The organism is Nocardia salmonicida NBRC 13393 (genome assembly GCF_001613085.1).
GTDB classification, from domain to species: Bacteria; Actinomycetota; Actinomycetes; order Mycobacteriales; family Mycobacteriaceae; genus Nocardia; species Nocardia salmonicida.
Genome location: NZ_BDBR01000064.1, coordinates 1 through 44,465, shown reverse-complemented (window position 1 = coordinate 44,465; position 44,465 = coordinate 1). Strand labels below are relative to the sequence as shown.

Annotated in this window: 37 protein-coding genes; 19 read left to right on the top strand and 18 right to left on the bottom strand. The window is 68.7% G+C overall.

Annotation, left to right across the window (positions count from 1 at the left end; all coding sequences use genetic code 11):
• The 4 genes from NS1_RS41085 to NS1_RS36845 form a co-directional block, all read left to right on the top strand.
• On the top strand, positions 1 to 999 hold a 999-nt coding region (locus NS1_RS41085; protein ID WP_062992113.1), incomplete at its 5' end, for an amino acid adenylation domain-containing protein.
• Positions 999 to 2,219 carry a mannose-6-phosphate isomerase, class I gene (manA, locus tag NS1_RS36855; protein WP_062992111.1) on the top strand — a complete coding sequence of 407 codons (1,221 nt, stop codon included), beginning with the start codon at positions 999 to 1,001 and terminating at the stop codon, positions 2,217 to 2,219. The genes NS1_RS41085 and manA, both read left to right, overlap by 1 nt.
• A 116-nt stretch (positions 2,220 to 2,335) precedes the next feature.
• A complete protein-coding gene (locus NS1_RS36850) occupies positions 2,336 to 3,250 on the top strand; it encodes a cation diffusion facilitator family transporter (protein ID WP_062992109.1) in 915 nt (304 codons plus the stop codon).
• 79 nt (positions 3,251 to 3,329) lie between these two features.
• On the top strand, positions 3,330 to 4,280 hold the full coding sequence (locus NS1_RS36845) for a cation diffusion facilitator family transporter (RefSeq protein ID WP_062992107.1): 951 nt from the start codon (positions 3,330 to 3,332) through the stop codon (positions 4,278 to 4,280).
• A gap of 4 nt (positions 4,281 to 4,284) precedes the next feature.
• Here the strand turns inward: NS1_RS36845 and NS1_RS36840 are convergent, their stop codons facing one another.
• Together NS1_RS36840 and NS1_RS36835 are read right to left on the bottom strand one after the other, a co-directional pair.
• Positions 4,285 to 5,754, bottom strand: a complete 1,470-nt coding sequence (locus tag NS1_RS36840; protein ID WP_062992105.1) for a phytoene desaturase family protein — start codon at positions 5,752 to 5,754, stop codon at positions 4,285 to 4,287.
• 186 nt (positions 5,755 to 5,940) lie between these two features.
• Positions 5,941 to 6,528, bottom strand: a complete 588-nt coding sequence (locus NS1_RS36835) for a TetR/AcrR family transcriptional regulator (protein WP_062992103.1) — start codon at positions 6,526 to 6,528, stop codon at positions 5,941 to 5,943.
• A gap of 109 nt (positions 6,529 to 6,637) precedes the next feature.
• Here NS1_RS36835 and NS1_RS36830 point away from each other — a divergent pair, with 109 nt between their 5' ends.
• A complete protein-coding gene (locus tag NS1_RS36830; RefSeq protein WP_062992101.1) occupies positions 6,638 to 7,054 on the top strand; it encodes a DUF4267 domain-containing protein in 417 nt (138 codons plus the stop codon).
• A gap of 73 nt (positions 7,055 to 7,127) precedes the next feature.
• A complete protein-coding gene (locus NS1_RS36825; RefSeq protein WP_062992099.1) occupies positions 7,128 to 7,346 on the top strand; it encodes a DUF4287 domain-containing protein in 219 nt (72 codons plus the stop codon).
• Positions 7,347 to 7,400: 54 nt separating this feature from the next.
• Here the strand turns inward: NS1_RS36825 and NS1_RS36820 are convergent, their stop codons facing one another.
• On the bottom strand, positions 7,401 to 8,765 hold the full coding sequence (locus NS1_RS36820) for a cation:dicarboxylate symporter family transporter (protein ID WP_062992130.1): 1,365 nt from the start codon (positions 8,763 to 8,765) through the stop codon (positions 7,401 to 7,403).
• Between the two features lie 98 nt (positions 8,766 to 8,863).
• Here NS1_RS36820 and NS1_RS36815 point away from each other — a divergent pair, with 98 nt between their 5' ends.
• Complete coding sequence (locus NS1_RS36815; protein WP_255284831.1) at positions 8,864 to 10,417, top strand: ATP-binding protein; 1,554 nt, start codon at positions 8,864 to 8,866, stop codon at positions 10,415 to 10,417.
• Positions 10,414 to 11,112 carry a response regulator gene (locus tag NS1_RS36810; protein WP_056813112.1) on the top strand — a complete coding sequence of 233 codons (699 nt, stop codon included), beginning with the start codon at positions 10,414 to 10,416 and terminating at the stop codon, positions 11,110 to 11,112. The genes NS1_RS36815 and NS1_RS36810 overlap by 4 nt, the downstream gene beginning before the upstream one ends.
• A 21-nt stretch (positions 11,113 to 11,133) precedes the next feature.
• Here the strand turns inward: NS1_RS36810 and NS1_RS36805 are convergent, their stop codons facing one another.
• The 3 genes from NS1_RS36805 to NS1_RS36795 form a co-directional block, all read right to left on the bottom strand.
• Positions 11,134 to 12,462, bottom strand: a complete 1,329-nt coding sequence (locus tag NS1_RS36805) for a cytochrome P450 (protein WP_062992126.1) — start codon at positions 12,460 to 12,462, stop codon at positions 11,134 to 11,136.
• Positions 12,463 to 12,565: 103 nt separating this feature from the next.
• Positions 12,566 to 13,279: a TIGR03089 family protein gene (locus NS1_RS36800; protein WP_056813115.1), complete on the bottom strand. Its 714-nt coding sequence runs from the start codon at positions 13,277 to 13,279 to the stop codon at positions 12,566 to 12,568.
• A gap of 3 nt (positions 13,280 to 13,282) precedes the next feature.
• Positions 13,283 to 14,698: an LCP family protein gene (locus NS1_RS36795; RefSeq protein WP_169812879.1), complete on the bottom strand. Its 1,416-nt coding sequence runs from the start codon at positions 14,696 to 14,698 to the stop codon at positions 13,283 to 13,285.
• A gap of 225 nt (positions 14,699 to 14,923) precedes the next feature.
• Between NS1_RS36795 and rfbD the strand changes: the two genes are divergently transcribed.
• The 3 genes from rfbD to manB are packed head-to-tail and all read left to right on the top strand — an operon-like array spanning position 14,924 to position 17,807.
• The gene (rfbD, locus tag NS1_RS36790) at positions 14,924 to 15,775 is read left to right on the top strand and encodes a dTDP-4-dehydrorhamnose reductase (RefSeq protein ID WP_084504782.1); all 852 of its coding nucleotides are present in this window, start codon (positions 14,924 to 14,926) and stop codon (positions 15,773 to 15,775) included.
• Positions 15,776 to 15,828: 53 nt separating this feature from the next.
• Positions 15,829 to 16,692 carry a glycosyltransferase family 2 protein gene (locus tag NS1_RS36785; RefSeq protein ID WP_174552025.1) on the top strand — a complete coding sequence of 288 codons (864 nt, stop codon included), beginning with the start codon at positions 15,829 to 15,831 and terminating at the stop codon, positions 16,690 to 16,692.
• 35 nt (positions 16,693 to 16,727) lie between these two features.
• On the top strand, positions 16,728 to 17,807 hold the full coding sequence (gene manB / locus NS1_RS36780) for a mannose-1-phosphate guanylyltransferase (RefSeq protein WP_056813121.1): 1,080 nt from the start codon (positions 16,728 to 16,730) through the stop codon (positions 17,805 to 17,807).
• Positions 17,808 to 17,865: 58 nt separating this feature from the next.
• On the opposite strand, the gene NS1_RS36775 is transcribed toward manB, so the two are convergent.
• On the bottom strand, positions 17,866 to 18,516 hold the full coding sequence (locus tag NS1_RS36775; RefSeq protein ID WP_062992097.1) for a nitroreductase family protein: 651 nt from the start codon (positions 18,514 to 18,516) through the stop codon (positions 17,866 to 17,868).
• Positions 18,517 to 18,583: 67 nt separating this feature from the next.
• On the opposite strand from NS1_RS36775, the gene NS1_RS36770 reads away from it, so the two are divergent.
• A complete protein-coding gene (locus tag NS1_RS36770; protein ID WP_062992120.1) occupies positions 18,584 to 18,958 on the top strand; it encodes a winged helix-turn-helix transcriptional regulator in 375 nt (124 codons plus the stop codon).
• Here the strand turns inward: NS1_RS36770 and NS1_RS36765 are convergent.
• Complete coding sequence (locus tag NS1_RS36765) at positions 18,951 to 20,528, bottom strand: carboxylesterase/lipase family protein (RefSeq protein ID WP_062992095.1); 1,578 nt, start codon at positions 20,526 to 20,528, stop codon at positions 18,951 to 18,953. The genes NS1_RS36770 and NS1_RS36765 overlap by 8 nt on opposite strands.
• Before the next feature lie 393 nt (positions 20,529 to 20,921).
• Between NS1_RS36765 and NS1_RS36760 the strand changes: the two genes are divergently transcribed.
• Entirely contained in the window at positions 20,922 to 21,143 is a 222-nt protein-coding gene (locus tag NS1_RS36760) for an FmdB family zinc ribbon protein (RefSeq protein ID WP_062992092.1), read from the top strand.
• A gap of 36 nt (positions 21,144 to 21,179) precedes the next feature.
• Here NS1_RS36760 and NS1_RS36755 read toward each other — a convergent pair whose 3' ends face one another.
• The 4 genes from NS1_RS36755 to NS1_RS36740 are packed head-to-tail and all read right to left on the bottom strand — an operon-like array spanning position 21,180 to position 24,924.
• Entirely contained in the window at positions 21,180 to 21,455 is a 276-nt protein-coding gene (locus NS1_RS36755) for an Rdx family protein (RefSeq protein ID WP_056813149.1), read from the bottom strand.
• An 18-nt stretch (positions 21,456 to 21,473) separates the two neighbouring features.
• Positions 21,474 to 21,869 (bottom strand): YchJ family protein, encoded by a 396-nt coding sequence (locus NS1_RS36750; RefSeq protein ID WP_062992118.1) that lies wholly within the window; start codon positions 21,867 to 21,869, stop codon positions 21,474 to 21,476.
• 60 nt (positions 21,870 to 21,929) lie between these two features.
• Positions 21,930 to 22,355, bottom strand: a complete 426-nt coding sequence (locus NS1_RS36745; protein WP_056813152.1) for a hypothetical protein — start codon at positions 22,353 to 22,355, stop codon at positions 21,930 to 21,932.
• A 49-nt stretch (positions 22,356 to 22,404) separates the two neighbouring features.
• Complete coding sequence (locus NS1_RS36740) at positions 22,405 to 24,924, bottom strand: AAA family ATPase (RefSeq protein WP_062992090.1); 2,520 nt, start codon at positions 24,922 to 24,924, stop codon at positions 22,405 to 22,407.
• A 392-nt stretch (positions 24,925 to 25,316) separates the two neighbouring features.
• On the opposite strand from NS1_RS36740, the gene NS1_RS36735 reads away from it, so the two are divergent.
• The 5 genes from NS1_RS36735 (at position 25,317) to NS1_RS40620 (ending at position 35,467) form a co-directional block, all read left to right on the top strand.
• Complete coding sequence (locus tag NS1_RS36735; RefSeq protein WP_062992088.1) at positions 25,317 to 28,235, top strand: DUF5691 domain-containing protein; 2,919 nt, start codon at positions 25,317 to 25,319, stop codon at positions 28,233 to 28,235.
• Positions 28,232 to 29,332 carry an ATP-binding protein gene (locus tag NS1_RS36730; protein WP_062992086.1) on the top strand — a complete coding sequence of 367 codons (1,101 nt, stop codon included), beginning with the start codon at positions 28,232 to 28,234 and terminating at the stop codon, positions 29,330 to 29,332. The genes NS1_RS36735 and NS1_RS36730 overlap by 4 nt, the downstream gene beginning before the upstream one ends.
• Positions 29,333 to 29,381: 49 nt before the next feature.
• On the top strand, positions 29,382 to 31,907 hold the full coding sequence (locus tag NS1_RS36725; RefSeq protein WP_255284830.1) for a DUF5682 family protein: 2,526 nt from the start codon (positions 29,382 to 29,384) through the stop codon (positions 31,905 to 31,907).
• 100 nt (positions 31,908 to 32,007) lie between these two features.
• Positions 32,008 to 33,171 carry a VWA domain-containing protein gene (locus NS1_RS36720; protein ID WP_062992084.1) on the top strand — a complete coding sequence of 388 codons (1,164 nt, stop codon included), beginning with the start codon at positions 32,008 to 32,010 and terminating at the stop codon, positions 33,169 to 33,171.
• Positions 33,172 to 33,247: 76 nt separating this feature from the next.
• Positions 33,248 to 35,467, top strand: a complete 2,220-nt coding sequence (locus tag NS1_RS40620; protein WP_062992082.1) for an ADP-ribosylglycohydrolase family protein — start codon at positions 33,248 to 33,250, stop codon at positions 35,465 to 35,467.
• A gap of 135 nt (positions 35,468 to 35,602) precedes the next feature.
• Here NS1_RS40620 and NS1_RS36710 read toward each other — a convergent pair whose 3' ends face one another.
• The 6 genes from NS1_RS36710 to NS1_RS36685 all read right to left on the bottom strand — a co-directional run bounded on the left by NS1_RS36710 (position 35,603) and on the right by NS1_RS36685 (position 43,308).
• Positions 35,603 to 38,155: an ABC transporter permease gene (locus NS1_RS36710; RefSeq protein ID WP_255284829.1), complete on the bottom strand. Its 2,553-nt coding sequence runs from the start codon at positions 38,153 to 38,155 to the stop codon at positions 35,603 to 35,605.
• Between the two features lie 23 nt (positions 38,156 to 38,178).
• A complete protein-coding gene (locus tag NS1_RS36705; RefSeq protein ID WP_056813168.1) occupies positions 38,179 to 38,955 on the bottom strand; it encodes an ABC transporter ATP-binding protein in 777 nt (258 codons plus the stop codon).
• A 74-nt stretch (positions 38,956 to 39,029) separates the two neighbouring features.
• Positions 39,030 to 39,944 (bottom strand): hydroxymethylglutaryl-CoA lyase-like TIM-barrel protein, encoded by a 915-nt coding sequence (locus tag NS1_RS36700; RefSeq protein ID WP_062992078.1) that lies wholly within the window; start codon positions 39,942 to 39,944, stop codon positions 39,030 to 39,032.
• Positions 39,945 to 40,107: 163 nt separating this feature from the next.
• A complete protein-coding gene (locus NS1_RS36695) occupies positions 40,108 to 41,319 on the bottom strand; it encodes a CaiB/BaiF CoA transferase family protein (protein ID WP_062992077.1) in 1,212 nt (403 codons plus the stop codon).
• Positions 41,320 to 41,506: 187 nt separating this feature from the next.
• Positions 41,507 to 42,436: a TauD/TfdA dioxygenase family protein gene (locus NS1_RS36690; RefSeq protein ID WP_062992076.1), complete on the bottom strand. Its 930-nt coding sequence runs from the start codon at positions 42,434 to 42,436 to the stop codon at positions 41,507 to 41,509.
• Positions 42,437 to 42,537: 101 nt separating this feature from the next.
• Positions 42,538 to 43,308: a deoxyribonuclease IV gene (locus NS1_RS36685; RefSeq protein WP_062992075.1), complete on the bottom strand. Its 771-nt coding sequence runs from the start codon at positions 43,306 to 43,308 to the stop codon at positions 42,538 to 42,540.
• Positions 43,309 to 43,426: 118 nt separating this feature from the next.
• Between NS1_RS36685 and NS1_RS36680 the strand changes: the two genes are divergently transcribed.
• Positions 43,427 to 44,465, top strand: a 1,039-nt coding sequence (locus NS1_RS36680; protein WP_157125599.1) for a serine/threonine-protein kinase, incomplete at its 3' end; no start/stop codon positions are given.

Genomic DNA, 44,465 nt, shown 5'->3' with positions numbered 1-44,465 from the left:
CTGGTCGCCACGCTCGGGGACCGGGCCGGGCTGCCGATCGTGCACGTCACCTCGCTGCCACCGTGGGTCGGTCCGCTGGACGTGGTCCTGGTGGCCGGCGACGACGCGGGCGATCCGCGACTCATCGATGCCGTCGACCGCGCCCTGCGCCGCAGTGCGGAAGTGGTGATCGCCGCCCCCAACGAGGGTCCGTTGCGCGCGGTCGCCGCCGGTCGCGCGATCGTGCTCGAACCTCGGGTGCCCGTGCTCGACCACAATCGGCTGCTGCGTTTCCTCGCCGTCGGGATCGCGGTGTTGCGCGGTGTCGACGCCCAGCGCAGCGGTCCGGCCACGCCCGATCTCACCGCGCTGGCAGACATGCTCGACGCCGAGGCGCTGCGCGACGGCCCGCACACGGAAGCCTTCCGCAATCCGGCGAAGACCCTCGCCGCCCGCATGCACGGAGTCGGCGTAGTGCTCGCGGGGGACTCGCCCGCCGCCGTCGAACTGGCGGGCCACGGCGCCGAGGTGCTGCTGCAATCGGCGGGCAGGCTCGTCTCCGCCGCTGATCTGTCCGATGCGGTCGCCTCGGTCGGCCGTCTCTCCCAGGCAACCGGCGGCACCGCACCCGGCTTCGATCCGCTGTTCCACGACGAGGAGCTCGACGGACCGGCCCCGGTCGAGCGGATTCGGGTGCTGGCCTTGAGCGTGCATCCCGATCAGGCTGCCGCCCGGCGCAAGCTGGCGGTCTTCGAAGGTGCGGGCGGCGGCCTGGTCGACGCCGAGCTGGTCCATGCCGATGTCGACGTGCTGCAATCTCAGCTGGCCGACCCCGCCGCCGCGCCCGCGATCGAACGCACCGCTGCCGCCTCCGCCGCAGGGGGCGGACACGGCAGCGAACTCGAGCAGCTCGCGGTGCTGGCGCTGCGGCTGGACATGGCCGCGGCCTATCTTCGGCTGACCCTCGCACGCGGTGCCGCCGCGCCCGAACCGGATCGATACGACGGGGGACGCTACTAGTGCAGGAACTCGTTGGTGCGCTGCGTTCTTACGCATGGGGGTCGCGCACCGCGCTCGCTCAGCTATGCGGACGGCCGGTGCCATCGGCCCATCCCGAAGCCGAACTCTGGTTCGGCGCGCACCCGGCCGATCCCGCGCACGTCAAGACGGACTCGGGTAAACGCTCGCTGGTCGAGGTACTCACCGCCGACCCGGCGGGCGAATTGGGCGCGGTGGCCGACACTTTCGGCGCCCGCCTGCCGTTCCTGCTGAAAATCCTCGCTGCCGAGGAACCGCTGTCGCTGCAGGCCCACCCGAGTTCGGCGCAGGCGCGAGCCGGATTCGAACGGGAGAACCGCACCGGCGTCGCGCTCGATTCGCCGCTGCGCAACTACCGCGACGACAGCCACAAGCCCGAACTCGTTGTCGCGCTGGAGCGTTTCGAGGCGCTGGCCGGGTTCCGCGACCCGCTCCGCACCGTCGAGTTGTTACGCGCGCTCGACGTGCCCGGCCTCAATATCTACGCCGAACTGCTTGCCGCCCAGCCCGATTCGGCCGGTCTGCGGACCTTGTTCACCACCTGGATCACGCTGCCGCCCGCCGCGCTGTCGAAGCTGCTGCCCACGGTGCTCGAGGGCTGTGTGCACTACCTGTCGAGCAAGGGCGCGCGGGCGTTCACCGCCGAGGTGCGCACCGCGCTCGAACTGGCCGAGGTCTACCCCGGCGACGCGGGTGTCCTCGCCGCGCTGCTGCTCAACCGGCTGACCCTGGAACCGGGCCAGGCGCTGTTCCTCGCGGCCGGCAATCTGCACGCCTACCTGCGTGGGGTCGGGGTGGAGATCATGGCCAACTCCGACAACGTGCTGCGCGGCGGGCTCACTCCCAAGCACGTCGACGTGCCCGAACTCCTGCGGGTGCTCGACTTCGAACCGATCGACCTGCCGGTGATCGAACCCGCCCCCGGCGACGACGGCGGAATCCGGTACCGCACGCCCGCACCGGAATTCTCCCTGTGCCGCTTCGATCTGGGCGCCGAGGACGAGCCGGTTGCGCTCGCCGACGTCGGCCCGGGCATCGTGCTGTGCACCGCGGGCACGCTCGAGCTCTCCGAGAACGGACGCACCCTCGTCGTCGAACGCGGCAGCGCGGCCTGGATCTCCGCCGCCGACACCGATATCAAGGCGCGCGCGTTGCGCGGGCCCGCGCAGCTGTTCAGCGCCTGCGTCGGCGACGGCAACTGATCTGTGCCGTAGGCGAACCCCCGCCTCGGCTCCCGCTCAGGACAGATGACCGCTTCGCATCGGTGTCCTATTAGGCTGTGCCGAGTCGTGTTCAGTGAACAGAAGGGCGGGCCGGCATGTCGGCTGGTGGTGGAAAGAAGGCGATCGTCGCGGCGTTGGCGGCCAACGCGGGGATCGCGGTGGCGAAGTTCGTCGGCGCGTTCATCACGGGGTCGGCCTCGATGATGGCCGAGGGCGTGCACTCGGTCGCCGACACCGCGAATCAGGGCCTGCTGCTGTTCGGGCAGCGCGCCGCCGCCAAGGACGCCGACGAGCTGCACCCGTTCGGGTACGGCCGTAACCGCTACTTCTACTCGTTCGTCGTGGCGCTGGTGCTGTTCACCCTCGGCTCGGTGTACGCGATCTACGAAGGCATCCACAAGGTCCAGCATCCCGAGGAGCTGAGTCAGCCGATCGTCGCGATCATCATCCTCGTGATCGCGATCGGCCTCGAGACTTTCAGCTTCCTCACCGCGGTGCGTGAATCCAGGCCGCTCAAGGGCGATGCGACCTGGTGGCGGTTCATCCGCAACTCGCGCAGCCCCGAGCTGCCGGTGGTGTTGCTCGAGGACACCGGCGCACTGATCGGTCTGGTTCTCGCCCTCGGCGGCGTCGGCCTGACCATGGTCACCGACGACCCGATCTTCGACGGTATCGGCACCCTGGCCATCGGTGTGCTACTCGGCATCATCGCGATCGTGCTGATCGTGGAGATGAAGAGCCTGCTCATCGGTGAAGGCGCCACCCCCGAACAGGGTCTGGCCATCCGAGAGAACCTGGTCGACGGCGCCAAGATCACCTCGGTGATCCACCTCAAGACCCAGTACCTGGGCCCGGAGGAAATGTTGATCGCGGCCAAGGTCGCGCTCGCCCCGAACCTGGACATCGCCGGTGTCGCCGAGGCGATCGACGCGGCCGAAACGCGTGTGCGCGCAGCAGTACCCACCGCCCGCCTGATCTACTTGGAACCCGATCTCTACCGTGTGAAATAGCGGCTGGCGGCGCGGTTCTCGGCCCGACGACACGGTGTGGAGTCGGGGTGTGGGTCAGCGACCGTTGTAGCGTTCGTCTATGGCCGAGCAAGGTGGAGACAGCAAGGTCGCGATCCTCGCCGCACTCGGGGCGAACGCTGGCATCATGGTCGCGAAGTTCATCGGGGCGTTCATCACCGGGTCGTCGTCGATGCTTGCCGAGGCGGTGCACTCGGTGGCCGACACCGGCAACGAGGCGCTGCTGCTGGTCGGCCGCAATCGGGCCGACCAGCCCGCGGACACGCTGCACCCCTTCGGGTATTCGCGCAATCGGTATTTCTATTCGTTCGTCGTCGCGCTTGTCCTGTTCGTCATGGGGTCACTGTTCGCGATCAACGAGGCGATCCACAAAATCCGGTTCCCGGAGGAGATCGTTTCGGCCTGGGTCGCGATCGGGATTCTCGGGGTATCGCTGGTGCTGGAGAGCGCCAGTTTCCGTACCGCGCGCAAGCAGTCGGCGCCACTGAAGGGCAAGAATTCGTGGTGGCATTTCATTCGCCACACCCGCAATCCTGAACTGCCCGTGGTGCTGCTCGAGGACGCGGGCGCGATCATCGGCCTGCTGTTCGCCCTGACCGGGGTGAGTCTGTCGGTGCTCACCGGAAATGCGGTGTGGGACGGCGTCGGCACGCTACTCATCGGCATCTTGCTCGGTGTGAACGCGGTGATCCTGATCGTGGAGACCAAGAGCCTGCTGATCGGTGAGGGCGCGACGGCCAAGGACGACACCGCGATTCGGTCGGCGCTGCTCGCCGATCCACGGATCGAGCGCGTCATCCGGATGCAGACCCAGTACCTCGGTCCACAGGACCTGTTGATCAACGCCAAGATCGCGCTGCACGCGGGCCTGGACATCACGCAGGTGTCCGAGGTCATCGACGCCGCGGACGACCGCATTCACGCCGCCGTACCGAACACCTGCACGGTCTACCTCGAGCCTGATGTGTTCAAGCCCGACAAGGTCCACGACCGACCGATGAAGCCGAGCTGAGAGGCTACCGGTAGGCGGGCTCCGCGCCGCGCAACAGGTCGAGCGGGTCGGTGACGATGCCGAAACGGTTGCGCAGCAGGTGTTGTGCCGCGTGCAGTCCGGACATCCCGTGCACGCCCGGCCCCGGTGGGGTCGATGACGAGCACAGGTAGGTGCCCGGAATCGGGGTGGAGTAAGGGTTCCAGCGAGCGAGCGGACGGAACAGGGTCTGGCGCGTGGACATCGCGCCCGCCGAGATATCGCCGCCGATGTAGTTGGCGTTGTGCGCGGGCATGAAAGCCGCCGGTCGCACATGTTTGGCGAGGATCAGATCGCGGAAACCGGGCGCGAAGCGTTCGACCTGGTCGATCACCTGGTCGCTGATATCGCGATCGGTCCCGTTGGGGACGTGGGCATAGGTGTAGAAGGTGTGCTGTCCCTCGGGTGCTCGGGTGGCGTCGACCACGCCGGGCTGAATGGCCAGCACGAACGGCCGATCGGCGAACGCGCCGGTGGCGACCTGGTGTTCGGCGTGCATGGCTTCGGCCCTGGTACCGACCAGGTGCAGGGTGCCCGCCAGGTCGGCGCCCGGCGCGGCCCACGGCACCGGTCCCGACAGGGCGAAGTCGACCTTGCAGGCGGCGTTGCCGTACTGGAAACGCCCGAGGCTGTTGCGGTATCGCGACGGCAGACGGTCACCGGCGATGCGAAGGAGTTCGGCGGGCGAGGTGTCGAACAGCACCGCGCGGGCGGTGGCGAGTTCGGCGAAATCATCGACCCGGTGCCCGGTGAGCACCTCCCCACCGAGGCTTTCGATTTCGGCGATCATCGCGTTCGGGATCGCCTGACTGCCGCCGCGCGGGATCACCCAGCCGCCCGCGTGCGCGAGGGTGCCGAGCAGCAGTGCCGCGCCGACCGCGGGGAAGGCGCGCGGTGAGGTGATGGCGTGGGCGGCCACACCGCTGAACATCGCGGGCGCCACGTCATCGCTGAAACGGTTGTCGGACAACGGGGACGCCTGTTCGAGCAGGCGGGTCGCGAACTTGATGCCCGTGCCGACGCGCAGGGGTGGATGCCGCAGATCCGACATGGCCAGCTCGACCACCTCGGGCCAGTGTTCGACCAGCGGCGCGAACAGCTCGCGCCATGCCCGGCCGTCGCGCCCGAGGTCGGCGACGGTGGATTCGAGGTTGCGCCAAGCCAATCCGGCGATTCCGCCGTCGAGTGGGTGGGCGTAGGAGACGGTCGGGGTGAGCAGGTCGACGCCGTGCGCGGCGAGATCGAACGCGCGAAAGAACGGTGACGCCAACGCCATCGGATGCGCACCGGCACAGATGTCGTGATGGAAGCCGGGCAGGGTGAGCTCGGCGGTGCGCGATCCACCGCCTGCCTGCTCCTGCGCTTCGAGGACCCGCACCGACAACCCGGCGCGTGCGGCGATCACCGCCGCGGCAAGACCGTTCGGCCCCGACCCCACTACTACGACTTCCGCCATCCGCCGTCCCTTCGCCCTCGGCCGCTCTGCCGACCTGCGTCGTTACCTCCAACCTACGCGGAGCGGCGAGCCTGTCGCCGTGCGCTCGGTCACCCGGCAGGTTCGACACCGCGACGGCACCGCACCGAGCGACACCGCCGGACCGGTGTGGCGCGAGAGGGTTTCGAACAGCGGCGCCGGTCCCGCTCAGCTCGGGTCGACCGCCGCTTCGCTTGTTCCGTCGACCAGCAGGGTGATGCGCCGTTCGCGCAGTTCGGGGCGCAATCGGCCGTTTCGGTCGAGGGTGGCCAGGCCGTGCAGGGAGGCCCAGGCGACTTCGGTACGGGCGCCGAGGTCGTCGCCCTCGGAGTAGGGGGCGAACATCGCCTCCAGGCCGGCGAAGGCATCGCGCAGGGGTTGTGGGGCGTCGAGGCCGAAGTTCAGGTCGGTCTTCTGCTGGAAGATGGCGTCGTAGCGGGCCGGGTTGGCGGTGGCGAAGTCGAGGTAGGCGCGCGCGACATTGGCGATCACCTCCGTATGGGTGGTCGCCGCCTCACGGGCCAGCTTCAGTTGTTCGGCGAGCTCGACGCAACCTTGCAGGGCCACGGCGCCGACAATGGCCGCCTTGTTCGCGAAGTGGCTGTAGAGCACGGGCTGGCTGTATTCGATGCGGTCGGCCAGTTTGCGGATGGTGACCGCGTCCCAGCCTTCCGCTTCGGCCATCTCGCGCGCGGTGTCGATGATCCGCTGATGCCGTTCGGCGCGTTCGCGTTCCTTGCGCTGCTGGGTGCTCATGCTCGAAATTCTAGCAGCGCTAGACAAGATAGCGAGGCTCTGGTTATAGTTCTCTCAACACCTAGCGCCGCTAGATTTCAGAGCAAGCAACAAGCTTCAGGAGCACCGCATGACCACCTCGCGCATCGCCACCGCCCTCTCCCTGCTCGGCGGGATCTTCATCATCTACGTCGGCATCAACTACCTCGTCGCCCCGGAGATGACGGCCGCGGGCTTCGGCCTCCCCGCTGTGCCCGAGGGCGACGCGGTGGCCTTCCTGAACCTCAAGGGCGTCCGCGACGTGGTGAGCGGCCTGGTGATCCTCGGCCTGCTGGCCACCAAGCAGCGCTTCGCGCTCGGCGTCGCCATGCTGGCCACCTCGCTCACGCCGTTCGGGGACATGGCCACCGTCCTGAGCTGGCACGGTTCCACCGCCACCGCGTTGGGCGTCCACGGCTTCACCGCCGTACTCGTCGCGCTCGCCGGCGTGCTGCTGATCCGCGAAAGCCGCGTGAGCGCGACGCAGCGCCCACTCGTCGCGGCGTGACCACACCAGCGATGAATTCCGCCCCACCGCACCGTCTTCACCGATAACGAACACCCATCGAGGAGGAACCACCATGGCGAACGCGCCGCACGGCCCCGCGTCCTACTTCCCCACCATCGAGACCGAGTACGGGCGCACCGTCGACGAATGGTTCACCCTGCTCGACGCGGCCGAGCCGACCGGGCACACGGCCCTGGTCACCTGGCTGAAGTCCGAGCACGGCCTCGGCCACGGCCACGCCAACGCCCTGGTGCAGTTCCACCTCAACCCCGGCAAGTGGTCCAGAATCTAGCCCTACTGGAACCCGAAGGCCCCGCGATTTCTCATCGCGGGGCCTTCGACCATCTCAGGACACCTCGACAGGCTGTGCTGGAACAGGTTTCGTGAGTTCGACGGGCTGATCCACTTCGTGGTCGTCGACCATCGTCTCCTCGTCGAACGGCAGTTCACGGTCGAGCACGCGGCGGGTCCGGTCGGCGTCGACGGTCTTGGTCCAGGTGCCGATGAGCAGCGTGGCCACGGCGTTGCCCGAGAAATTGGTCAGCGCACGGGCTTCCGACATGAAGCGGTCGATGCCGACGATCAGGCCGACACCGTCGAGCAGGTCCGGGCGATGGCTCTGCAGGCCGCCGGCGAGGGTGGCCAGGCCGGCGCCGGTGACGCCCGCGGCCCCCTTGGACGCGATGATCATGAACAGCAACAGGCCGATCTGTTCACCGAGCGCGAGCGGCTTGCCCATGGCGTCGGCGATGAAGATCGAGGCCATCGTCAGGTAGATGGCGGTGCCGTCGAGGTTGAACGAATACCCGGTCGGCACAACGACACCCACGGTGGTGCGCTCCACACCCGCGTGTTCCAGCTTCGCGATCAGTCGCGGCAGCGCCGATTCCGACGACGAGGTCGCCACGATCAGCAGGTACTCGCGCGACAGGTACCGGCACAGCTTCAGGATCGAGACGCCCGAGACCATCCGCAGGATCACGCCGAGCACACCGAACACGAACACCAGACACGTCAGATAGAACGCGATCATCAGCGTCGCCAACTGCACCACCGCCGACCAACCGGTGCGCCCGACCACGTTCGCGATCGCGCCGAACGCGCCGATCGGAGCCAGCCACAGGATCATCGACAGGATGCGGAACACCAGCTTCTGGCCCAACGCGACCGCGCGCAGGATCGGTGCCCCCGCGTCACCCATCGCCTGCACGGCGAACCCGACCAGCAGCGCGACGAACAGGGCCTGCAGCACGCTGCCCGCGGTGAGCGACGACACGAGCGTGGTCGGCACGATGTTCTGGATGAAGTCCCACGTGCCACCCGCGCTGTGCGCCTGATCGGCGTATTTCGCCCCCGCTCCCGAGGCGCCGACATCGAGTCCCTCACCCGGGTCTATGAGGTTTCCGACGACGAGCCCGATGCCGAGCGCGACCGTCGACATCACCAGGAAATAGCCGATGGCCAGGCCACCGACCTTGCCCACGGTGGCGGCCGCGCGCACCGAACCGATGCCCAGCACGATCGTGCAGAAGATGACAGGTGCGATCATCATCTTGATCAGGTTCACGAACACGGTGCCCAGCGGCGCCAGTGACTGACCGAATTCCGGGGCCACCCGGCCGACAATGACGCCGGCCACGACGGCGATGATCACCGCGATGTAGAGCCAATGGGTATGGTCGCGTTTCCGTTGTCCGGTGGTTGAGCTCATGTCGACGAGCATGAGCAACTATTGTGACGGCCGTCACTTTGGTCCATAAGTTTCATATCGATGCATAACGTTCGAGAAATTCAGGTCGGAGGCAAGAGGTGCGACGAGGACGACTGTCGCTCGCGGGACAGGCCTTCGTATGGCAGTTGGTGGTGCTGGCGCTGCTGATCGCCGTGGGCACGATCCTGGCCGTGCTCGATGCCAGGCGCGATCATGACCTGGCCGCGGAAATGCAGGTCAGAGACGTGTCGGTGACGGTGGCGCGGTCGCCGTCGACCTTGGCCGCGGTGAACTCGCCCTACCCGAGCGGGCTGCTGCAACCGACCACCGAGCGGATCAGAGCGGCTACCGGCATGGACTTCATCGTCGTGATGGCGCCCGACCGCACCCGCTACACCCACACCAACCCCGACCTGATCGGCAAGCCGTTCGTCGGCAGCATCGATGGCGCGCTGGCGGGCCAGACCCTGACCGAGACGTTCACCGGCACCCTCGGCCCCTCGATCCGCGCGGTCACCCCGGTCTACGACAACGGCCGGGTGGTGGCGCTGGTCTCGGCCGGGGTCACCCGGGCCAAGATCAGCACCCAGGTGGCCTCCCAGCTGCCCCTGATCCTCGGGGTGGCCGCGGTGGGGCTCGGGCTGGCCGCGCTGTCGTCGTTCCTGATCAGCCGCAGGTTGCGCCGCCAGACCCACGGTCTGGCTCCCGACGAACTGCGCGCACTCTACGAACACCACGACGCGGTGCTGCACTCCGTGCACGAGGGGCTGGTGGTGTTCGGCGCCCAGGCCGAGGCCGCGGAGGTGGTCAACGATCAGGCACGCACCCTGCTCGACCTGCCCGACGGTCCGGTGTTCCGCACCGACCTGCCCGTCTCGCTGCAACAGATGAGCGGGGGCGTGGTGCGCGACGAGACGCACGTGACCACCGACCGCATCCTGCTGGTCAATCAGGACCTGGTCAGCTGGGAGGGCCGCGATATCGGCACCGTGCTCACCATCCGCGATCAGACCGAACTGCGCTCGGTGCTCGGCGAGCTCGACTCGGTGCGCGGCTTCGCCGAATCGCTGCGCGCCCAGGCGCACGAGGCGGCCAACCGGCTGCACACCGTGGTCACCATGGTCGAGCTGGGCCGCCCGGACGAAGCGGTGGCCTTCGCGACCGCGGAATTGCAGCTCTCGCAGGTGCTGATCGACCGTCTGCTGGCCGCCGTCGGCGACGCGGCACTGGCGGCGCTGTTGCTCGGCAAGGTCGACCAGGCCGCCGAACGCGGGGTGGGCCTGGCCATCAGCGAGGACACCGCGCTGGATTCCACCGATCCGCTGTCGGCGCACGAGACCGTCACCCTGGTCGGCAACCTGATCGACAACGCGATCGACGCGGCGGCGGGAACCGTCGACAAGCGCGTCGAGGTGTCGGTGTGTCATCGTGACGGAGCGCTGTGGGTCCAGGTGTCCGACAGTGGACCGGGTATGTCGGCCCAGATGTTCTCCCGGGCCGCCGAACGCGGCTACACCACGAAATCCGACCACGCGGGCCTCGGCCTCGCTCTGGTGCACCGCCTCGTCGACCGACATCGCGGCGCCATCACCACCACGGCCGCACCACACAGCGCGGTCATCGTTCGCATTCCGCTGAAGGAGACACCATGATCCGCGTGCTGATCGTCGAGGACGAGCCGTTGATCGCCCAGGCACATCGGGCCTATCTCGAACGGCTCGACGGTTTCGTCACCGGCGGGGTCGTCCACACCGGACGCGACGCACTGCGGGTGGCGGCCGAGGCGATCGCCGACGGCAATCCGTTCCACCTGGTGCTGATGGACATCGGACTGCCCGATATCAGCGGGCTCGATGTGGCCGCCGCGCTCAACGGACTGCAGCCGCGACCCGATGTCATCGCGATCACCTCGGCACGCGAGCTGAACATGGTGCGCAGCGCGGTGGCGCACGGCGTGGTGTTGTACCTGCTCAAGCCGTTCACCTTCGCCGCGTTCCGGGAGAAGCTGGAACGCTACCGCGGTTTCGACACCGCGCTGCCCGCGGGCGAGGCGGCGCTGTCGCAGTACGACATCGACCGCGCGCTCGGTGCGCTGCGCACCGCCGACCAGAAGGCCGGTGCGCCGAAAGGCGTTGTGCAGCACACCCTGGAGGAGGTGTCGCGGGCGGTGCGCTCGGTCGAATCGGGCATCACGGCCACCGATGCCGCCGCGGCCGTGGGTGTTTCGCGGATCACGGCGTGGCGGTACCTGGAGAAGCTCGCCGACGACGGATTGGCCGAGCGCCGTGCCGATTACGGCCGGGCCGGTCGCCCGAAGACCCGCTACCGCTGGCGCACGAGCACGTAACCCGCTCGCACGCAACCGGACTCAGGCCGGACGGGACGCACCCGCCAGGTCTTCGGGCGCCGAGGTTCGCGCCACCGGGCCGAGGTCGACCGGCATGTGTTCGAAACCGTGCAGCGTGAACAGGTTTCGGCGCACCGGCTCGCCGCGCAGCCGCAGGTTCGGATAGCGGGTGTAGAGCGCGCGCAGTGCGTGCACCGCTTCCATCCTGGCCAGGCTCGCGCCGAGGCAGGCGTGGATACCGCTGCTGAAGGCCACGTGCTCCTTGAGATTGGGCCGGTCGATGTCGAAGCGGTGCGGGTCGGGGAAGACCGCCGGGTCGCGGTTGGCCCCGGCCAGCGACAGGATGACCGTCGTCTCGGCCCGCACCAGGTAGCCCTCGACCTCGACATCCTCGAGCGCCTGACGCGCGGTGGTCTGTACCGGCGGATCGAACCGCAGCGTCTCCTCCACCACATCGGGCCAGCGATCGGGGTCGTCCTGCGCGAGCGCGAGCTGATCGGGATGGGCCGACAGCGCGGCCACCGCGTTGCCGATCAGGTTGACCGTCGTCTCGAAACCCGCCCCCATCAGCAGACTCGCGCCCGCCTGCAACTCCGTCAGACTCAGATCGCCCGAACGGACCAGGGTGGACAGGATGTCCTCACCCGGCGCGCGGCGCAGCGTGGCGATGTGGTCGGCGAGGTATTCGTCCATGTCCTCGATCGCGCTCATCGCGGCGCGGTAGGTCCGCCATGACGTGCCGATGTCGAGCAGCGGCGTGACCTTGTCGCCCCATTCGAGGAACCTGTCCCGGTCCGGGGGTGGGAAGCCGAGCATCTCGGCGATGATCGCGATCGGCACCTTGGCGGCGAAATCGGTGATCAGGTCGACCGAGCCGTTCGCGGGCATCGCGTCGAGCAGTTCGGCCGTGACCACCTCCACGCGATCGCGCAGCCTGGCGACGGCGCGCGGGGTGAACGCCGAAGCCACCGGCTTGCGCATTCGCGTGTGCTCGGGCGGATTGATGACCAGCATCGACGGTGGCTCGACCGGATTGGGCAACACCGTGACCCGTTCGGCGAGCTTGCGCCACGGGGCGGGCAGGTCGTTGCCGAGGGCGGGCCGCACCCCGAATCTGGGGTCGCGCAGGATCGCTCGGACCTGCTTGTGGTCGAACGCGGCGAGGGACAACGGCGTTTTGATCACTCCGCCCGATCCGCGCACCTCATCGATCAGCGGATAGGGATCGTGCAGACCCCGCCGACCGCTGAGCAAGATCGCGAACGGATCGCCGCGACGGGCCTGCCAGCGCAGAATCGCTCGCGGCGCGCCGTGCTCGGCCGACCATCGAACCCAGTATTTCGCAATCATCGCCACCCCTGCCACTCTGCCGAAGTCTTGCTTCCACAGTACGGACGGGATGTGACACGCGACACGTCCCCGAGGTGGACCCGAACCTATACCTGGGTAGGAGTCAGCGCCGGACGGTCACCTTCTCGGTGACGACCCGATGTTCGACACCGGCCGGATCGGGATTGACGACCTGCACCAGCGAAGCCCCGGCGAACAACACCGAAACGAACCCGTCGACCACTTCCTCCACCGTCTCCCACGGCGTACTCGACAGCACCCGGTCGCCGGTGGAAAACCCTTGCAGCGCGGCGGATTTGCGGGCCATGGTCAGCACTTCGTTCACCGAGAGGCCGTCGAGCGCGGCCCGGAATCCGCCGGGCAGGAACTGATCGCCGTGCACGCGCACCGCGGTGGCGAAATCGGTGACGCCGACCGGCAGCTCACGCACCGGCGTTCCCATCGCGTCCAGCGACAGCACCGCCACCTCGCCGACACCGTCGGCATCATCGAGCCGGTCGGGAGTGACCAGCGCGAGGTCGGCATCGGGGTCGGGGGTGAGCACCACTTCGGTTCCCGCCCACCAGCATCCGAGCAGCACCGCGGCGGTCTGCCAGTGCGCGGGCAACAGCACCGCCACCCTGGCGCCGGGGGTGAGCGCGAATTCGTCGCGGATCAGGTTCGCGGTCTTGGCGGCCCAGTTGGCCAACGTCAGCCCGGAGAGTTCGATCCGCGCGCCGGTGGCGTCGTCGTACCAGGTGACGCGGGGTCCGGCGGGATCGCGTTCGAGGATCGGGTCGAGGAGGGCGTCGGTCAGGGTGGAGTTCGGCTCACGCATGGGTCAATTCACACATTTCGGTCCGTTCTGGCCTGCGTCGATCGGCGGGGCGGGCGGTATCGGTGTCGCGGTCGCCGAGGATGTCGCGTCGAGATCGAACATGCCTGCCGCGGCCGAGCCGGGACCAGAGTAGTCGCTCGCCAATATCACGCTCACCGTATCCGCCGACACTGTCGCATCGGCGACCACCGTCAGGCCACCGAGCGCCTCGGCGACCGCCGCCGCCTTCGGGTCGTCGGCATCGGCGGCCAGCACGCGACTCGAGCTCACGGTGCCGCCGGTGTAGTTGCCGACCGTGCCTTCTTTGAATCCTTTGCCCGTCAACGCCGCCGACACCTTGCCCGCGAGTCCGGTGGCGCCACCCGCGTTGAGCACGCTCACCGTCACCGTCGAGGTGTCGACCTTCGGCGCGTCCTCTTGCTCCTTCTCCTCCCCCACGAGCCCGGCGACGAAACGCTGCACGGTCTTCGGGTCGACCTTGACCACCGACTCCCCCGCCGAGGTCATGCTGTTGAGGTCGGAGACGGGAATGGTCTCGAATTCCACCTTGCCGCCGGACAGATCCTTGAGCTGCTGCAGAAAGGCCAGCACGTCCCAGTCCTCGTCGAGCACGACGGTGCGCCCGACCGCCTCGCTGATCTCGCTGAGCTTGCCCGGATTGGCGAGGGTCTTGGCATTGAGCAGCTGGCCGACCAGCTGCGCCATGAACACCTGCTGACGCACGATCCGGTCGATGTCGCCGCGCTCGAGATCATGGCGCTGACGCACGAAGCTCAAGGCCTCCTGCCCGTCGAGGCGCTGGCGCCCGGCCGGGAAGTCCGCGCCCGACATCGGTTCGTCCACCGCCTGATTCAGGCATACCTCGACCCCGCCGACCGAATCGGTGAGCAGTACGAAGCCGAGCAGACTCACCTCGGCGTAGTGGTCGACGGTGATGCCGGTCAGGGTGGCCACCGATTTGATGAGGGCCTGTCGGCCCGCCTTCGTCGACGCGCGTTCGGCCTCGGCCTCGGACTTGCCGTCGGCGAGCAGTTCGGCGCGTTCGGTCTCCTTGGTCGAGCCGTACGCGGAGTTGATCTTGGCCTTGCCCTGGCCGCCGATATCGACGTAGGAGTCGCGCGGAATGGAGATCGCGGTGGCCGAGCGGCCGTCGTTGGGAACGCGGATCAGCACGATGGTGTCGGTATTGGTGCCCACCTCGTCGCCCGCGTGCAGCATGGCGCGTTCGGCGTTGGTGAGCGGGTTGCCGTGCGCGTCGGTGCGGCTGTCGACACCGACGAGCAGGATGTCGACCGCGCCGTCGCGCTCACCGCCGAGGCCGAGGCCGCCGATCCGGTCGATATTGGCGATCAGGTTGTCGACACTGTGCCAAGCGAATCCGGTGAGTGCCAGCACCAGCACGGCCGAGATCGCCACCATCAGTTTGGCCGGACCGAAGGCGCCCGCGGGCGCGCTGACCGGTCTTGTCGACTCTCGCACTCGTGCATCCTCTCGACGAACTCCGCGCCCGGACAGCTGCACCCCCGGCAAACACCGCCTTGTCATCAGCCCGGGCTCGTCCACGGACACCGGCTTGCACAGGCTAACCAACAGTTACCACACTCGGGCCCAACCACAGGTGTCCCGGCGTGCCAGACTGGCCGCGTGAATGCCGATTTCCGCGCCCCCGCTCCGCTGATCGTAACCGGCGCGCGTGGCCTGCTGGGGCGAGAGATCCTGCGCCTGGCACCCGATGCGCGCGGCTTCGGGCGGGCCGATCTCGACATCACCGACCGCACCGCCGTCGACGCCGTCCTCACGCCCGGCGCCGTGGTGATCAACTGCGCGGCCTACACCGCGGTGGATGCCGCCGAAACCGATGTCGAGGCCGCCTTCGCCGCCAACGCGACCGGGCCGGCGGTACTCGCCGCCGCCTGCGCCGCGGCGGGCGCGCCGCTGATCCACGTGTCCACCGACTACGTCTTCCCCGGGACCGCGACGACACCGTATGAACCCGGCGACCCGACCGGACCGACCTCGGTCTACGGGCAGTCCAAGCTCGCCGGCGAGCGGGCCGTGCTCGAACTGGGCGCCCACGTCGTGCGCACCGCCTGGGTGTACGCCGGTGTAGAGGGGGATTTCGTCGCGACCATGCGCAGGCTGGAGGCCGAACGCGACACCGTCACCGTGGTGAACGACCAGCTCGGCTCCCCCACCAGCGCCGCCGACCTCGCCGCCGCGCTGCTGGAACTGAGCACCCGACCCGACGCACCCGCTGTGCTGCACGCCACCAATTCCGGCACCGCCACCTGGTTCGACCTCGCCGCAGCGGTTTTCACCGACCTCGGCGCGGACCCGAACCGGGTACTGCCGTGCGCGTCCAGCGAGTTCCCCAGACCCGCACCGCGCCCGGCGTATTCGGTGCTCTCTCCCGCGGCCTGGGACGGGGCCGGCCTCACCCCGCTTCGCTCCTGGCGTATCGCACTCACCGACACACTGAGCCGGTTGTCCGACTAGGCTCCGCAGTCGTGAACGCAGCAGACTCAGCCGATTCTCCAGCCCCCGCCGGCATTGCCGTGGTCACGGTGACCTATTCACCGGGTGAGCACCTCGAGCACTTCATCACCACCCTGGCCGACGCGACCACCGAGAAGCCGCAGGTGATCCTGGCCGACAACGGCTCGACCGACGGCGTCCCCGAACTCGTCGCCGAGGCCAACTCGCACGTGACCCTGCTGCACACCGGCGGCAATATCGGCTACGGCGGCGCCATCAACCGCGCCGTCGCCGAGATCGATCCGTCGATCGAGTTCGTGATCCTGGCCAACCCGGACATCCGCTGGGGCGTCGACTCCATCGACAAGATGCTCGAGGCGGCGAAGCGCTGGCCGCGCGCGGGCGCTTTCGGGCCGATGGTCCGTGAGCCCGACGGCAGTATCTACCCGTCCGCGCGCCGCGTCCCCGGCCTGGCCGACGGCGCGGGCCACGCGATCCTCGGCTCGGTCTGGCCGAAGAACCCCTGGTCGATGCGCTACCGCCAGGAGAACGAGCAGATCTCCGAGCGGGTGGTCGGCTGGCTGTCCGGCTCCTGCCTGCTGGTGCGCCGCGCCGCGTTCGACACCATCGACGGTTTCGACTCGCGCTACTTCATGTATATGGAGGACGTGGACTTCGGCGACCGCATGGGCAAGGCGGGCTGGCACAATGTATTCGTCCCGGACGCCGAGGTGACCCACGCCAAGGGGCACGCCGCGGGCAAGCATCCCGAACTGATGCTGCCCGCCCACCACGCCAGCGCGTACCGCTTCCAGGCGGACCGGCATCCGCACTGGTGGCAGGCGCCGTTGCGGGGCGCGCTGCGGGCCGGACTTGCGGTTCGCTCCCGGATTGCGGTTCGATCGGCGCTGCGTGAGAAAGCGCGAACCGGCGCCTGAGTAGGCGCCGGTCCACTGTGAACAGGGGAAACTCGATGGCAGGCAATGCAGGCACCGACGCGGTCATCCTCGTCGGCGGACAGGGCACGCGGCTGCGTCCGCTCACCCTCTCGGCGCCCAAGCCCATGCTGCCGACGGCCGGGCTGCCGTTCCTGACCCACCTGCTGGCCAGGATCGCCGAGGCCGGGATCACCCACGTGGTGCTCGGCACCTCCTTCAAGGCCGAGGTCTTCGAAGAGCACTTCGGTGACGGCTCCGAACTGGGCCTGGACCTGGAGTACGTGACCGAGACCGAACCGCTGGGCACCGGCGGCGGTATCCGCAATGTGCTGCCCAAGCTGCGCGCGGACAACGTGATGGTGTTCAACGGCGACGTCCTCGGCGGCACCGATCTGGGCGCGATCCTCGACACCCACGAGTCGACCAACGCCGACGTCACCCTGCACCTGGTCCGCGTCAGCGACCCGCGCGCCTTCGGCTGCGTGCCGACCGATGACAGCGGACGGGTCACCGCGTTCCTGGAGAAGACCCAGGATCCGCCGACCGACCAGATCAACGCCGGTTGCTATGTGTTCCGCCGCGAATACATCGAGAAGATCCCCTCCGGTCGTCCGGTCTCGGTGGAGCGCGAGGTCTTCCCCGCGCTGCTGGCCGAGGGTGCCCGCGTGCAGGGCCACGTCGACGCCTCCTACTGGCGCGACATGGGCACCCCGGAGGACTTCGTGCGCGGCTCCGCGGACCTGGTCCGCGGGATCGCGCCCTCCCCCGCGCTCCCCGGCCAGCGTGGTGAGTCCCTCGTCCATCCCGGCGCGGGTGTGGCGCCGGGCGCGCTGCTCATCGGCGGGACCGTGGTCGGTCGCGGCGCGGAAATCGGCGCGGGTGCGCGACTGGACGGCGCGGTGATCTTCGACGGCGCGGTGGTCGAGGCAGGCGCGACGGTCGAACGCTCCATCATCGGCTTCGGTGCCCGCATCGGTCCCCGCGCGCTGGTTCGCGACGGGGTGATCGGTGACGGCGCCAACGTCGGCGCCCGCTGCGAACTCCTGCGCGGCGCTCGCGTGTGGCCCGGCGTGGTCATCCCCGACGGCGGCATCCGCTTCTCCACCGACGTCTGATCCGTACGACGCCGGGTCCCCGCCGATCCCCTCGGCCGGTGGCCCGGCGTCGTGCTGTTCACCCGAGCCCGTACGCCTCACGGAAGACAGTGCGCTCCCTGGCTCGACGACCCGGATGAATGCGTCGCTCGGCCGGATGACCGACCGCCATCAGCAGCGCGACCGCGAGATCGTCCCGATCGCCGATCCCGATCGTCTTCTTCACCTTCGCTTCGTCCCAGCCGTTCATCGGTGCGGTGGCGAGGCCCAACTCGGTGGCCGCCAGCATCACATAGGTCGCCGCGATCATCGCGTCCTTGACCGCGTATTCACGCAGCAGCCCCCGCCGGGCGAGATCGTCCTGGAACTCGTGAGATGCCGTAGCGAACATCGCGACGAACTCCTCGGACCACGCGCCATTGCCGCGGGCCTGGTCGTACACGTCGCTGTGGTCCTCGCGCCAGGACTCCGGTTCGGCGACGAAAACCAGCATCAGCGGCGCCTCCCGCGCTTGGGGTTGGCCACCGGTCGCCCAGGCCAGACCGGCCCGACCCGCCTCGCTCGTGATCGCGACAATGGCCCGGTCCTGCAGGTTCCAGCTGGTCGGCGCCTCGATGGCGAGATCGAGCAGCGCCTCGAGATCGGTCGCCGAGACCGGATCCGGACGGTAGTGGCGGACAGTGCGTCGGGTGCGGATCGCTTCGGCGACCGACAAGATCTTGGATGTCATGCACCAACTATCGGAGAGTCACTCTCTATTGGGAAGTAGGCACTAAATAGTGCGTTACTATCCCTCCATGACGACCTTCGTGGAGTCCTCCGGCCTGCCCGCCGACGCCTACTCGGCGAAGTGCCCGACCCGCCAGGTGCTCGATCACATCGCGGGCAAATGGACGATCCTGGTGGTGGACGCGCTCCTCGACGGCACGCAGCGCTACACCGACCTCAGCCGACGGATCGAGGGCGTTTCCCAGAAAATGCTCACCCAGACGCTGCGCGGTCTCGAAGCCGACGGATTCGTCACGCGCACCGCCTATCCCACCATTCCGCCCAGGGTCGAATACGCACTCACCGGGCTGGGTCGCAGCCTCGCCGAACCGATCACCGCGCTGCGGCAGTGGACCGAAACCCACATCAACGAGATCGAACGCGCCCGCGCCGCCGCTAGCTGAAGCCGACGGCTTGGTCGCCCCATGCGGTGTGCAGGTCGGCGTCCGGGTTGTCCACGATGCGGTCGATGGTGTCGATGAGCAGCGTGGTGCGGGCGGTGGGGCGGTAGTGGGGCCAGTGTTTGGAGCCGTCGAGCGCGGCGGGCACGCTGTGTTCGGCGAAGGCCAGCCAGCGGCGCTGCATGCGGCCCGAGACCGCGAGCGAGGCCTTGCGCCCGCCCAGCCAGAAGGTGGGGTCGTGGTTCAAGGTGCCGAAATTGCCGAAGACATAAGGTAATTCGGTGGCGTGACCCGCTCCGACCCTGGCCGCCTTCAACATCGGGGTGGCGTAGTCGAAGCGATACATCCAGGTCGGTGAATGTTGGGCATGCCCCTCGGCGACCCAGGCCGCGGGCATCCGGAACGCCGCGTCGGTCGACATCGCCAGTGCCCCACGGGTTTTGGTGAGATCGGGATAGGCCGAGGTGATCTCGGCGATCCGCTCGGGCGCCATCTCGGGATGGGAGGCGGCGACATCGCGCAGCATCGCGTTCACCGCGTCGGGCGTCACCGGCATGATCGGCGAGCGCAGCACCCGGAACAGTGACGCCTCGTCGCGATTGGTGCCGATCAGCAACGGCACACGATGCGAACGCCCCTGCTGGAATCGGTCGATCGGGTAGCCCGGCAACAGATTTCCGTCGACCACCGGCGCCGCGGCGAGCCTGCCCGGTTCCTTGATCGGCACCTCGTCCAGCAGCACCGCCCCGACCTCGACCAGCCGTTCGATCGGCAACTCCAGCAGCCGATTCGTCTCGCCCGGCCCGAGTTCGAGCAGCTCCAGATAGCGCTGTCCGACGACCGCGGCTCGCTCCTGCCCGAAAACCGTAGTGGCGGGCGGACTCTGGGCAATCGCCTTGTGGAACAGTCCGGCCGCGGCGGGTGAGGTGAGCAGTGCGGTCACGCATCCCGCGCCCGAGGACTCCCCGAAGAGGGTCACATTGCCCGGGTCGCCGCCGAACGCGGCGATATTGTCGCGCACCCACGCCAGCGCGGCGAGCTGATCGTGCAGGCCGAGGTTCGCGGTGAACTGCTCACCGAACGAGGACAGGTCGAGGAACCCCAGCACCCCGTGTCGATAGTTCACCGAGACGACCACCACGTCGCCCGCCTCGGCGAGCTTGCGCCCGTCGTAGATGGTCTGGGCGGCGGTGCCGAGACAGTAGGCGCCGCCGTGCAACCAGACCAGCACCGGGCGCGGTTCCTCGTCGCTCGGCTCGGGCCGCGGCGACCAGACATTGACCCACAGGCAGTCCTCGCCCATCTGCAGGTCGGAATCCACCGGCACCATCGCACCCATGGCCTGCGGTGCGATATCGCCGAAGACCACGCACTCGCGCACCCCGTCCCATGGCTTCGGGGGCTCGGGCACGGCGAATCGGGCTGGCCCGGCGGGCGCGGCAGCGTAGGGAATGCTGCGCCATACCGCGACCGGCCCATCCCAGGTTCCACTGACCAGTCCGTAGTCGGTCTGTGCCAGTGGGTCGGCATCGCTGGCCCGCGTGTCCGGATCGAAATCGGGCTGAATGCTCATCGCACACCTCCTAGCCGGCACGACCGCACGGGTACCTGTGTATTTGCTCCCGCTGGTCGCAGCACCTGGTGACTTCTTATGAGAGTACGTGCGCACCCCCAGAACGCGCGCCCTACGCGCCATTTCCGCAGGTAACAGTTACTGCGCGGCACAGAAGAAGCGACTCTTTGTCGCCCGTGGTGGTGCGAAGGCCGTTGTATGACGCGGTTCACAACGACGTCTGCGTGACCGACAACAGTGTGACGTCGACCTGGCGGATCACGCCACGATCAGGTTAGCCATACGTGTGCTGAACGATATTCGGCGACCGCGGCCGCTCGCTACCCGGAAGCATGATGAGAGCCGTGATGATCAGGCGATCCATCGTGCGCCGTTGCTGCTTACACTTGGCCGATGCCGAACTACAGCTTCCGGTGTCGTTCCTGCGGCGACACGTTCGACGTCAACCGGCCGATGGCCCAGTCCTCGGACCCCGCCGCGTGCCCCGCCGGCCACGATGACACCGTCAAACTGCTCACCACCTTCGCCGCGGTGGGCCGCGGGTCGGCGTCTGCCCCGGCGCCCGCGCCCCGTCCGGCAGGCGGCGGTTGCTGCGGTGGTGGCGGCTGCTGCTGACCTCGTCGACCGGAATGCGCGTCCGCCGCTCGGACGTCAGTCGCGGCGGTCGGAGTGGCCGAGGTCGCGCTCGGGGGCGATCCGGTCGCGGACCCGCTGTTTGAGGACGGCGATGTCGGGAAAGCCGCCGTCGGCCTTGCGTTCCCAGAGCTGTTCGCCGTCGAGGGTGATGCGGAAGATGCCGCCCTGGCCGGGAACCAGCGCCACCTCGCCGAGCTCGGTGGCGAACGTGGTGAGCAGTTCCTGCGCCATCCAGCTCGCTCGCAGCAGCCAGCGGCATTGGGTGCAGTACTCGATCGCGATGCGGGGCACGACAGCAGTATCCCTGGTTCAGACCTGGAACGTGCCGTCGAGATAGACCCACGCGCCGTCGACCCGGACGAAGGTGCTCAGCTCGTGCATCGCGTCGCGCGTGCCGTCGAGCTTGTAGTGGGCGATGAATTCGACGGTGCCGTTGTCGTCGAACGGGCCGCCGCGCTGGGTGCCGACGATCTCGAGGAACAGCCAGCGCTGGTCCGCGTCGAGTCCGAGGTCGGCGGGGCGGGTGCTGGGATGCCAGGAGCGCAGCAGATAGTCCACATCGCCCACGACGTAGGCGGTGTAGCGCGAGCGCATCAGCGTTTCCGCGGTCGGCGCGGGCTTGCCGGCGAGGATCGGTCCGCAGCAGGCATCGAACGGCTCACCACGGCGGCACGGACACGGTTTCACTTCACCCATGCCGCACATCCTGCCGGACCCGGCGGCCACCCCGCGCACCCCAGGTCCACCATGACTACCCTTCGCCGATCACCCGAACGGCTGGTGGGCGAGGGGCGCGAGCTCCAACGCTCGCGCCAGCTCGGCGGTCTGATCCCGCCAACGCCGGAGATCGGTGACACTCGGCGCCATCTCGTAGTCGAGATGATGCGCCGCCCGCGACAGCGCCGCCCACAGCGCACCGACCTGACCAGCGGTCTCGGGCCCCGCGTACACCCGCAACGCGAGCAGCTGAGCCCGCATCGGACACCGCATCAGCTCCGGCGCCACCTGCGCCCACAGCTGATCCACCGCCTGCTCGAGCGCCAACCGCAGAATCCACGCCACCGCCCGCGACCACACCCCGCCGGCATCCGACACCGACCCGTCCAGCAGATTCTCGGCCGCTTCCAGCCGCTGCGCCACCGACGGCCTCGGGGTGAACTTCGCGCGAGCCGGCCTGCCACGGCGATTCACGACGACCTCACCGCAACGGCGAGACCACGCGGCGGTCCGGCCGCGCCGCTCACGTTCGCACCGTGTTCGGCTCGTGGGCTCGCAGCCAGGTGATGAATCGTTCGGTGTCGGTGATCAATTCACGCATCGGCCGATCGATCGGCACGTGCGCTCCCGCGGTGGCATCGCGGAGGACGCCGACGAGCCAACGTCCGCCGACCGCGCTCAGGTGCTTGTTCAGGTCGTCCACGCGGGCGCCGACACCCATGATGGCGAGGGTGATCATGGCGCGGGTGGTGTGCGCGTTGCGCACGCGCCGCTCCACTTCGCCGTGTTCGAGACCGCCCGCCAGCAGTTCCTGGCGGGCCTTCGCCAGCCCGGCCGCCTCGATCGCCGAACGGCAACAGGTCGCGACGAGTTCATCGGCGATGGCGGCGGGCAGCTGCGGCGTGCGGAGCAGGGATCGGGCGTCGTCGAGGTAGCGGCGGACCGGGTCGCCGGTCACCCTGACCTCGACAATCGAACGCTCGCGGCGCTGGACTTCGAGCACGGTCGCGTCGAGCTGCATGCGACGCACCGCCTCGGCGAGCCGCTCGTCGTGGGTGAACACCACCACCTGCCGCGTCCCCGCCACTTCGGCGAGCACCCTGGCCAGCCCGTCGACCTTCGCCGGATCCATCGCCTGCACCGGGTCGTCGATCATCACGAACCGGAAAGGGCTGTGCTCCACCGTGGCTCGCGGCAGGAACAGCGACAGTCCGAGCGCGTGCAGCTCCCCCTGGCTCATCACCCCGAGCGCCGCGCCGTCCACTTCGTCGACGGTGACATCGAGCAGCACCCGCCGTGCCGTCCCCACGCTGCCCTGCAACCGAATCGCGCCCAGCTCCACATTGCTCTGCTGGCGCAGAGTGCTCCACACCCAGCGCGCCGTGGTCTCCAGTGGCCGCATCCGCTCCTCACGAATCGTCGCCGTCGCCGACTTGAGCCAGTCCGCCGCCTTCTTCACGACCCGCAGTTCACTCGCGTGGTCGGCGACGGCGCGGGCGGGGTCGAGCCAGGCGAGGATGCGCGGGACCAGCGGCGACCACACCGTATCCAGGCGATCCAGCTCGGTCCGCGTATCCCGTTGCAGTGCATCGAGTTCCATGCTGAGCTCGGCATGGATCGCGCGCAGCCGATCCGGGAGCTGATCCTCGTCGGCTGTGGCGAGCTCGGCCCACTCCGACCAGAGCTGCCCTACGATTTCGCGCCGATTACGCAACGAGTCCGAGGCAGCGTACGAATGAGATGGCCCCGCAGGGTGATTCGCTCGGCCTGGTGTCGGTTCGAAGGTCCGCACCGGATTCGAGCGGCCCGCGGTTGCCGAGCCGAGCTCGACCGGCCGCTCTCCCAGCAGGTTGCGGGCCGCCACGAGAGCGGCGTCGAACTCCGCCGTGGCCGCCTGCAGAGCGGCGAGTTCCTCGGTACGGTAAGCGATTTCGGAATCCGCGGCAGTGATCCAGTCGGCGTCGAGTTCGTCGCGTCCGCAGACCGGGCAGGGGCACGAACCCGACGCGGTGACGTGTTCGCGTGCCCGCGTGAGCAAGGCGAGAACTCGCAGATCGGCATCGGAGTCGACGGTCGCGTGGCGCGCCACGTTCCGGGCCGCTTCGGCGAGCCGATCCGCCGTGGCGGCGACCTGCACGGTATCGGGCAATGTCAGCCGCAGGATCGCGCGCAAACCCTCCGGCCCGTCGATGCCGAGGACCGAGTCGGCTACCGCGCCCGCCACCGCGTCGAGATCGGGGTCCGGGGTGCGCAGCAGGTCGGCCACACCGTGCGCGCGTTCGTCATCGGCCTCGGCGAGCTCGACCAGTAGGTCGGCGTGGGACTGGCGCGAATCCTTCACGGCGCGTTCGAGTTCGAGCTTGCGCAATCGGATCTGTTCGGCAGCCGCGGCCAACTCGTCAAGGCCGAGCAGGCGATGCAGCGCGTCGAACAGGTCGCTCGGCTTCCCGTCGACGAGCGCGCCGAGCTCGCTGTAGGACAGGAACGGCCGGTACAGATCGAGCCGTTGCCGCTGTACGTGCGGGTCCACCGCTGTCGCCGGTTCGGCTCCGCGCCGCTCGGTCCACTGCGCGTCGGCCAGTTCCGCACTCTCGTCCCACAGGGTGGCGACGGAGACCTGCGGCTCCTCGCCCGCGGTGAGCAGCTCGACATCGATCCGGGCCGTATCGGGTTCGTGCAGGTTACGCCAGCCCTCCCGCCATGCGGTCGATCGTCCGTCCCAGCGCCGATTTCCGCCGGTCAACGCGAATTCGGCGGCTTCGGCGAAACTCGACTTCCCGCTGCCGTTGCGACCTACCACCAACGTCAGACCGGGTCCCGGATTCAATCGCAGCGTCGCCGCCGGCCCGATCCCACGGAAGCCCTGCACGGTGATCGACCGCAGAAAGACCCCGGTATCACCGGAATCCTGTGCGGCCGAATCACCGTCGACAGTTGTGAGCGCGGCAAGCACGCATTCGGCGACCCGTTCCTCCACTGCCGGGTCGGCGGCGAGCTCGCGCGCGACCACCTCGGCGATCCGATCCGAGCACACTGGCGACATCCCCCTTTGCGTCGGCGCGCGACGCCGCGATTCTGACAGAAACGCTACCCGATCGCCGGAAGTTCGCCCAGGGGATGCGCAGGCCCTCAGCGAATCTGCCCGCGGGAGTGGAATGGCCATCGCGGCGCCACGGCGGGACCTCGATGTCCACCCCTCGCCCACCCCGGCGGGCAGCTCGATGAGGTGTTCACACCCGCGTTACGCTGCGTCGAGCAGCGCGGGTGGTCCGGGCGGTGCCGAACAGGTCAGAATACGAGACATCTCAGTTCATAGCAAGTGCTGGAGCGCGAAATTGCCACAGCGCCAGCATTTTCCACCGGCTTCGCCGCCGACGCCGCTAGTTGTCGGTGGGTTGCGGTAGATATTCGGCGAACAGAGAACGGGGGAATCCGATGACCGAGCAACGCACGCCGTGGACCGAGGACCAGGTCCGCGCGCTGGCGCCCGACGCGAGCTCGCTGGCTGCCGCACGCAAGCTGGCCGGTCGCTGGCGTGAGACGGGCACCGCCGGGAATGCGGTGTGGGGGCTTTGTCAGGGCAGTGGAGCCAAGCCGTATCAGGCGATCGTCGACCTGGACGGGCCCGCGTACAAGTGTTCGTGCCCGAGCCGCAAGTTCCCCTGTAAGCACACGCTGTCATTGTTGCTCACATGGTCGAGCGGCCAGGCGCCCGCGCGGGATGCTCCCGCCGATTTCGCGGCCGAGTGGTTGGCGGGGCGGGCCGCGAAGGCGGCCGCCCCACCCAAGGCCAAGGCCGCGAGCACGCCGTCGCAGGCTTCCGTCGAGCAGCGACGGACCCGCGTCACCGCCGGGCTCACCGAACTGGAGGTCTGGCTGACCGACCAGATCCGGACCGGACTGGCTCAGACCGACCGTTCGTTCGCCGCGTACGAGTCGATCGCGGCGCGGATGGTCGATGCCCAGGCGCCTCGGATCGCGGAGACCCTGCGCAGGTTGCCCACCGCGGTCGTCACCACCGAGCACTGGCCCGAGCTGCTGCTGCGCGAGTACGGCCGCCTGCACCTGCTGGTTCTGGCCCATCGCAGGATCGATGCCCTACCCGAGCCGCTGCAAGCGGGCATTCGCACCCACGTCGGCTACCCGACGTCGGCCGAGGCGGTCCTGACCGAGCCGGCCGTCCGGGATCGCTGGCTGGTACTCGGCATGCGGACCAGCGAGGAAGAACGACTGCACACCCGTCGTACCTGGCTGCGCGGTCGCGGTAGCGGACGATGGGCCCTGCTCATCGAACATTCCTTCGCCACACCGAATTTCACCGGCGAGGTGCCCGCGCCCGGTAGCGAGGTGGACGCCGAACTGCACTATTACCCCGGCGCGGCATCCTTGCGCGTGCAGTGGGGCGCCCGCCACGGCGTACCCGAACCCTTCACGACCGTGCCCGCTGTCGGAGGCACCACGATCGACGACGTGTTGGACGCCTACGCCGGCGCGTTGAGCGATGATCCGTGGCTGCGCTCCTGGCCCGCGCTGCTCACCGAGGTCGTGCCGGTGCTCGACGAGAACGGTTGGCAGCTCGTCGCCACCGACGGCACCGCGCTGCCACTGCGGGCCGGCGTCCGCCCGTGGCGGCTGATCGCCGTCGCGGGTGGTCACCCGGTGACGGTGTGCGGCGAGTGGCGAGCCGACGGCTTCGACCCGATCTCGGTTCTCAGCGCGGGCGAGGTGCACGACCTGGAAACCGAATTCCCCACGGAGACGACCCCCACCCCCGCGCTGGCCGAACTCGTCTCGGTGGCCCTGCTCGGCACCGCCCGCCGCAGTGCCGACGGCGTCCACCTCGACTCCGCGGTCGCCACCGCGGTACCGCAGCACGCGGGCGAACCAGCCACCCGGCTGCTCCACACCGCCGCCTTGCAAGACCTCTACCTGCGCGGCGGACAGCTCCCCCGCACTGCGGCGAAACCCGAACCCGCCGTGGATGATCCACGCCCGCTGCTCCCCCGACCCGCCGCCGACCGTCTCAGCCGCCTGCTCGCGGACAAGTCCCCGTTCCTTACCGAATGGTTCGCCTCGGCAGCACCTTTCGACTTCCGGCTCCCCGATGTGCTGTGCGTCCAGGCGCTCTCCGCTGCCTCCGACACCACGCTGCGGGCTCCGCTGCTGCGGCTGGCAGGCCGCCGTGGACGCTGGCTCGCCGCCCGCAACCCGGCCTGGGCGAAGCTGGTCGACGAATTCCCTGTCGACGCGTCCACATCTCTTTCGGGCGCCACCCACACCGACTCGAGCACCACTACCGAGCCGGAAGCGCCCGCTGCCCACGATGTCTGGTTGTTCGGGACCTCCGGCGAACGAAAGGATTGGTTCGCGCGTACTCGCCGGGCAGATCGCGCCGCCGCACTGACCGTGCTGACCGCGGCGTGGTCGAAGGAGTCGGGGCCGGTCAAGGCGGAACTGCTGGCGTTGCTCGAGGACGGGCTGAGTTCGGCCGACGAAGCATTGCTCGAGCGGGCCCTCGACGATCGGCGCGGCGATGTCCGGCGCGCCGCGACGACGCTGCTGAACAAGCTCCCGGACGCCGCTTTCGGGCGACGGATGGCAGTCCTGGTGGCGTCGTGGATTCGGGTGGACAACGACGGCACCGTCGAAGTGACGGTGCCCGCGGAACTCGACGCGCAGGCACGGCGCGACGGGATCACCGACGCGACCGATCAGGCGAAACTGCGCTGGGACACTCCAGATTCGACGATCACGACCCTGCACCAGGCGATCGCCGCGACTCCACTCACCGCGTGGGCTCCGATCGTGCGCTCCACCGGCGAGAACACCGCCGCCGCCGCGCTGACCCTGGCGCTGCCGCCTCGCTATGCCAAGGCGATCGTGGACGGCTGGGTCGATGCCACGCTCGCCCAGCGCGATACCGCGTGGGCGCGTGCGCTGTTCGCCCACGCGACGCCGACCGAGCAGGCAGTGCTGCGGCGTCGCGAACTGTTCACCCTGCTCGAGGCCGCCGACCGGATCGAGCACGTGCTCGATCTCGACGCGCACCAGCTCAACGAGCTGCACGCGATCCTGCCCGGCCTCGATCACCCGTGGCCGCAACCCGTGGCCGACCATGTGCTGCGTCTGTTCGGCGAGCGCGCCCGCACCACCGCGCGTCAGCCGCATGCCAGCGCGGGCGTGTACACCGACAGGGCGCTGCTCACCGCGGCGAGCGTCCACCTTCCTGTCGAGCTCGCCTCGCGTGTCACCGCGCTCGCCGACACCACCGAAGACCCCGCCTGGCAACAGGCATTCCACCGACTCGCGCACGATCTCACCGATCGCGCCACCATGCTCGAGGAGCTGCGATGACCACCACCGAACCGTCGACCACCCTGCTGCGTCCCCACGCCGAACAGGCCTTCGCCGACGAGTTGGCCGCCCTGAGCCGCGTCGACGACCGCGTGCGTCCGCCGTCCTGGAAACTGTCGCCGTGGGCGGTGGTCACCTACGTTCTCGGTGGCACCCTGGACGACGGCACCGTGATCACGCCCAAGTACGTCGGCCCGCGCAGGCTGATGGAGGTGGCGGTCGCCACCCTCGCCACCGACCGCGCGCTGCTGCTGCTCGGCGTACCCGGCACCGCCAAAACCTGGGTGTCGGAACATCTCGCGGCCGCGATCAGCGGGGAGTCGACGCTGCTCGTGCAGGGCACCTCCGGCACCGCGGAGGAAGCGATCCGCTACGGCTGGAACTACGCCCGCCTGCTCGCCGAGGGACCCAGCGATGCCGCTCTGGTCGCGTCGCCGGTGATGACCGCCATGCGCACCGGCGCCATCGCCCGCATCGAAGAGCTCACCCGCATCCCCTCGGATGTGCAGGACGCGCTGATCACCATCCTGTCCGAGAAGACCCTGCCGGTTCCCGAGCTCGGTGGAGAAGTGCAGGCGGCCAAGGGTTTCAACGTCATCGCCACCGCCAACGACCGCGACCGCGGCGTGAACGATCTTTCCTCCGCGCTGCGCCGGCGCTTCAACACCGTGGTGTTGCCGCTGCCCGCCGACGAGGATTCCGAGGTCGCCATCGTCAGCCGTCGCGTCGAACAGCTGGGCGCCGCACTGGAATTGCCGACCGTGCCCGCCGCCGCCGAGGAAGTCCGTCGCGTGGTGCGGGTCTTCCGTGAGCTGCGCTCCGGCATCACCGCCGACGGCCGTACCAAACTCAAATCCCCCTCGGGCACCCTGTCCACCGCCGAGGCGATCTCGGTGATCACCAACGGCCTCGCCCTGTCCGCCCACTTCGGCGACGGCGTCCTGCGCGCCTCCGACATCGCGGGCGCTGTGCTCGGGTCGGTGATCAAAGACCCGGTGGCCGACACCGTGATCTGGACCGAATACCTCGAGGCCGTCGTCCGGGAGCGTCCCGACTGGGCCGACTTCTATCGCGCGTGCCGCGAAATCGCCGACTGAGAACAGACCGAAGGGGAGGACGGAACACACACCACACATGGGGTTTTCGATGAGTCAACGCAACAAGGCGACCGACCCGGCCACCGGTGACGCCACACCGGGCGATCCGGCGAACCATGCCGGTCTTCGCGAGACCTCCGAGACACGTGACACCACCGAGGCGGAGGCCGGTATCGGTTCGGTGGCCGACACGAATTCGAGCGCTGCGGCGACAACGCGGGTATTCGGCATCCGTCACCACGGACCCGGATCGGCACGCTCGCTGCGCCACGCGCTCGAGGAGTTCCGGCCCGACGCCATTCTCATCGAAGGTCCCGCCGACGCGGATCCACTCGTCGGTTTCGTCGCCGCCGACACGATGAGCCCACCGGTCGCGTTGCTCGCCTACGTCCCGGATTCACCTGCCCGCGCCGCGTTCTGGCCGTTCGCCGTGTTCTCGCCCGAATGGCAGGCCATGCGCTACGGCGTCGACCACGCCGTACCGGTCCGCTTCTGCGACCTCCCCGCCACGCACGTCCTCGCCGCCGACGATGACGCCCGTGGCGGCGGCTCCGACCCGCTGGCAGCCCTGGCCTCGGCCGCGGGCTACGACGACGCCGAACGCTGGTGGGACGCCGTCGTCGAATCCGTTCCCGACAGCGCGGCTTTCGACGCCATCACCGAAGCGATGGCCGCTCTGCGTGAGGACGCCTCGCACTCCGCGACAGGGATCACGCTGCCCGGAGCGGACGCTCCGCCGCAGCTCGGCGCGTCTACGCCGAGCGACACCGACCCGGTGTCGATACCCGGCGCTCCGGAGCTGTCGGAGAACCCCTCGGCGGCAACCGGATTCGTGCCCCCGGCAGCAACGGATCGGCAGGACGCCGCGCTCGCGCCACTGATCGTCGACCATCACACGCTGGTCCGCGAGGCGCATATGCGTCAGGTGATGCGGCAGGTACTCAAGGGCGGCGCGAAACGATTGGCGGTGGTGTGTGGCGCTTGGCACGCGCCCGCGCTGGTCGAACCGCTCGGGCCCGCCGCACCGGATACGCGACTGCTCAAGGGTTTGCCGAAGACCAAGGCCGCGTTGACCTGGGTGCCGTGGACGCATTCGCGGCTGGCGGCGGGATCGGGTTACGGCGCAGGCGTCACCTCGCCGGGCTGGTACCACCATCTCTTCACCGAGACCGAGCGGCCGGTGGCACGCTGGCTGACCAAGGTCGCCGGGGTGCTGCGCTCGCACGATCTGCCGGTGTCGAGCGCGCACATCATCGAGGCAGTGCGGCTGGCGGACACACTCGCCGCGTTGCGCGGCAGGCCGCTGCCCGGTTTGTCGGAGGTCACCGAGGCTGTGCGGTCGGTGATGTGCGGTGGCGACGAGACCATGCTGCGTCTTGTCATCGAAGAACTCGTCGTCGGCGAGACGCTCGGCGGTGTCCCCGAGGCCACCCCGACGGTCCCCTTGGCCGCCGATCTGCGGGCGCGCTGTAAAACGCTGCGGCTCAAGCAGGAAGCGCTCGCCCGAAACGTCGATCTCGACCTGCGTAAGGAACGCGACGTCGAGCGTTCGCATCTGCTACACCGCCTGCGCCTGCTCGGTATCGGTTGGGGCACTCCGACCACCGGTGAGGTTCGCAGCACGGGCACCTTCCGTGAGACGTGGACGCTGCGCTGGGAACCGGAGTTCGAAGTGCGCATCGTCGAAGCGGCCGTGTGGGGAACGACCCTGCGCACCGCCGCCGAGACCAAAATCCTCGACACCGCGCGCCGCGACGACGTCACCGTCACTGCCCTCGCCCACGCACTGGAAACGGCCCTGCTCGCCGACCTCGGTGGCGCCACCGAAGGGCTGATCACCAGGCTCGAAGCGGCAGCCGCCCTCGACCACGACGTCACCCACCTGCTCGGCGCCCTGCCCGGCCTGACCCGCACGCTGCGCTACGGCGATGTCCGCGGCACCGACACCAAGGCCCTCGCCCACGTCGCCGACGGCCTGCTGGTGCGGATCTGCGCGGGTCTGCCCGGCGCCGTCACCGGCCTCGATACCGATGCCGCCGAGGCCCTGCGCGCCCAGATCGACGCCGCGCACACCGCCATCAGCACCCGCGACGACGAGCACGCCACCACCGAATGGCTGGCCACCCTGCAACGCATAGCCGACCGCGACGACGTGCACGGTGCGATCGGCGGTCGCGCCGTGCGCCTGCTGTGCGACGCCGAACGCATCGATGACGCCGACTCCGCCCGTCGGCTCGCCGCCGCGTTGTCCATCGGCAACACCCCTGCCGCCAAAGCCGCCTGGGTCGACGGCTTCCTGGGCGGGCGCGGCCTGCTCCTGGTCCACGACCGAGAGCTGTTGCGCCGCATCGATGAATGGCTGCGCGACCTCAACGAAGACCAGTTCGTCGCCACCCTGCCGCTGCTACGCCGCACCTTCGGCTCCTTCGAATCCGGTGAACGCCGAGCCATCAGTCAGGCCCTGCGAGACACCGGATCAGCGCCGACAACAGCCCGGGGCACCACCGCGGTCGACCCGGTCCGCGGTCAACTCGCACTGCGCGCCGCCACCGCCATCCTCGGCGCCGCCGGATGACCGCCCGTGGCAGTTGGGCGGCTGCCTCGTGCCCGTCGGGTTCGCACGCGCGGCACCAAACACAGCAACCCGATCACTCGCTCGATCACGAGGAGCACTGATGACCGATCCCAACGAAACCCAGTCGCGCCGTTGGCGTCTCGTGCTGGGAACCGCTGCCGAAGAGCAGCTCGGCGGCTTGAGCTCCGGTACCGATCAGGCGATGGACCAGGCACTGTCGGCCCTCTACAACACCGGTGAAGCCGGCGGGTCGACGAAAAGGTCTGGTGGACTCGGCGGTTCGGCGCCCCGAGTTGCGCGCTGGCTCGGCGATATCCGCACCTACTTCCCCGCGACCGTGGTCGAGGTGATGCAGCGCGATGCCGTGGACCGACTCAACCTCACCCAGTTGCTGCTGGAGCCCGAGCTGCTGGAATCGGTCGAGCCCGATGTTCACCTGGTCGGCACCCTGCTCGGCCTCAACCGGGTGATGCCCGAAACCACGAAGGCCACCGCGCGAATGGTCGTGGAGAAGGTGGTGCGAGAGATCGAGCAGCGCATCGCAGCCAAGACCGTGGCCGCCGTTTCGGGAGCGATCAACCGGGCGGCCCGCACCCATCGCCCGAAGCTGCGCGATATCGATTTCAATCGGACGATCCGTAAGAATCTCGCCAACTACCTGCCCGAACACCGCACCATCGTGCCCGAACGGCTCGTCGGTTACGGCCGCAAGTCGCAGTCGATCCAGCGCGATGTGGTCCTGGCCATCGACCAATCCGGTTCGATGGCGGCCAGTGTCGTCTACGCCTCGGTCTTCGGCGCGGTCCTCGCCTCCATGCGGTCGCTGAAGACCTCGCTGGTCGTGTTCGACACCGAGATCGTCGACCTCACCGACCAGCTCAGCGACCCGGTCGACGTCCTGTTCGGCACCCAGCTCGGCGGCGGCACCGATATCAATCGCGCCATCGCCTACTCGCAAACGCTGATCACCCGCCCCACCGACAGCCTGTTCGTGCTCATCTCCGACCTCTACGAGGGCGGCGTGCGCAACGAGATGCTGCGCCGCTGCAACGCGATGAAGGAAGCGGGCGTCCAGGTGGTCGTGCTGCTCGCCCTCTCCGACGAAGGCGCACCCGCCTACGACCACGACAACGCGGCAGCACTGGCAGCCCTCGGCATCCCCGCTTTCGCCTGCACCCCCGACAAATTCCCCGACCTGCTCGCCACCGCCCTCGACCGCGGCGACATCACCCGCTGGGCCGACACCAACGCCCCGGCGGTGTAACGCGTGAACCCAGAAGCGCATCGCGTCCGAGCCAACTAGGCTGCGAACGATCGGGTTCGGTGAACGGGGTGAGGCGATGTTGCGGCGCGGGGCGGTGTTCGCCGGTTTCGTCATCGAGCGTGAGCTGGGACGCGGCGGGATGGGCGCGGTGTACGCGGCACGGGACCGCAGGCTGCCACGGCTGACCGCGTTGAAACTGATGCACCGTGACCTGTTCGCCGACTTCGAGATCCGAGCCAGGTTCGAACGCGAAGCCGACCTCGTGGCCCAGCTCGATCACCCGAACATCATCACCGTCTACGACCGTGGCGTCGACGAGGAACGTCTCTGGATATCGATGCAGTTCGTGGACGGTGTCGACGCGTCGGCGGTTCCGGTGCAGCAGTTCGGCAGCGAGCGCATCGCCCAGATCGTCACCCAGACCGCGAGCGCCCTCGACTACGCGCACCGCCGGGGCGTTCTGCACCGTGACGTGAAGCCCGCCAACATCCTGTTGTCGCACACCGCGGGCGTCGGCGCGGGCTTCGACGAACGAGTCGTGCTGACCGACTTCGGCATCGCGAAACTCCTCGACGACACGGGCGGGCTCACCCGCACCGGCCAGTTCACCGCCACCATCGCCTACGCCTCCCCCGAACAACTCAGCAGCGCCCCCCTCGACGGCCGCGGCGACCAATACTCCTTGGCCTGCACGGTATTCCGCCTCCTCACCGGCACCGGCCCCTTCGACGCGCCCAACCCCGCCACCGTCATGCTCGGCCACCTCAACGCCCCACCACCCGCGGCCAGCACCCGCCGCGCCACCCTCCCCACCGCGGTGGACGCGGTCCTGTCCAAGGCCATGGCCAAGGACCCCGCCCACCGCTTCCCCACCTGCATCGCGTTCGCCACCGCGCTCACCGAAGCCCTCCGCCGACGCGCGACCGCCGGCGCCGCGCCGCACGGATCCCCGAGTCGGCCGAATACCGGACGGCACGATCCGACCGCTGTCCGCCACAGCGCGACCGAGCCCGAAAGTCTCATCGCCGTCGACAGCCGCGACATCATCGCGGCCCGGCCGACCCAGGAACCGATCCCACACGGCCTCTCGCCGACGCAGACATCGAGCGCCGATCCTGCGCGGCGGACCAGGGACGCCGTCGCGACAGCCGCGCCGATCTGGCTCAACGCCGTGCACGGCTGCCTTCTCGGCGGCGCGATCGGTGATGCGCTCGGCGCGCCGGTGGAAACCAGCACCCTGCAACAGATTCGCGACGAGCACGGACACCTCGGGGTGGGCGACAACGCCGATCATCTGCGGATCTCGGAGGAGACGCAGTTGACGGCATTCACGGTGGAGGCCTTGGTCCGAGGCTCTGTGCGTGCACGGGCGAAGGGAATCGGCGGGGCGACATTGGGTTTACTGCAGCAGGGGATGCTGGTGTGGTTGCGCGGGCAGGTACGCGACGTGCCCGATCAGCCGATCGCCCTCCACAGCTCACTCGCCGACCATGCCGAGCTGACCGAACAGCGCGGCGTGGCGGTCTCGGTGTACACCGCGCTGCGCGAGGCGGCCGAGCGCCGGGATCCGACGAATCCGTTGGGCACTCGTGACCGGCCGATCAATAATTCCAAGGGCAGTGGAGCGGTGATGCGGGCCTCGCCGTGCGGATTCGGTTACGCCGCGGATCGTGGCGGCTCTGCGCTCACTGCCATCTTCGAACTGGGATGTGACGCGGCCGCACTCACCCACGGCCACCCCAGCGGCTGGCTCCCCGCCGGCACCCTCGCCGCACTTGTGTACCAGGCCAGTCGCGGCGTCGACACCATGACCGCACTCGACCGGGCGCGCGCCGAACTAGCGAGCTATCCGCACCACGAGGAAACCTCGGCCGCACTCGAAGCGGCGATCTCGCTTGCCGCCCGCACTTCCCGGCCAGGACGCAAGCCCCAGCCCGAGGACGTCGAAATTCTCGGCCGGGGGTGGATCGCCCCCGAAGCCCTCGCCATCGCCGTCTTCGCTGTGTTGGCCGCGGAGTCCGTCGGCGGGCCTGCCCACATCATCGTCCGCAACGGCCTCCTGTTGTCGGTCAACCATTCCGGTGACAGCGACGCCACCGGTTCGATCGCGGGCAGTCTGCTCGGCGCGCGCTACGGTCGCCCCGCCCTTCCCCATCGCTGGTCGCACACCGTCGATGCTCGCCCTGTGCTCGACCGGCTCGCCACCGACTACTGCACCGAATTCGGCCTCACCCCACCACAAGACGACCACGGGCATCCGACACAGGCCTGGATCGACCGCTACCCCATCGTCTGAACGCGGCGGGGCCTGGCGCCTGCCTATGGCCGGCCGCCGTCTACGAACACGATCTCGACCCGAGGGGAGATCCTCGCCTCGGAACGCACTCGGCCCCCGATGGAATCCATCGGGGGCCGAGAGTTGTCGCGACTCTTACAGATCAGCGATAGCCGCCAACGGCGGCGTCCGCGCGGCCCGCACACCCGGCCACACCGCGGCCAGCACGCCGACCACAGCGGACGCGACCAGCACGATCACCAACTGCGACCAGGGAATGGTGATCTGGTCGATGCCCATGTCGCGCAGCGTGCGCAGGAATCCGACGCCGAGCGCGATGCCGAGTACCAGCCCGACGATCGCGCCGAAGATGGCGATCAGCATGGACTCCAGGTAGATGGTGCGCCGCACCTGCGCACGCTGGGTGCCCACCGCGCGCAGCATGCCGATCTCGCGCCGACGCTCCACCACCGACAGCGCCAAGGTGTTGATGATGCCGAGCACCGCGATCACCACGGCGAGCGCGAGCAGCCCGTAGAGGATGGCGAGCAGGGTGTTGATCTGCTGGCCCTGTGCCCCCTTGAACTGTTCGTGGTCCTGCACCTGCACCACCACGAACGGTTCGGTGGCCTTCTCCAGATTCGTCCGCATCGCGGTCAGGTCGGTGCCCGGCGCGGCCTTGACCAGTACGAAGACATTGGTGCGCAGGCTCTGCGGCATCAACTGCTCGTAGATGCCCGGATCGACCACCATGGGGCCGAGCAGCGGTGAGTCGGCGTAGACGCCCGCGATCGTGAGCTCTATCTGCTTCTTGTCGAGGCTGGTAATGGCGACCTTGTCGCCGACCTTCCACCCGCGTTCGCTCGCCTCGGTCTCATCGATGAGCGCGCCACCGGCGGGGATCGTGCTCGTGCCGCTGGTCAGGTCGATGTCCATCACCGGATCGATCGGACCGTCCGGTGAGGTGGCGCCGATCTGATCGCCGCCGATCTCGAACGCGACGATCCGGATCCCGGTGACCTCGCTGACCCCGGGCACCTGGGTGCGCACGGCGTCGACCGCACCGATCGGCACACCGATCATCTGCGGACCGGCGAGCACGTATTCGGCCTCCACGCCCTTGTCGATGAGCACGCCGACACTGGTCTTCGCCGAAGCGCCGAGAATGCCGATCGCCGAGACCAGCATCAGACCGAGTGTGAGCGCGAACGCGGTGGCCGCCGTGCGACGCGGGTTGCGCGTGGCGTTGTTGCGCGCCATCTGCCCGATCGCGCCGAACGGCCTGGTGAGCACCCCGAGCACGAGCACCATCGGCCGCGACAACGCCGGCGCCGCCAACAGCACCGCCAGAATCAACCCGAGCGCGCCGACGCCGACGGTCACCGCTGAGCCCTTGCCGGTGCCCTGCGCACCGACATAGACGAGCACGCCACCGACCACGGCCATGACCGCGCCGATGATCGTTCGCAGCCGCAAAGAATCACCGGCACTGGCGAATTCGGAACGCATCGCCTCCACCGGCGGCACCTTCGCGGCCCGTCGAGCGGGGGCGTAGGCGCTGGCCACGGTGACGAGCAGGCCGACGAGCAGTGCGACGATCGCGGTCCGCGGCAGCACCGTCAGCGAACCGGTGGGCAATCCGAGATCGAAGGCATTGAGCAATGCCGACAACCCGTACGCCAACCCGATACCGGCGGCCAGCCCGAGCAGGCTACCGATCAACCCGATCACGACGGCCTCACCGACCACCGACCGCCCGACCTGCTGACGGCTCGCCCCGATCGCGCGCAGCAACGCGAGTTCACGCAGACGCTGGGCCACGATCATCGAGAAGGTGTTGTAGATGATGAACGTGCCGACGATCAGCGCGATCGCGCCGAAGGCGAGCAGGAAGTAGTTGATGAAGGTGAGCGCCTCGGAGATCTCCTTCTTCATGTCCTCGCGGACCTCGTCGGAGTTCTGCACCTTGTAGTCGGGCAGACCGGCGGCGAGCTGGTCGCGCAGGTCGTCGGCCGAAACGCCGGGAGCCGCGGCGATATCGACATAGGCGACGTGTGAGCCGTCGGTGAACAGTTTGCGGCCCTGCGGTTCGGTGAACATCACCGCGACCACACCGCCGCCCTCGGCACCGGGCATCTCGTAGATGCCGGTCAGGGTCACCTCGAAGGGGTCGCCCCTGGACGGAATCAGCACCTTGGCTTTGTCGCCGACCTTCAGCCCGGCCTTCTCGGCGCCACCGGCATTGAGCGCGATCTCGTTCGGCTGGGTGGGCGGGGCGCCCGCCACGAAATTGTCGGGCTCCTCGACCGCCTTGTCCGGCGGCAGGTAGGACAGACCGAAACTCGGTGCGCCGCCGGTCTGGACGGCCTTCTTACCGTCGGGCTCGAGGAGCACGACCGGGCCGTTGACGGCCGGAGCGACCCGGGCGACGCCCTCGGTCTTGGCCAGCGCGTCGACGATATTCGTCGGCAGACCCAGTGATTGGCGGTCGGCGGGGCCGACGCGCACGTCCACACCCTGGGCTTGGCCCTCGAAGATGCCGTCGAAGGTGCGCTGCAGCGTGTCGGTGAAAACGAACGATCCGGAGATGAAGGCGGTGCCGAGCACCACCGACAGCAGGGTCAACGCCAACCGCACCTTGTGCGCGGCGAGGTTACGCAAGGCGACCTTGCGCATAGGCCCGCCCGCCACCCGGCCACCACCCCTCATCGAATCGCTCCGCGAAGCTGTGTTCATCGGGTTTCCAGCGCCTTCATCCGGTCGAGGATCGAATCCTGGGTCGGATCGCGCAGCTCGTCGACGATGCGACCGTCGGCGAGGAACACGACGCGGTCGGAGTAGGCGGCCGCACGGGGGTCGTGGGTGACGATCACGACGGTCTGGCCGAACTCGTCGACCGAGGCCCGCAGGATCGAGAGCACCTCGCCCGAGGAGTGCGAGTCCAGGTTGCCGGTCGGCTCGTCGCCGAAGATGATCTCCGGCTTGCCCACCAGCGCCCGCGCACACGCCACGCGCTGCTGCTGGCCACCGGACAGCTCGGACGGCCGATGTTCGAGGCGGTCGCCGAGGCCTAGGCGCTTGACCACGGTGTCGAGCCACTCCTGGTCGGGCTTGCGACCCGCGATATCGAGCGGCAGGGTGATGTTCTCCAGCGCGGTGAGCGTCGGAACCAGGTTGAACGCCTGGAAGACGAACCCGATCCGGTCGCGCCGCAGGGCGGTCATCTGCTTGTCGGACAGGCCGGTGAGCGCGGTGTCACCGATGCGTACCTCGCCCGTGCTGGCACTGTCGAGTCCGGCCAGGCAGTGCATCAGCGTGGACTTGCCCGAGCCCGATGGACCCATGATCGCGGTGAATTCGCCCTTCGCGAAGTCAGCCGACACTCCGTCCAGGGCCTTGACCTGTGTATCTCCCGATCCGTACAGCTTGACCAGATCGAGCGCGGCGGCCGCGATATCGGTGGGGGCCGCCGCATCGACGGCCTCGGTGCCCATGGCGTGCGAAGTCATGCTGTCCAGTCTGGCCGTCGACTGTGAACCGCGCCATCCGGGATCCCCCCGATACCGCAGGTCTTACCGACCTCTCAGTGAACGACCCACTCGAACGCCTCAGCCCTGGAACGCGCGCCTTCCAGGGTCCGAGAGCGGTTGGGTTCGCCGAGATCTGCCAGCAGCTCCTCGGTGAGCCCGACCAGGCTCGCCAGCGAGGCGGGGGTGAACCAGTCCGGGCGAGTGGCGAAGAGGATGTCTTCGGTCGCGGTGTTGCCGCTGGCGCCGGGGGCGAAGGGGCAGCCGCCGAGGCCGCCCAACGCACCGTCGACCATGGTGGCGCCCGCGGCGACGGCGGCGAGGGTATTGGCCACGCCCATGCCCCAGGTGTCGTGACCGTGGAAGACGATGCGGCGCGGCGGGGTGGTGTCGCGGACGGCGGTGACCAGTGCGCTCACCTCGCCGGGGTGGGCTTGGCCGAGGGTGTCGGCGAGGACGATGTCGGCGGCGCCATCGGTGCGCGGGTCGTTCGCGATGGCGAGGACGCGCGCCGGGTCGACGGGGCCGTCGAACGGGCAGGTGAACGTGGTGGCCAGGCACAGCTGGATCTCGCCGCCCGCTTCGTGGGCGAGGCGGATCGCATCGGGCATCGCGGCCACCGAGGTCTCGGTATCGCGGCCGATATTGGCCCTGTTGTGCGCGTCGGACACCGAGAAGCAGTACTGGAAATTGCGCGCACCGGCCGCGGCCGCCTTCTCCACGTGGCGCGGCGTGGCCACCCACACCCAGCATTTCGCCAGCTCATCGGGGGTCAGCGCCGCGATCAACTCGAGCGAGTTGGCCATCGGCGCGACGAGATCGGGCCGCGCCATCGAACCGATCTCGAGTGCGGGCACACCCGCGGCGAGCAGCCTGCGCACCACGTCGACCTTCTGCTCGACGGGCAGCACCTTGCCGGTGAGCTGCAAGCCGTCGCGCAGCGTCACGTCCCGCAACAGCGGTGCTGTCATCGCCGCTGCTCGGGTTCCTGCGTCGGCACACACATCACGCCACCGCACGGTTTGTCGCCCACGCTGGCCGGGGTGGGGTGCACCGTCGGACGCACATGCCCCGGACCGCGCGGCTCCCACTTGTTGCGCACCGGTGGGCGACGCCTGCCGTGTACTCGCCTCGTCACAGTGCCTCCAGCGCGTCGATCTGATCTTCACTCATCCCGAGCAGCCCGCCGAGCACTTCTCTGGTGTGCTCGCCGAGGTCGGGGCCGACATTGCGGATCGGCAGCGATGCGCCCCCGATCACCGGGACGATGCCGCCGAAACCCACCTGCTTGGGTTCGGCCTCGCCCACGTCGACGGGGAACATCTGGATCATATTGCGTGCGCGGTACTGCTCGTCGGCCACGATGTCGGCGGCGGTGTAGATCGGACCGCACGGGATGGCGGCCTCGTCGAGCATTTTCAGCGCTTCGGCGCGGGTGTGCCGGATCGACCATTCCGCGATCGAGGCGTCGAGGCGTTCGCGGTGCTGCCAACGGCCGTTGTTGTCGGCCAGTTCCGGGTCGACGGCCAGGTCGGGGCGGCCGATGACCTGCATGTACCGCTGGAAGATGGCATCGCCGTTACCACCGATGATGATGGAGTAACCGTCGCTGGTCGGGTAGGCGTTCGACGGCGCGATGCCCTCCATCCGGCCGCCGACGCGCTCGCGATTGATGCCGTAGGCGAGGTGGTCGGGGATCAGCGATTCCATCACCGACAGGATCGACTCGTTGAGCGCGACGTCGATGATCCGCTCCACCTGCGGCACCGGACCCGCGACCCGCTCGCGCTGGAACAGCGCCATCACCGTCCCGAACGCGGCATAGATGCCCGCGATCGAATCACCGATCGACACCCCGGTACGCACCGGCGGCCGATCGGGATCGCCGACCAGCTCTCGCAGGCCACCGACCGCCTCCGCGACCGCGGCGAATCCTGGCCGCGCGGCCATCGGACCGGTCTGGCCGTACGCCGAGATCCGCGTGATCACCAGCTTCGGATTCGCTTCCTCGAGCGCGTCGGGCCCGAGCCCCCACTTCTCGAGCATCCCCGGCCGGAAGTTCTCCAGCAGCACATCGCACTGTTTCACCAGGTCGAGCACGATCGCGCGCCCCGCCTCGGTGCGCAGATCGAGCACGATCGACTTCTTGTTGCGATTGACGGTGCGATACAACATCGAGGTATCGCCGCCGTACAACCGCCAGTTGCGCAATTCGTCGCCCGTACCGGGGCGCTCCACCTTGATCACCTCGGCGCCGAAATCGCCCAGAATACGTCCGGCAGTAGGAGCGGCAACATAGTTACCGAGTTCCAGGACGCGAACACCGTCCAACGGCCGAATACTCATGTACCCAGTATGGTGTTCCGCTCCCCCCGCGACTTCAACGGGCCCATTCATGCGCAACCCACTGATCACGCACGAACATGGGTAACTTCCCAACCACCTCGCAGTCGTGGACACGCAGAACGCGAGGCCGACTGCCAACAGTTGGGCTCCCGAACGACTCGCAAAAGTCTCGGGGAGGCGGACAAGTTCAGCTGGCGAGGAGTTCCACTTCTTCGATGATGGAGTAGTCCTCGGCATTGCCCTTCAACACCGTGCTGGTCTGCCCGTCGACACCGACCGGGATATCACCGGCGAGGGTGATGCGGGTGAGCCGACGCGGCTGGTCGTCGTAGTCGTCGATGGCGTAGTGCTGGGTGGCGCGGTTGTCCCAGATCGCGACGTCGCCCTCGGACCAGTTCCAGCGGGTGGTGTTCTCCAAGCGGATGACCCGATCCTGGAGCAACCGGAACAACTGGTCCGACTCCCGGGCCGGAATCCCGACGAACTGCTTCACGAAGTGGCCGAGCAGCAGCGAACGCTCACCGGTTTCGGGGTGCACCCGCACCACGGGGTGTTCGGTCTCGTACACATCGGACTGGAACTCCGCCGAATACTTGACCTGCGAAGGCCGGACCTTGTCGACCGCCCCGGCGTAGTCGTAGAGGTTGGTGTGCACCGCGCGCAGGTTCTCGGCCAGCACCTTCAGCGGTGCGGGCAGCGAGTTGTACGCCGCGACCGTGGACGCCCAGGTGGTCGAGCCGCCGTAGGTGGGCAGGTACTCGGCGCGCAGGATCGACGCCTTCGGCACCCGGTCGACGAACGTCACGTCGGTGTGCCAGGAGTTGGCGCGGCTCCGCTCGGAGTCGATGGCCAGGCTCTTCACACCGGCGGACTTCACCGTCGGGTGCGGGGTGGTCGGGCTGCCGAGCAGCTCCGCGAATTCGTACTGGCCGTCCTCGGTGAGATGCTGCTGACCGCGGAAGAAGATCACCTTGTGTGCGTTGAGCGCACGACGGATCGTCGCTACGGTCGCCGCGTCCAGGTCACCGCCGAGACGGACACCATCGATCTGCGCGCCGATGTGGGCGCCGAGCTTGGTCACCGTCAGGGTGGTTTCGGTGGCAGTGTCGACCGTCATGGGGTCACCTTCAATTCGTTCTCGATCGGTTTGCTGTGTACTCAGCACACCGTGAAAACGCCGCCGCAGACAGGTTTTATCTCGGAGTGATCGGAACGGGCTCAGCCCAGGTTCTCGCGCAGATAGGCCAGGTCCTCAGCCACCCCGTCGGCCGGGGTTTCCAGGATGACCGGCGCACCGGCCGTGCGGCAGACCTCGGCCAGCAGTTGCGGGTCGATGGTGCCGTCGGAGAAATTGGCGTGCCGGTCGGCGCCGGAATCGAACTCGTCGCGCGAGGAGTTCAGGTGCACCAGGTCGATCCGTCCGGTGATGGCCTTGATCCGTTCGACGACGCCGACCAGTTCCTCACCGCCTGCCCATGCGTGACAGGTGTCGAGACAGAAGCCCGCGCCGTAGTCGCCCACCGCGTCCCACAATCGCGCGATCGAATCGAAATGCCGTGCCATCGCGTGATTGCCACCGGCGGTGTTCTCGATCAGGATCGGCACGGCGAACCCGCCCTTGTCCTGCTGACGTTCGAACAGCTTGCGCCAGTTGTCGATTCCGGTGTCGAGCTCAGCATCGGAGCGCACATGTCCGCCGTGCACGACCAGCCCGAACGCACCGAGCTCGGCCGCGGCCTTCGCCTGCTGGGCCACCGCGTTGCGTGAGGGCATCCGCAGCCGGTTGTTCAGGCTCGCCACATTGATCTGATAGGACGAGTGCACCACGACATCGATCGGACTGGCCAGGATCTCGGCGGCCTTCGGGTGCGGCTGCGGCTTGTCCCAGCTCTGCGGATCGACCACGAACAGCTGGACGACCTCGGCGCCGAGCTTCTCCCCGAAGCCGATCGGATCGCTCTCGTCGCGAACGTGTGCTCCAATGCGCATAGATCCCACCCTAATATCAGGCACCGACAACTTCGGCCGATGTTGCACCTCGGTGGCTTCCGGAGATACATCGGTAGAATTTCGGGCGGGTGCTCTGCCCTGGAGGGGGTGACTTCGCGTGTTGCGCAAAGGCGACGTATTCGCCGGGTACACGATCCGGCGCGTGCTCGGCCAGGGCGGCATGGGCGTGGTCTACCTGGCCCGGCACCCGCGGCTGCCTCGGCTGACCGCGCTGAAACTGCTCAGCACCGAACTGTCCGCCGACGAGGAGATCCGCCACCGCTTCGAACGCGAAGCCGATCTGGTCGCCCAGCTCGAGCACCCCAATATCGTCAATGTCTACGACCGCGGCACCGATGACGATCAGCTCTGGATCTCGATGCAGTTCGTGGCGGGCACCGATGTGGCGACCGCCGACGTGAACGTGCTGACGCCGGGCCGGGCGGTCCAGATCGTCGCCGAGACCGCCACCGCACTGGACTTCGCGCACGCGAGCGGCGTGCTGCACCGCGACGTGAAACCGGCCAACATCCTGCTCGCCAAGCCACCGATCGGACGCCCGGAGCGCGTGGTGCTCACCGACTTCGGCATCGCAGCGGTGCGCGACAGCGAGACCACCCTGGCCTCGGCGGGCACGATCACCGCCACCCTGGCCTATGCCGCACCCGAGCACCTGTCCGGGGCGCCGCTGGATCATCGTGCCGATCAGTATTCGCTGGCCTGCACGCTGTTCTGGATGCTGACCGGCTCGGTGCCGTTCCCCGGACCGAGTCCGGGCGCGGTGATCCAGGCGCACCTGAGCAAACCCGTTCCGCCGCTGCGCAGTCTGCGCCCCGACCTACCCGCGGCGCTGGACGCGGTGCTGGCCAGGGCCACCGCCAAGCGGGTCGAAGCCCGTTTCGCCAGCTGCGCCGAGTTCGCACGGGCGGCCAAGGCCGCGCTGTTCGCGGTGCCGGGGCCGTGGCATCACCAGCAGCAGTACACCGCGGCGGGCGTGGTGCTGCGCGCCCGCGACCCGTACCCGCAGGCACCGGGATATCCCCGGCCCCACACTCCGGCGCAGCCCTACCGCAACACGCCGCCGCCGACCACCCCCGCGCAGCCGTACCCGCACGCGCACACCCCGCCGACCACGCCCGCGCAGCCGCATCCGCATG

Bases quoted from the DNA above. Each gene is read 5' to 3' on its own strand.
- NS1_RS36850 (WP_062992109.1), top strand. From the start codon at position 2,336: ATGTCGGCTGGTGGTGGAAAGAAGGCGATCGTCGCGGCGTTGGCGGCC.
- NS1_RS36845 (WP_062992107.1), top strand. From the start codon at position 3,330: ATGGCCGAGCAAGGTGGAGACAGCAAGGTCGCGATCCTCGCCGCACTC.
- NS1_RS36840 (WP_062992105.1), bottom strand. From the start codon at position 5,754: ATGGCGGAAGTCGTAGTAGTGGGGTCGGGGCCGAACGGTCTTGCCGCG.
- NS1_RS36835 (WP_062992103.1), bottom strand. From the start codon at position 6,528: ATGAGCACCCAGCAGCGCAAGGAACGCGAACGCGCCGAACGGCATCAG.
- NS1_RS36830 (WP_062992101.1), top strand. From the start codon at position 6,638: ATGACCACCTCGCGCATCGCCACCGCCCTCTCCCTGCTCGGCGGGATC.
- NS1_RS36825 (WP_062992099.1), top strand. From the start codon at position 7,128: ATGGCGAACGCGCCGCACGGCCCCGCGTCCTACTTCCCCACCATCGAG.
- NS1_RS36820 (WP_062992130.1), bottom strand. From the start codon at position 8,765: ATGAGCTCAACCACCGGACAACGGAAACGCGACCATACCCATTGGCTC.
- NS1_RS36810 (WP_056813112.1), top strand. From the start codon at position 10,414: ATGATCCGCGTGCTGATCGTCGAGGACGAGCCGTTGATCGCCCAGGCA.
- NS1_RS36805 (WP_062992126.1), bottom strand. From the start codon at position 12,462: ATGATTGCGAAATACTGGGTTCGATGGTCGGCCGAGCACGGCGCGCCG.
- NS1_RS36800 (WP_056813115.1), bottom strand. From the start codon at position 13,279: ATGCGTGAGCCGAACTCCACCCTGACCGACGCCCTCCTCGACCCGATC.
- NS1_RS36795 (WP_169812879.1), bottom strand. From the start codon at position 14,698: ATGGTGGCGATCTCGGCCGTGCTGGTGCTGGCACTCACCGGATTCGCT.
- manB (WP_056813121.1), top strand. From the start codon at position 16,728: ATGGCAGGCAATGCAGGCACCGACGCGGTCATCCTCGTCGGCGGACAG.
- NS1_RS36775 (WP_062992097.1), bottom strand. From the start codon at position 18,516: ATGACATCCAAGATCTTGTCGGTCGCCGAAGCGATCCGCACCCGACGC.
- NS1_RS36770 (WP_062992120.1), top strand. From the start codon at position 18,584: ATGACGACCTTCGTGGAGTCCTCCGGCCTGCCCGCCGACGCCTACTCG.
- NS1_RS36765 (WP_062992095.1), bottom strand. From the start codon at position 20,528: ATGAGCATTCAGCCCGATTTCGATCCGGACACGCGGGCCAGCGATGCC.
- NS1_RS36760 (WP_062992092.1), top strand. From the start codon at position 20,922: ATGCCGAACTACAGCTTCCGGTGTCGTTCCTGCGGCGACACGTTCGAC.
- NS1_RS36750 (WP_062992118.1), bottom strand. From the start codon at position 21,869: ATGTGCGGCATGGGTGAAGTGAAACCGTGTCCGTGCCGCCGTGGTGAG.
- NS1_RS36740 (WP_062992090.1), bottom strand. From the start codon at position 24,924: ATGTCGCCAGTGTGCTCGGATCGGATCGCCGAGGTGGTCGCGCGCGAG.
- NS1_RS36735 (WP_062992088.1), top strand. From the start codon at position 25,317: ATGACCGAGCAACGCACGCCGTGGACCGAGGACCAGGTCCGCGCGCTG.
- NS1_RS36730 (WP_062992086.1), top strand. From the start codon at position 28,232: ATGACCACCACCGAACCGTCGACCACCCTGCTGCGTCCCCACGCCGAA.
- NS1_RS36725 (WP_255284830.1), top strand. From the start codon at position 29,382: ATGAGTCAACGCAACAAGGCGACCGACCCGGCCACCGGTGACGCCACA.
- NS1_RS36720 (WP_062992084.1), top strand. From the start codon at position 32,008: ATGACCGATCCCAACGAAACCCAGTCGCGCCGTTGGCGTCTCGTGCTG.
- NS1_RS40620 (WP_062992082.1), top strand. From the start codon at position 33,248: ATGTTGCGGCGCGGGGCGGTGTTCGCCGGTTTCGTCATCGAGCGTGAG.
- NS1_RS36710 (WP_255284829.1), bottom strand. From the start codon at position 38,155: ATGAGGGGTGGTGGCCGGGTGGCGGGCGGGCCTATGCGCAAGGTCGCC.
- NS1_RS36705 (WP_056813168.1), bottom strand. From the start codon at position 38,955: ATGACTTCGCACGCCATGGGCACCGAGGCCGTCGATGCGGCGGCCCCC.
- NS1_RS36700 (WP_062992078.1), bottom strand. From the start codon at position 39,944: ATGACAGCACCGCTGTTGCGGGACGTGACGCTGCGCGACGGCTTGCAG.
- NS1_RS36695 (WP_062992077.1), bottom strand. From the start codon at position 41,319: ATGAGTATTCGGCCGTTGGACGGTGTTCGCGTCCTGGAACTCGGTAAC.
- NS1_RS36690 (WP_062992076.1), bottom strand. From the start codon at position 42,436: ATGACGGTCGACACTGCCACCGAAACCACCCTGACGGTGACCAAGCTC.
- NS1_RS36685 (WP_062992075.1), bottom strand. From the start codon at position 43,308: ATGCGCATTGGAGCACACGTTCGCGACGAGAGCGATCCGATCGGCTTC.